47 protein-coding genes and 1 other RNA gene (1 of these 48 only partly in view) are annotated in these 57,671 nt (G+C 43.6%); 26 read left to right on the top strand and 22 right to left on the bottom strand.

Features of this window, described 5'->3' with window-relative positions; translation table 11 throughout:
• On the bottom strand, positions 1-703 hold the 5' portion of the coding sequence (locus tag AHMF7616_RS02750) for an ABC transporter ATP-binding protein (RefSeq protein WP_115375429.1). The gene continues 77 nt to the left of window position 1, outside the view; the window shows 703 of its 780 coding nt (coding positions 1-703); the start codon lies at positions 701-703; its stop codon lies beyond the left edge, outside the window.
• 153 nt (positions 704-856) lie between these two features.
• Positions 857-1,585, bottom strand: coding sequence for an MlaE family ABC transporter permease (locus AHMF7616_RS02755; RefSeq protein WP_115371492.1), 729 nt, complete (start codon positions 1,583-1,585; stop codon positions 857-859).
• Between the two features lie 94 nt (positions 1,586-1,679).
• Between AHMF7616_RS02755 and AHMF7616_RS02760 the strand changes: the two genes are divergently transcribed.
• The 6 genes from AHMF7616_RS02760 to gldC all read left to right on the top strand — a co-directional run bounded on the left by AHMF7616_RS02760 (position 1,680) and on the right by gldC (position 8,243).
• Positions 1,680-2,393: an SDR family oxidoreductase gene (locus AHMF7616_RS02760; RefSeq protein WP_115371493.1), complete on the top strand. Its 714-nt coding sequence runs from the start codon at positions 1,680-1,682 to the stop codon at positions 2,391-2,393.
• 312 nt (positions 2,394-2,705) lie between these two features.
• On the top strand, positions 2,706-3,617 hold the full coding sequence (gene gldA, locus AHMF7616_RS02765; protein WP_115371494.1) for a gliding motility-associated ABC transporter ATP-binding subunit GldA: 912 nt from the start codon (positions 2,706-2,708) through the stop codon (positions 3,615-3,617).
• Between the two features lie 196 nt (positions 3,618-3,813).
• Positions 3,814-4,542: a gliding motility-associated ABC transporter permease subunit GldF gene (gldF, locus tag AHMF7616_RS02770; RefSeq protein ID WP_115371495.1), complete on the top strand. Its 729-nt coding sequence runs from the start codon at positions 3,814-3,816 to the stop codon at positions 4,540-4,542.
• Positions 4,536-6,239 (top strand): gliding motility-associated ABC transporter substrate-binding protein GldG, encoded by a 1,704-nt coding sequence (gene gldG / locus AHMF7616_RS02775; protein ID WP_115371496.1) that lies wholly within the window; start codon positions 4,536-4,538, stop codon positions 6,237-6,239. The genes gldF and gldG overlap by 7 nt, the downstream gene beginning before the upstream one ends.
• A gap of 353 nt (positions 6,240-6,592) precedes the next feature.
• A complete protein-coding gene (dnaN, locus tag AHMF7616_RS02785; RefSeq protein WP_115371498.1) occupies positions 6,593-7,717 on the top strand; it encodes a DNA polymerase III subunit beta in 1,125 nt (374 codons plus the stop codon).
• 193 nt (positions 7,718-7,910) lie between these two features.
• Positions 7,911-8,243: a gliding motility protein GldC gene (gene gldC, locus AHMF7616_RS02790; protein ID WP_115375430.1), complete on the top strand. Its 333-nt coding sequence runs from the start codon at positions 7,911-7,913 to the stop codon at positions 8,241-8,243.
• Between the two features lie 54 nt (positions 8,244-8,297).
• On the opposite strand, the gene AHMF7616_RS02795 is transcribed toward gldC, so the two are convergent.
• From AHMF7616_RS02795 to AHMF7616_RS02825, 6 genes are all read right to left on the bottom strand, one after another.
• The gene (locus AHMF7616_RS02795; protein WP_147275595.1) at positions 8,298-8,753 is read right to left on the bottom strand and encodes a hypothetical protein; all 456 of its coding nucleotides are present in this window, start codon (positions 8,751-8,753) and stop codon (positions 8,298-8,300) included.
• A 596-nt stretch (positions 8,754-9,349) separates the two neighbouring features.
• Positions 9,350-9,886, bottom strand: coding sequence for a dCTP deaminase (gene dcd / locus AHMF7616_RS02805; protein WP_115371501.1), 537 nt, complete (start codon positions 9,884-9,886; stop codon positions 9,350-9,352).
• Between the two features lie 106 nt (positions 9,887-9,992).
• On the bottom strand, positions 9,993-11,288 hold the full coding sequence (hemL, locus tag AHMF7616_RS02810; RefSeq protein ID WP_115371502.1) for a glutamate-1-semialdehyde 2,1-aminomutase: 1,296 nt from the start codon (positions 11,286-11,288) through the stop codon (positions 9,993-9,995).
• Between the two features lie 27 nt (positions 11,289-11,315).
• Positions 11,316-13,001 carry an ABC transporter substrate-binding protein gene (locus tag AHMF7616_RS02815; protein WP_115371503.1) on the bottom strand — a complete coding sequence of 562 codons (1,686 nt, stop codon included), beginning with the start codon at positions 12,999-13,001 and terminating at the stop codon, positions 11,316-11,318.
• Positions 13,002-13,468: 467 nt separating this feature from the next.
• Entirely contained in the window at positions 13,469-14,998 is a 1,530-nt protein-coding gene (gene guaA / locus AHMF7616_RS02820) for a glutamine-hydrolyzing GMP synthase (protein WP_115371504.1), read from the bottom strand.
• A gap of 73 nt (positions 14,999-15,071) precedes the next feature.
• On the bottom strand, positions 15,072-16,586 hold the full coding sequence (locus AHMF7616_RS02825; RefSeq protein ID WP_115371505.1) for a sensor histidine kinase: 1,515 nt from the start codon (positions 16,584-16,586) through the stop codon (positions 15,072-15,074).
• A 178-nt stretch (positions 16,587-16,764) separates the two neighbouring features.
• Between AHMF7616_RS02825 and AHMF7616_RS02830 the strand changes: the two genes are divergently transcribed.
• The 6 genes from AHMF7616_RS02830 (at position 16,765) to AHMF7616_RS02855 (ending at position 20,909) form a co-directional block, all read left to right on the top strand.
• Complete coding sequence (locus AHMF7616_RS02830; protein WP_115371506.1) at positions 16,765-18,084, top strand: serine hydrolase domain-containing protein; 1,320 nt, start codon at positions 16,765-16,767, stop codon at positions 18,082-18,084.
• A gap of 44 nt (positions 18,085-18,128) precedes the next feature.
• Positions 18,129-18,228, top strand: an RNA gene (gene ffs, locus AHMF7616_RS02835) — signal recognition particle sRNA small type.
• Between the two features lie 100 nt (positions 18,229-18,328).
• Complete coding sequence (fsa, locus tag AHMF7616_RS02840; RefSeq protein WP_115371507.1) at positions 18,329-18,985, top strand: fructose-6-phosphate aldolase; 657 nt, start codon at positions 18,329-18,331, stop codon at positions 18,983-18,985.
• Positions 18,986-19,088: 103 nt separating this feature from the next.
• Positions 19,089-19,292: a fructose-6-phosphate aldolase gene (locus tag AHMF7616_RS02845; RefSeq protein ID WP_115371508.1), complete on the top strand. Its 204-nt coding sequence runs from the start codon at positions 19,089-19,091 to the stop codon at positions 19,290-19,292.
• Positions 19,293-19,294: 2 nt separating this feature from the next.
• Positions 19,295-20,011, top strand: a complete 717-nt coding sequence (locus AHMF7616_RS02850; RefSeq protein ID WP_115371509.1) for a cell division ATP-binding protein FtsE — start codon at positions 19,295-19,297, stop codon at positions 20,009-20,011.
• Positions 20,012-20,021: 10 nt separating this feature from the next.
• Entirely contained in the window at positions 20,022-20,909 is an 888-nt protein-coding gene (locus tag AHMF7616_RS02855) for a glycosyltransferase family 2 protein (protein ID WP_158546081.1), read from the top strand.
• Positions 20,910-21,023: 114 nt separating this feature from the next.
• Here the strand turns inward: AHMF7616_RS02855 and AHMF7616_RS02860 are convergent, their stop codons facing one another.
• The gene (locus AHMF7616_RS02860; RefSeq protein ID WP_147275596.1) at positions 21,024-21,878 is read right to left on the bottom strand and encodes a hypothetical protein; all 855 of its coding nucleotides are present in this window, start codon (positions 21,876-21,878) and stop codon (positions 21,024-21,026) included.
• Positions 21,879-22,083: 205 nt separating this feature from the next.
• Here AHMF7616_RS02860 and AHMF7616_RS02865 point away from each other — a divergent pair, with 205 nt between their 5' ends.
• Both AHMF7616_RS02865 and AHMF7616_RS02870 read left to right on the top strand, forming a co-directional pair.
• On the top strand, positions 22,084-23,220 hold the full coding sequence (locus AHMF7616_RS02865; RefSeq protein ID WP_115371512.1) for a DegT/DnrJ/EryC1/StrS family aminotransferase: 1,137 nt from the start codon (positions 22,084-22,086) through the stop codon (positions 23,218-23,220).
• 108 nt (positions 23,221-23,328) lie between these two features.
• Positions 23,329-24,321, top strand: coding sequence for a Gfo/Idh/MocA family protein (locus tag AHMF7616_RS02870; protein ID WP_115371513.1), 993 nt, complete (start codon positions 23,329-23,331; stop codon positions 24,319-24,321).
• A gap of 23 nt (positions 24,322-24,344) precedes the next feature.
• Here AHMF7616_RS02870 and AHMF7616_RS02875 read toward each other — a convergent pair whose 3' ends face one another.
• The 8 genes from AHMF7616_RS02875 to pseB form a co-directional block, all read right to left on the bottom strand.
• Positions 24,345-25,826, bottom strand: a complete 1,482-nt coding sequence (locus AHMF7616_RS02875) for a lipopolysaccharide biosynthesis protein (RefSeq protein ID WP_115371514.1) — start codon at positions 25,824-25,826, stop codon at positions 24,345-24,347.
• A gap of 44 nt (positions 25,827-25,870) precedes the next feature.
• Positions 25,871-27,205, bottom strand: coding sequence for a polysaccharide deacetylase family protein (locus AHMF7616_RS02880; protein ID WP_115371515.1), 1,335 nt, complete (start codon positions 27,203-27,205; stop codon positions 25,871-25,873).
• A 2-nt stretch (positions 27,206-27,207) separates the two neighbouring features.
• Positions 27,208-28,503: a hypothetical protein gene (locus tag AHMF7616_RS02885; RefSeq protein ID WP_115371516.1), complete on the bottom strand. Its 1,296-nt coding sequence runs from the start codon at positions 28,501-28,503 to the stop codon at positions 27,208-27,210.
• The gene (gene pseI / locus AHMF7616_RS02890) at positions 28,503-29,543 is read right to left on the bottom strand and encodes a pseudaminic acid synthase (RefSeq protein WP_115371517.1); all 1,041 of its coding nucleotides are present in this window, start codon (positions 29,541-29,543) and stop codon (positions 28,503-28,505) included. The genes AHMF7616_RS02885 and pseI overlap by 1 nt, the downstream gene beginning before the upstream one ends.
• A 25-nt stretch (positions 29,544-29,568) precedes the next feature.
• The gene (gene pseG, locus AHMF7616_RS02895; protein WP_115371518.1) at positions 29,569-31,029 is read right to left on the bottom strand and encodes a UDP-2,4-diacetamido-2,4,6-trideoxy-beta-L-altropyranose hydrolase; all 1,461 of its coding nucleotides are present in this window, start codon (positions 31,027-31,029) and stop codon (positions 29,569-29,571) included.
• A gap of 253 nt (positions 31,030-31,282) precedes the next feature.
• On the bottom strand, positions 31,283-31,996 hold the full coding sequence (locus AHMF7616_RS02900) for a cytidylyltransferase domain-containing protein (protein ID WP_233507294.1): 714 nt from the start codon (positions 31,994-31,996) through the stop codon (positions 31,283-31,285).
• Positions 31,997-32,013: 17 nt separating this feature from the next.
• The gene (pseC, locus tag AHMF7616_RS02905; RefSeq protein ID WP_115371519.1) at positions 32,014-33,189 is read right to left on the bottom strand and encodes a UDP-4-amino-4,6-dideoxy-N-acetyl-beta-L-altrosamine transaminase; all 1,176 of its coding nucleotides are present in this window, start codon (positions 33,187-33,189) and stop codon (positions 32,014-32,016) included.
• A 185-nt stretch (positions 33,190-33,374) separates the two neighbouring features.
• Complete coding sequence (gene pseB / locus AHMF7616_RS02910; protein WP_115371520.1) at positions 33,375-34,394, bottom strand: UDP-N-acetylglucosamine 4,6-dehydratase (inverting); 1,020 nt, start codon at positions 34,392-34,394, stop codon at positions 33,375-33,377.
• A gap of 170 nt (positions 34,395-34,564) precedes the next feature.
• Here pseB and AHMF7616_RS02915 point away from each other — a divergent pair, with 170 nt between their 5' ends.
• Positions 34,565-35,665 (top strand): glycosyltransferase family 61 protein, encoded by a 1,101-nt coding sequence (locus AHMF7616_RS02915; RefSeq protein WP_115371521.1) that lies wholly within the window; start codon positions 34,565-34,567, stop codon positions 35,663-35,665.
• A 155-nt stretch (positions 35,666-35,820) separates the two neighbouring features.
• On the opposite strand, the gene AHMF7616_RS02920 is transcribed toward AHMF7616_RS02915, so the two are convergent.
• On the bottom strand, positions 35,821-37,143 hold the full coding sequence (locus AHMF7616_RS02920; protein WP_233507297.1) for a glycosyltransferase family 4 protein: 1,323 nt from the start codon (positions 37,141-37,143) through the stop codon (positions 35,821-35,823).
• A gap of 153 nt (positions 37,144-37,296) precedes the next feature.
• On the opposite strand from AHMF7616_RS02920, the gene ffh reads away from it, so the two are divergent.
• Both ffh and AHMF7616_RS26290 read left to right on the top strand, forming a co-directional pair.
• The gene (gene ffh / locus AHMF7616_RS02925; protein WP_115371522.1) at positions 37,297-38,625 is read left to right on the top strand and encodes a signal recognition particle protein; all 1,329 of its coding nucleotides are present in this window, start codon (positions 37,297-37,299) and stop codon (positions 38,623-38,625) included.
• A 429-nt stretch (positions 38,626-39,054) separates the two neighbouring features.
• Positions 39,055-39,231, top strand: a complete 177-nt coding sequence (locus AHMF7616_RS26290) for a hypothetical protein (protein ID WP_158546082.1) — start codon at positions 39,055-39,057, stop codon at positions 39,229-39,231.
• Between the two features lie 173 nt (positions 39,232-39,404).
• Here AHMF7616_RS26290 and AHMF7616_RS02930 read toward each other — a convergent pair whose 3' ends face one another.
• Together AHMF7616_RS02930 and AHMF7616_RS02935 are read right to left on the bottom strand one after the other, a co-directional pair.
• Complete coding sequence (locus AHMF7616_RS02930; RefSeq protein WP_262511713.1) at positions 39,405-39,884, bottom strand: nucleoside deaminase; 480 nt, start codon at positions 39,882-39,884, stop codon at positions 39,405-39,407.
• A gap of 139 nt (positions 39,885-40,023) precedes the next feature.
• Positions 40,024-40,392 (bottom strand): Hpt domain-containing protein, encoded by a 369-nt coding sequence (locus tag AHMF7616_RS02935; protein WP_115371523.1) that lies wholly within the window; start codon positions 40,390-40,392, stop codon positions 40,024-40,026.
• A 378-nt stretch (positions 40,393-40,770) separates the two neighbouring features.
• Here AHMF7616_RS02935 and AHMF7616_RS02940 point away from each other — a divergent pair, with 378 nt between their 5' ends.
• From AHMF7616_RS02940 to AHMF7616_RS02960, 5 genes are all read left to right on the top strand, one after another.
• Complete coding sequence (locus tag AHMF7616_RS02940) at positions 40,771-41,205, top strand: GbsR/MarR family transcriptional regulator (RefSeq protein ID WP_233507299.1); 435 nt, start codon at positions 40,771-40,773, stop codon at positions 41,203-41,205.
• Positions 41,206-41,273: 68 nt separating this feature from the next.
• Positions 41,274-42,626 (top strand): TolC family protein, encoded by a 1,353-nt coding sequence (locus tag AHMF7616_RS02945; RefSeq protein ID WP_233507301.1) that lies wholly within the window; start codon positions 41,274-41,276, stop codon positions 42,624-42,626.
• A 15-nt stretch (positions 42,627-42,641) separates the two neighbouring features.
• Positions 42,642-43,694: an efflux RND transporter periplasmic adaptor subunit gene (locus AHMF7616_RS02950; RefSeq protein WP_115371525.1), complete on the top strand. Its 1,053-nt coding sequence runs from the start codon at positions 42,642-42,644 to the stop codon at positions 43,692-43,694.
• Between the two features lie 39 nt (positions 43,695-43,733).
• A complete protein-coding gene (locus tag AHMF7616_RS02955; RefSeq protein ID WP_115371526.1) occupies positions 43,734-46,907 on the top strand; it encodes an efflux RND transporter permease subunit in 3,174 nt (1,057 codons plus the stop codon).
• Positions 46,908-47,115: 208 nt separating this feature from the next.
• Positions 47,116-47,715: a TetR/AcrR family transcriptional regulator gene (locus AHMF7616_RS02960; RefSeq protein WP_115371527.1), complete on the top strand. Its 600-nt coding sequence runs from the start codon at positions 47,116-47,118 to the stop codon at positions 47,713-47,715.
• Positions 47,716-47,863: 148 nt separating this feature from the next.
• On the opposite strand, the gene AHMF7616_RS02965 is transcribed toward AHMF7616_RS02960, so the two are convergent.
• The gene (locus tag AHMF7616_RS02965; RefSeq protein WP_115371528.1) at positions 47,864-48,694 is read right to left on the bottom strand and encodes a DUF481 domain-containing protein; all 831 of its coding nucleotides are present in this window, start codon (positions 48,692-48,694) and stop codon (positions 47,864-47,866) included.
• A 645-nt stretch (positions 48,695-49,339) separates the two neighbouring features.
• Here AHMF7616_RS02965 and AHMF7616_RS02970 point away from each other — a divergent pair.
• Entirely contained in the window at positions 49,340-53,842 is a 4,503-nt protein-coding gene (locus AHMF7616_RS02970; RefSeq protein ID WP_115371529.1) for a PKD domain-containing protein, read from the top strand.
• Positions 53,843-54,307: 465 nt separating this feature from the next.
• Positions 54,308-55,888, top strand: coding sequence for a hypothetical protein (locus tag AHMF7616_RS02980; protein ID WP_115371531.1), 1,581 nt, complete (start codon positions 54,308-54,310; stop codon positions 55,886-55,888).
• Positions 55,889-56,308: 420 nt separating this feature from the next.
• Here the strand turns inward: AHMF7616_RS02980 and AHMF7616_RS26295 are convergent, their stop codons facing one another.
• Positions 56,309-56,473, bottom strand: a complete 165-nt coding sequence (locus AHMF7616_RS26295) for a hypothetical protein (RefSeq protein WP_158546083.1) — start codon at positions 56,471-56,473, stop codon at positions 56,309-56,311.
• A gap of 6 nt (positions 56,474-56,479) precedes the next feature.
• Here AHMF7616_RS26295 and AHMF7616_RS02985 point away from each other — a divergent pair, with 6 nt between their 5' ends.
• Together AHMF7616_RS02985 and AHMF7616_RS02990 are read left to right on the top strand one after the other, a co-directional pair.
• Positions 56,480-57,043, top strand: a complete 564-nt coding sequence (locus AHMF7616_RS02985) for a hypothetical protein (protein ID WP_115371532.1) — start codon at positions 56,480-56,482, stop codon at positions 57,041-57,043.
• A 272-nt stretch (positions 57,044-57,315) separates the two neighbouring features.
• Positions 57,316-57,669, top strand: a complete 354-nt coding sequence (locus tag AHMF7616_RS02990) for a winged helix-turn-helix domain-containing protein (protein ID WP_115371533.1) — start codon at positions 57,316-57,318, stop codon at positions 57,667-57,669.
• The last annotated feature ends 2 nt before the right edge of the window (positions 57,670-57,671 follow it).

Raw genomic sequence — 57,671 nt, forward strand, 5'->3', positions numbered from 1 at the left:
CGTTTAGCTCTTTAATTTTGGTATTCATGATGTCATCCTTGGTGCCTTCCCATACTTTATTGCCTTTGTACATGTAAATAATATGGTCGCCAATTTCCATCACCGAGTTCATGTCGTGGGTTACTACCACCGTGGTAATATCAAATTCCTTGGTAATTTCATAAATCAGCTCATCAATTTTAATAGACGTAAGCGGGTCCAGGCCGGAGTTAGGTTCGTCGCAGAAGAGGTATTTGGCATTGGGTGCAATGGCCCGGGCAATGCCCACCCTTTTTTTCATCCCGCCGCTTATTTCGGAAGGCATTTTTTTGCCGGCATTCTCCAGTCCTACGCGTTTTAAACAAAAATTAACGCGGTCGCGGCGTTCTTCGCGGGTCATAGAGCTTTGCATGCGCAGCGGAAATTCTACGTTTTCTTCTACGGTCATAGAATCGAACAAGGCCCCGCCCTGGAACAGCATGCCAATTTTACGGCGAATTTCCTGGCGCAAATCTAGTTTGTTGTTGGTAAATACTTTGCCGTCGTAGGTAATACTGCCAATATCGGGTTTAATTAAGCCCACAATACATTGCAGCAAAACGCTTTTACCGGTACCACTGGCGCCAAGTAATAAGCTGGTTTTACCCGATTCAAAAACGCCGTTAATGCCGTTTAGCACTTTTGCGCCGTTAAAAGATTTATGAATGTTATGTACTTCAATCATGTTTTTTAGTCCATAGTCTACGGTCCACAGACCATAGATTAATTTGTTAAATTGTTTAATATTTAAAAAAACGGATAGTCTACCATTATCAACCGGCAACTTTCCAACTTTTAAACTTTCTAACTTTTCAACTGGTAACCAGCCCCCTGCAACCTAAAGCAGCAGTTGAGCCAACACAAAATCGGCAATTAAAACGGCAATAATACTTTTGGTAACCGCATTGGTACTGGAAGCACCTACTTCTAAGGCACCACCCTTGGTAGAGAAACCTTCAAACGAAGAAATAGCCGCAATAAGAAAAGCAAATACCACCGATTTAATTAATGAAAATACAATGTTGTACGGTACAAACTCGTCCCGGATACCCTCGATGTATTCCTGGGCAGTTAAAGCACCCGCTAAAGTACCGGCAATGTAACCACCCCCAATAGATAAACTCATGGCCACAATTACCAGCATTGGAAACATAAAAAGAGAGGCAATAATTTTAGGTAAAACCAAATAAGAGGCCGAATTAATGCCCATTACTTCCAAAGCATCTACCTGGTCAGTAATTTTCATAGTTCCTAGTCCGCCGGCTATGTTAGACCCAACCTTACCCGCTAATACAATAGAGGTAATAGTGGGAGCCAGTTCCAGAATGGTCATTTCCCGTACCATAAAACCTATTGTAGAACGCGGAATTAACGCGTTAGTAAGATTATAGGCAATTTGCACGCAGGTTACGGCACCAATAAAAGTAGAAACAATCGCTACAATAAAAATGGAATTGATCCCGATCAGAATAGCTTCATCAATGGTGCGGTTAAACAAAATCCGAAAGGATTCGCCGCGGGAAAACAGACTTCCTATAAAAATTAAAAAGTTACCGAAGGTTCTCATATAAAGGTTTTAAGTACAAGCAGCGGGCTAAAACTGCCAAAGCAGATTACAATTGACTATATTACGAGGAAATTAATAAAACTATCGTAAACCTATGCAAAAATATATATTGGTTACGGGCGGCACGAAGGGTATTGGTCGGGCAATTATCGAACGGTTTGCCGTCGAAGGCTTTCATATCATCACTTGTTCGCGCCAGGAAGGTGAACTGCGCAAATTAAAACTGGATATCCAGCAAAAATATACATTCAGTAAAGTTTTTTACCGGGCTGCCGATCTGAGTGATTCTTTAGCTTTGCAAAGTTTTTTAGATTACGTACATTCTTTAAAAGTAAAGATTGATGTACTGGTCAATAACACCGGTATTTTTTTGCCCGGTAAAATTCACGAAGAGCCGGACACTGTTTTAAAGCACATGATAGAAACCAACCTGTACAGTGCCTATTTTGTTACTAAATCTTTCGTGGGCGATATGATTAAACGGCGCAGTGGGCATATTTTTAACATGTGTTCTACGGCCAGCATTACGCCGTATACTAACGGCGGCTCGTATTGTATTTCAAAATTTGCCTTGTACGGCATGACGAAAGTTTTACGCGAAGAACTCAAAGAACACAACGTTAAAGTAACGGCCGTTTTACCCGGCGCCACTTTAACGGCCAGTTGGGAAGGCGTAGATTTGCCCGCTTCCCGGTTTATTCGGGCCGATGATGTGGCTAATGCTATTTTTGCCACCTATCAATTATCAGATTCGGCGGTAGTAGAAGAACTGCTGATCCGCCCGCAGTTAGGAGATATTGAATCGTAACCAGTTAGCTTAGGTAAAATACTAGTGATAAGTTGTTGAACTAATTTAAAATGTTAAGTCTCTGGAGTTAATAATAGCGGGTTAATAAAGTTAAATCTAAGGTGCATAGCAATTTAAAAAATTTTAAAAATCGGTACATAGGCCTATCCGTAATTATATTTTTTAAAGGTTTTCATCGTTTACATACGGGTTAAATTATTTAAAAATCGCTTTAGATGTTATATAGAGCTGTTTTTAAATCTAGATAAGAAAGATCTTACTTAAAATTTTAAATAGATCATACATTTACAGGGCAAACCAGGAAAATAAGATATGTCGGTTGAGGTTAAAGGTTTAACAAAATTGTTTGGCATACAAAAGGCTGTGGATGATATTTCGTTTGCGGTGCAACCCGGCCAGGTGCTGGGCTTTTTAGGACCAAACGGCGCCGGCAAATCCACCACCATGAAAATTGCCACCTGCTACTTACCACCCAGTGCCGGTACCATTACTATAAACGGGTACGATGTGCAGGAAGCCCCAATCGAAGTGCGCCGCAATGTAGGCTATCTACCGGAACATAACCCCTTGTACCTGGACATGTACGTAACCGAGTATTTAACTTTTATCGGGCAACTGTACGGCCTTAAAAGTAAAAATTTAAAAAAACGGGTAGAAGAAATGGTCGCGCTGTGTGGATTAACCATCGAACGCCGGAAGAAAATCGGGTCATTATCGAAAGGTTACCGGCAACGGGTTGGGTTGGCGCAAGCATTAATTCACAACCCGCAAGTACTAATCCTGGATGAACCAACTACCGGCCTGGATCCGAATCAGTTAAGCGAGATCAGAAGATTGATTAAACAGATCGGACAGGAGAAAACCGTTTTATTTTCCACCCACATCATGCAGGAAGTTTCGGCCATTTGCGACCGGGTGGTTATTATCAACAAAGGTAAAATTGTAGCCGATAGCGATGTTGCATCTTTAAACACCTTAGGCCAGCAGGAAATCAGCACTTTAGTGGAATTTGAAAGCCCCATTGAGGAAAGTTTATTGCGGGGAATACCGGGGGTGCAAGCGATTCACCTGGTAAAAGCCTATACCTACCGTATTATTTCGCAAAAAAACTCTGACATCCGGTCGGCGGTTTTTAGTTTAGCGGCTACCCATCATTGGAGTTTAGTCGGTTTGCGCCAGGAAGAACATTCTCTGGAAAAAATATTTCAATCGTTAACTAAATAAATGATGAATTAAAAATTAAAAATGACGATGCGTAATTGGGTGCCCAAATTCAGCTATGATAAGATTTTTATAAAAAGATATCTGAAGCTGTTTGTGAAGACACAAACGTCGGCAATGCTCACTTTTGTGCAAATCCGGTAGGGTTTAAGGAATCATTTCTAATTTCTAATTCATAGTTTTTAATTAAAAAGAAAGCATGTTCGCCATTCTGCGGAAAGAAATAAATTCCTTTTTAAATTCCATGATCGCCTACATTGTTATCGGGGTTTTCCTGCTGACCACGGGCTTGTTTACCTGGGTATTTCCGGAGAGCAGTGTGCTGGATTACGGTTATGCCGATTTGCTGACGTTATTTAATATTGCCCCCTGGCTGTTTCTTTTTTTAATTCCGGCTATTACCATGCGTACCTTTGCCGAAGAAAAGAAATCCGGCACCATCGAGTTGCTGCTCACCAAACCTATCACGGACCTAGAGTTAATTACCGGTAAATTTTTAGCTTGTTTGAGTTTGGTCATCCTGGCTTTATTGCCTACGTTAATTTACTATTACTCGGTGTATACCCTGGGCAATCCGGTAGGTAATCTTGATTCGGCAGCAGTAGCAGGTTCGTATTTGGGCATGGTGTTTCTGGCTGGTATTTTTACCGCTATTGGTATTTTTGCCTCGGCCCTCACCGAAAATCAAATTGTGGCTTTTATCATTGCGGTGTTTTTCTGTTTCTTGTTGTACTCTGGTTTCGATTCGCTGGCCGCCATTGATGTGTGGGGAACGACCTCGTACCTGATCAGTCAGTTAGGCGTTTCTTTTCATTACAGTGCCCTGAGCAAAGGCTTAATTGATTCCCGGGATGTGTTGTATTTTGCGAGTGTAGCGGCTTTGTTTTTACTGGCTACCAAATTAGTGATGGAGAGCAGAAAATGGTAGACAACAATAAGGCTGCCGCTACTAGTAGCCGGAAGCAAAAAGATGTTACCCAGTTTTTAATTCTTATTGGCGCAGTAGTTTTACTAAACATTGTATCGGCTTTTTACTTTTTCCGGCTTGATTTAACCCAGGACAAGCGGTATACCATGGCCCCGGCCACCCGCCAGCTGCTGGAAGAATTGCCGCAGCCTGTACACGTAGATGTATACCTGGAAGGCGAGTTTCCGGCCGGATTTAAACGCTTACAAGGCGCTGTGCGCGAAACGCTGGAAGAGTTCCGGATTTATTCTTCTAATTTCTCTTATTCCTTTATCGATCCCAGCGCCGGTACCGATTTAAAAAAAAGAAATCAACTGTATACCAATCTGGCTTTAAAGGGCATTCAGCCTACCAATTTATTTGCCACCGAAGGCGATAAAAAAGTAGAGAAACTAATATTTCCGGGAGCTATTTTTTCGGCTAACGGCAAAGAAGAGCCGGTAATGTTGCTGAAAGGCAATCAGGCTGCTTCGCCCGACCAGCGTTTAAACCAGTCCATCGAAGGCTTGGAGTTTGAAATGGCTTCGGCCATACGCAAATTAGCCACCACCAACCGCAAGCGCATTGGCATCGTCGAAGGCCACGGCGAACTAAATAATCTGGAAGCGGCCGATTTTATAACATCTTTGCAAAAGTATTACGATGTGTACCGGGTTGATATCAATAAAGTGCCTAACCTGCAAAGTTTAAGTGCCTTGGTAATTGCCAAACCCACCCGGCCCTACAGCGAAATTGAAAAATTTAAAATTGACCAGTATTTGATGCAGGGCGGTAACGCGATCTTCTTTCTGGATGCGGTTAAAGCCGAGATGGATAGCATTCCGGCCCAGGGTTACCTTGCTTTCCCGTACAACTTAAACTTGGACGATATGCTTTTTAAGTACGGCGTACGGGTAAATGCCAACTTGGTGCAGGATATTAATTCCGGCCAAATACCCATTGTTACGGGTATGTTCGGTAATAAGCCGCAAACGCAGCTTCTGAACTGGCGGTATTTCCCGTTGATTAACACGTTTAGCCAACACCCAATTACCCGAAACCTGGATGCTGTGTACGGTAAATTTATGAGCACCCTGGATAGCGTGCGGGTTAAAGCCATCCGGAAAACGCCCTTAATGTATACTTCTCGTTACACCAAAATTCTGGCTCCCCCGGTTTCCATTAGTTTAAACGAAGCCCGGGTAAACATTAAGCCGAGTTTATACAACAAAGGTCCGCAAGCAGTGGGTTATTTACTCGAAGGTAATTTTACGTCTTTATATACCAATCGGCCTTTGCCTACTGGTTTACCGGCCAGTACGCCACGCGCAATAACTACGGGCAAACCAGCTAAAATTATTATTTTTTCGGATGGTGATATTATCCAAAACGAAGTAAACCGCAAAACCAGCCAGCCTTTTGAGTTAGGTTACGACCGGTTTATGCGCACGCGTTTTGCCAATAAAGATTTAGTGATGAACGCCATGGAATACCTGCTGGATAACAGTGGTTTGATTAACGTGCGGGCCAAGCAGATTACTTTGCGACCGCTGGATAAAATCCGGATAAAAGAGGAGCGTAGCCGCTGGCAAAGCATTAACCTGGCTGGTCCTTTGGTTTTATTAATTCTTTTTGGTTTAGGTAAGTATTACTTCCGCCAACGGAAATACGCTGCATAATCTGGTTGTACGCCTGGTAAGTCAATCAAAATTTAAAAAATTGGGCGATATTGACTAGCTAATTGACTAAAAGTTTTTCTGTTACGGCTGATCTTTGGAGCCAGGAACCGGCTCCAAAGATCAGCCGTAACGAAGGCTATTTCCTCTTGATGAAAGCCGCTATGTAAAACAGTACCCAGCCTACGCGACCTGAAAAAACTCCCAAGAACTACGCCCACTTTTAACCAACAAAGGTTATTTTTAAGCCTGAAAAACATATCCACACTTTGTAAAAGATTTCCACAATCCAGGTTTTGGGGTAGGAAAAACTCTAATTATTTCTAACTTTGTTACATCACATCAGACTAGAAGGAATGAAATTTATTGTATCGTCTTCCGCTTTATTAAAGCAACTGCAAAGCATTAACGGGGTAGTAGCCAACAACCCGGTAGTTCCTATTCTGGAAAATTTCTTGTTCGAAATTCACGACGGTACTTTAACGATTACCGCCTCTGATCTGGAAACCTCCATGATTACGGAGTTAACGGTAGAAGCCAAGGAGAACGGCCGGATTGCCGCACCCGCCCGCATTTTACTCGAGACCCTGAAGAATTTACCGGACCAGCCGGTTACCTTCACGCTCGACGAGGAGACTTACACCATTGAATTAAGCTCCGCGAATGGCCGCTATAAATTATCCGGCGAAAATGCCACTGATTTCCCGAAAGTGCCGGTAGTAAAAAGTCAGAACTCCATCGAAATTCCTTCAAATGTACTGGCCCGGGCCATTAACAAAACCATATTTGCGGTAAGCACCGACGAGCTTCGTCCGGCCATGACCGGTATTTTCGTGCAGCTTTCCGCCAGCAACATTACCTTTGTAGCCACCGATGGGCACCGGTTATTACGCTATCGCCGCAACGACGTAGCGCCTGGCGATACGGCCTCTATTATTATTCCGCGCAAAGCTTTTACTTTATTAAAATCTACTTTGCCCAGTGAACCTACTTCGGTGCGGGTAGAGTTTAACAATTCCAACGCCTTTTTTAGTTTTGAGAATATCCGGTTAGTGTGTCGCTTAATTGATGAGCGTTATCCGGATTACGAAAACGTTATTCCGGCTAAAAACCCGAACAAACTCAGCATTGATCGTTATGATTTACTCAGCTCGGTGCGCCGGATTTCTATTTACTCCAACAAAACGACGCACCAGGTACGCTTAAAACTAGCCGGCAGTGAATTGCAAATCTCCGCCGAAGATTTAGACTTCTCGAACGAAGCCAACGAGCGTTTAAGCTGCCAATACGAAGGCGAAGACATGGAAATTGGTTTTAACGCCAAATTTTTGTTAGAAATGTTGAATAACATTGATTCGGATGAAGTAAATCTAGAGCTTTCTACACCTAACCGGGCCGGTTTGTTAATGCCTACCAACAACGACGATAACGAAAATATTTTAATGCTGGTAATGCCGGTTATGTTAAATAATTATGTGTAGTAATAAGCTATCAATTACTTGGTAAAAATAAAAAATTTAAAAAAAACAAAAAAAGGAGGTTAATAGCCTCCTTTTTTGTTTCTAGACACCGTGCCCTTTAAAGCAATAATTTACTAATCCCGTTTCTATTCCGCCCTTGATACTGTACCTTTGCCGGAATATTTTAGTAAAAAGAGAATTAATAACGAAAAAAATGAAAAAATCAGAAATATATTTTAGCATTGCCCTGGATGACCAGCACGTTCCGGAAGCGATTTCGTGGCGCGCAACCGATGCTGGCGATACGATTCATTTTGCCAAAGCCATTAATATTGCCTTATGGGACCGCAACGAGGCCGGCACCATGAAGATTGATTTATGGACCAAAGATATGCCCGTAAACGAAATGAAATACTTTTGCATTGATACCATTGGTTCTATGGCTGAGAGTTTACACCGGGCTACCAACGATACCGTAATGGTGCAAAAAATGAAGCAACTCTGCGAAGAATTAATGAAACACGTAGAAGAAGAAGAGAAAAAATAAAACTAAAAAGGCCTTGCTCCTGCAAGGCCTTTTTAGTTTTTAGATAAAATATATTTACCGGTTAACGGTTGGTCTTAAAACCTGGCCGGCGTTAGCGCTCTTTTGCGAAGTACTTTTGGCATCCGTAGATTTTACCAAGCCAATGTTCTTCGCAAAATCTTTATCGTACTTATAAAATTCCGAACGATTGCCGTAATACTTGCTATATTGATCAACGCTTAAAAAACTTTCCAGTTCCTTATCTCGCTCCCGGCAAACACCTTGGCAATTTTTTTCTACTAAGTCCGGATTGTTGGCAAATTTTTGCTCAATCGCCATCATCTTACTTACTTTTTCCTGGTTTATTTCCCGCAGTCGTTTCGCCTGAAAATTATTCAATCGTAAATCCTGAATCATTTGGTTCGAAAGCCGATTGGCTCTTTGCTTTGCTAGTTCCGGTTTATCTTTGTTTTGAGCAAAACTCATGATAGAAAAACAGACCAAATAAGCTACTATTAATATCTTTTTCATAGCTGAAAATCTTAATCGTTACCAGATATCAATCAACAAACCTTTCTTGCCGAAAAGTTCTTCTTTCTTTGATAACGAAAAATTAAGCCGGATGTTGAATTAAGAATTAAAAGAACTTTACTTATGGCATAACTAAGTAAAGGGACAAATTAAAAGATACATTCCAATATTGAAAATACAAGGTTAAATAACTGATATTTAAATTATTACGTTTTATTTTGTCTTGATACTTGTGTCTTACTACTTGTGTCCATTTACTTAGTTTGGCTTATAGGTAAAAATTTAAAAAATATAAGCTTCGTTGTGCTTAGAGTTAGCGAAGTGCTCTAAGCACTTGTGGTGCGGCCAATCTCCGATTGGCGTTTACCAGAATACCTGCTTTCGCCAATAAGAGATGGGCTATCCGAAAATGAGAAGCGATCGCTAGCGCGAACGCTACCCATAGCCTCATTCTTTGGTAATTAATCGACAAAAAGGTAGTTATTACTGCTTGGTATAAAAATGCAAAAAGCTGGCACCTACGAAAAATGCCTCTTCGTCCGCTAGCAAGAAGAGGCATTCAGGCATTAAAAATTTTTAAAATTACCGGTTACAACCTAAAACTGATTCTTCCACATCATTGATTCTACCGGCAGCTCGGTGCGGGTATTATATTTAGCGTTTGATTTTTTATTATATAGATTTTCAATGTCGCCTTTTACTTCAAAATAAATTAACTGACCGATCGGCATGCCGGCGTACACCCGTACGGGTTGCGTAACAGATATTTCTAAAGTCCAGGTATTGCAGAAACCAACGTCGCCTTTACCGGCGGTAGCATGAATATCAATACCCAATCGGCCTACGCTGGATTTTCCTTCTAAAAACGGTACGTGCGCGTGCGACTCGGTATATTCATGGGTTACGCCTAAATACAAAGTAGCAGGTTGTAGCACAAAGCCGGTTTCGGGAATTTCAAAATGCAGGATTTCGTTGTGCTTGCGGGCATCAATAATAGCGTCTTTATAGGTGGCCAGGTGCTTGCCTAAATGAACATCGTAAGAGTTGGTACCGAGACAGCTACGATCGTATGGTTGAATTAAAATATTGCCTTTAACTATTTCGGCCAGAATTTCTTTATCGGTTAAGATCATGGTGCTTGCAATTCAAGCTTAAAAATAAGCATTATTTACCGAATAGCCCTTGGTAAATTTAGGAGGGCTGGGTTTTTACTCCAACGAGACAAGCCAGCCCTGCCTTTTAAGCTAGTTGATGAATTTCGTGCAAAGCAGCTAAGTTAGCCGCAATATATTGATCGGCCAGTTTATCGGTTAAAGCAATGGATACGAACAAAGTTTCGAATTGCGAAGGAGCTAGGTAAATGCCTTGGCGCAGCATGCTGTTAAAGTACTGCCCAAACAAAGCTAAATCCGATTGTTTCGCCGAATCAAAATCGGTAACGGGATCAGAAGTAAAGAAAATACTGAACATAGATCCTACCTGGTTAATGGTATAATCCAGGTTCAGCTGCGTTAAGTTTTCCCGCATGCCTTCTACCATTTTACTGGTTAAGTTATCCAGATAGGGGTAAACCTCCGGGTGTTCATTCAGGTAAGTGAGCATGGCGTAGCCAGCCGCCATGGCAATCGGATTGCCCGATAAAGTACCCGCCTGGTAAACAGGTCCGGCTGGGGCTACACAGTCCATAATTTCTTTACGGCCGCCGTAGGCACCAACTGGTAACCCTCCCCCGATTATTTTACCCAGCGTTGTTAAATCCGGCATTACGTTGTATAATTCCTGCGCGCCACCTTTCGCTAACCGGAACCCCGTCATTACTTCGTCAAAAATCAAAACAATACCCTCTTGGTCGCAGAGGTCGCGTAAACCGGGCAGGAAGCCACGTACCGGCGGTACCAAGCCCATATTGCCTACCACCGGTTCCAGAATAATAGCTGCCACCTGGCCCTTATTTGCCTCCAAAGCAATCTTTACTGCTTCCAGATTGTTGTAGGGCACCGTAATGGTATCCTGGGCCACGCCTTTGGTTACGCCCGGGCTATCCGGCACGCCTAAAGTAATGGCGCCGCTGCCCGCCGAAATTAAAAAAGAATCGCCGTGCCCGTGGTAGCACCCTTCGAACTTAATAATTTTATCTTTGCCGGTATAACCGCGGGCTACCCGCACCGCCGACATAGTAGCTTCGGTACCGGAATTTACCATGCGAACCTTCTCCACGGAAGGTACCATGCTGATTATCAACTCGGCCATTTCTACTTCGCGACGGGTAGGCGCTCCAAACGAAAAAGAATTGCCAAGAGCGTCTTGTACCGCTTTCTCTACGTTTTCGCAAGCGTGACCCAGAATCATGGGACCCCAGGAGTTAATAAAATCGAGATATTGATTGTTATCTTCGTCGTAGAGGTACGGTCCTTTGGCCGAAGCCATAAAAATGGGATTGCCGCCGACGGCCCGAAAAGCCCGAACCGGCGAATTAACACCTCCCGGAATAACCCGTTGGGCGCGTTTAAATAAATCCTGACTATTCTGAATCATGCGTAGTTGCTGTTGATTGATTTTGATTTAGCGGAAAATCGGATTAACCACGTTTAACTGAAGGTCTTGCATTTTTAGGAGCGGTACATATTGATTATCCTGTGCGCCGGCATAACCGATTCCCTGAAATATAACGCCGGAAACGGGTCCTTCGTTCTGTAAACTACCATTAAATCGGCTGCCGTATTTTTGCAAAACTTGCCCAAAGTAATACAACATCTCGAATCCGGAGTAAGCATATACGGTAGGCGGTACATGAAAACGCGTAGTGTATTTCCGCCGAAACTGCTGTGGGCCGGGTAAGGTATTATCAATGAATTTCGGGTAAATAAAGTAAATTTCCCGATTATTAAACTGGCTCAACGATATTTGATTCACGTTGAGCCAACTTGGGTAAGTAATTAAAGGCGTAGTGGCATCGGCTTGGGCCAGATTACTTAAAGTATATACCGCTACCGATGGGATGTTCGACAGCAGTAATACATGCCCCACGGTTTTTAAATCCATGTTGGCGAGTAAAGTAGCTCCCGAAGTAATTTTTGGGTTAAACTTTTTATACTGCGTTATTTTACCTCCTAAGCGCTCAAACTCCCGCTTATAAGCATTGGCAAAGGTGGTATCTTCATTATTGTTTTCGGCAATAATAAGAGCCGATTTTAAAGCGAAATTTTGATAAGCGTACGCCGCGCTTTGTTTGGCCCGGGTAGTAATGGACGACTCAAAAAGATACAGGTTCAGGTTATTCTTTACCAGGTACAAATCATCGGAGAGCGGGTTAATGCTGTTAATGGCATGTTGTTGGGTGAAGCGCGAAATAACTTTACTGGCCGATTTATAAACCGGACCTACAATTAAATCCATGCTGCTCATTTCGGGCAATTGCAGTACGGCTTTTATCTTATTGGTATCGGCGGGCGCGTCGTAAGTAAATAAATTAAGCTGTATTTGCTGTTTAGCTAGCGAGTCCTGGGCCAGGAGCATACCAGCGTATAAATCGGTTACAAACTGGTTGCGACGGGCTTTCACCTCGGCTTCGTTCTGCGGAAACGGCAGCAGCACGGCTACGTTAAAACTAGTTTTTTTTAAATTTTCCGGGTTCTCCGGAACGTATTTGTTTTTGTCTAGCTTAAATTTTTTAACTAACGATTCTAAGGTTTCTTTATCTGCTGCCGTGTACCAACCGGTTAATAATTTATTCGCGTACCATTGCCCCAACATTTTATCGTTGTTATGGCGGCTAACTAAATCCTGCCAAGTAGCTTTATCGGTCAGTTGGTTGAGGTAATGGTACTTCATGGCCGTTACTTCGTCCGCTAAATCTTTGTCCGATATAGATTCGGTTAACGTAAGCGCGCGGTCAAAGTCTTTTTGCGCAAAAGCAATCGTGGCTTCCAAAAACAAAGCATCGGCTTTATTGGCCCAATCAGGGTAAGCATTTTTAAGAGTAGTTAATTTTTGACTTGCCTCAGCGTACTTTTGGGATTGCACCGCCGCCACCGCAAAAAGATACATCGCACCCGGCGAATAAGCAGCTTGGTTTGCCGCAATAACCGGCTGTAGTTCCGCCATAGCCAGTTGATACTTTTTTGCGCTAATCAGTTGTTTCGCGTTTTCGTACTTAGTAGCCAACTCATTAGTGGTTTGTGCTTGCACCATGGGCGTAAACAGCAGCAACCAGGCAAAAACAAATAAGTACCGGAAAAATTTATACATGTAATAAATAAGGTAAGTAGTTGGTCGTTTTTAGTTGTTCGTTATTCGATCGTTATAACTTTAACTATCAATTGCTTAAACTCAGTTTTTTTAACTTAATTTTGTCTAAGTACTTAGTAAGTTTTAGGTGATAAGCAATAAGTATGTAATCTTTCGATTGTTAATTACTTATGTAGTTATAAAGCTTATTATATTTAGTTTGATATTAATCTGAAAGATGAAGGATTTAATAAAAGAATTACATCCCTATAAAATCAATTGCTCAAGACAATTAAAACGAGAAAAAGCTGACAACCTTTGCCAGTTACAAAGTGGCTATTGTTAATCAGACACCAGTTACGCTCCGCTAAACTGGCGCTAGGCAAAATGTCTTAAGTTAAAAATTAATCTTGTGCCCTTTAGTTTTACGACTTATAACCTTACAACTTTCCAACCTTTCAACTTTCTAACTTTTAAACCTACAACCTCTATTCCCACTCTATGGTAGCCGGTGGTTTTGAGCTGATATCGTACACGACCCGGTTTACGCCTTTTACTTTGTTGATAATTTCGTTCGATACGTTCGCTAAAAACTCATACGGTAAATGCGCCCAGTCGGCGGTCATGCCGTCTACGCTGGTTACGGCGCGTAAAGCTACCACGTTTTCGTAAGTGCGTTCGTCGCCCATTACGCCCACGCTTTGTACCGGCAGCAACATGGCGCCGGCTTGCCACACCTCGTTGTATAAGCCGGAGGTGCGCAAACCCGAAATAAAAATATGATCTACCTGTTGCAAGATCTGTACTTTTTGGGGGGTGATATCGCCAATAATCCGGATAGCTAACCCGGGGCCGGGGAAAGGATGGCGGCTTAAAATTAAATCATCAATATTTAACGTTTTACCTACCAGGCGTACTTCGTCTTTAAATAAAGCTTTGAGTGGTTCTACCACTTTCAGCTTCATGAAGTCGGGTAAGCCGCCTACGTTATGATGCGATTTAATGGTAACCGAAGGGCCTTTTACCGAAACAGATTCTATAACATCGGGGTAAATGGTACCTTGCGCTAGCCATTTTACATCTTCAATCTGGTGAGCTTCCTGGTCAAAAACTTCAATAAATACCCGGCCAATGGCTTTGCGTTTCAATTCGGGATCAGTAAGGCCGGCTAATGCGGTGTAAAAACTGGCTTTGGCATTTACGCCTTTTACATTTAAGCCCATATGTTGGTACGAGTCCAGCACGCTTTGAAATTCATCGTGGCGCAGCAAGCCGTTATCCACGAAAATACAATACAAGTTTTTCCCGATGGCCTGGTGGATGAGCATGGCGGCCACGGAAGAATCTACGCCGCCGGATAAGCCCAGTACTACTTTATCGTTGCCAATTAAATTCCGCAGATCCTCTACGGTAGTTTCAATAAACTGGTCGGGGGTCCAGTCTTGTTGGCAGCCGCAAATGTGCACCACAAAGTTGCGCAATACGGTTTTACCTTCGGTGGTATGCGTTACTTCCGGGTGAAATTGAATGCCGTACGTTTCCTGGCCGGCAACCTTGTAAGCGGCTACTGCTACGGTATCGGTAGAGGCAATAATTTCAAAATTTTCCGGAATATGCTTAATGGTATCGCCATGCGACATCCAGACCTGCGAGCCAATGGTTATTTCTTTTAACAAACGATTAGTAGCGTGCACCTCGCTAAGCCGCGCCCGGCCGTACTCGCGAATAGTGGAAGCAATTACATCGCCCCCGTTCTCAAAGGCCAAGAGCTGAGCACCGTAGCAAACGCCCAACACCGGAATAGCGCCTAAATATTCGTTTAAATCCGGATTCGGGTAGTCTTGGTCGCGCACGGAGCAAGGGCTGCCCGATAAGATAACGCCTTTAATATCCGGAGTAATGAGTGGTACTTTATTAAAAGGATGAATTTCGCAGTAAACATTAAGTTCGCGAACCCGGCGGGCAATTAATTGGGTGTATTGCGAACCAAAATCGAGAATGAGAATTTTTTCTGGCATGCGCAAAGGTAAGGAAAAATGTTTTAATCCAGATTGGGAAACTTTGCCCGAAAATTTAGGAAAATGAAAGCACTCAGACCGGAAAATACAACCGGAAAGTGGTGCCGGCATTTACCTCGCTCTCTACTTCTACTCTACCACCCGCGTTATCCATCATTCTTTTTACGATAAACAAACCTACCCCGGAGCCTTCTACGTGGTTATGCAGCCGTTTGAATAAAGTAAATATATTGTCTTTTTTAGTGGGATTAAACCCTAAACCATTGTCTTTTACCGAAAGTACGGTGTAACCTGGTATTTTTTCGGTAACAATTAAAATTTTTGGCAGTCTTTCGTAAGCGCGGTATTCAATGGCATTATGAATCAGATTGTACAGGATACTTCTAAAGTTTTTTTTGGAAAAATAAATAGCTGCGTCCGGATCGGTTTGCAGATTGATCTGCACCTGCGAAGCCTGCAGCAAATCGGCAATAGAAATGCAGATGTCTTCTAAAATCTCGGCTACCGGTATTTGTTCCGCTACGAGTTCTACCTGGTTCTGGACCCGGATAACTACCGATAAATCCTCGATGGCATTTCGCAATTTAGTGCCGGAAATACTAATCCGGTCGATCAGTTCTCGGGCTTCTACGTCCTGGTAACATTCACTTTCCTTAATCAGGTTTACCAAGCCTTCAATGTTGGTGATGGGCGCTTTTAAATCGTGCGAGGCGGCATAAACAAAATTATCCAGATCGGTATTAACCCGGTTCAGTTTTTCGTTTTGCCGGAAAAGCTCCTGGTTTAAGGTATTTAATTCGTCTTTGGCCTGACTTAAATAAGCCGTTCTTTCTGCTACTTTTACTTCTAAAGTAGCATTTAACAGTTTCAGGTTGGTTTCGGCGCGCCTTAACTCCAGATTGGTTTGCTGAATTTCCTGATTCGATTGGGCTAATTGCTGGTGTAAGCTTAAGGTTTTAATAATTTCTTTTTTAGTGATGCGGTAAGCAACAATGCAAATGAGTATAGCCAGAAAGGAAGCAAACAAAATAAAAATCGGGGTGGCCACCGAAGAGGTTTTTACCTGATCGTAGCGGATTTCTTTTAGCCGGAGTTCTTCGGTTTCCATGCGGTTTACCAAAGCCCGGATGCTATCCATGAGATATTTACCTCGCTGGGTTATTACAATTGCTTTCGCCGAATCGGGTTCTCCTTTTTTTTCTAAAGCTATGGTTTGTTTCAGGATAGCAAACCGCTTAATTATTAATTGCCGTAAGGTATCCAGCCTTTTTTGCTGACTAAGATTATCGCGGGTTAAAGTGCGGGTTTGCTGGTAACTTTGCAGTACTTGTTGGTATGAACCGTTGTAAGGATTTAAAAATTCAGGATTGTTGGTGAGCAGGTAACCGCGCTGGCCCACTTCCGCATCTTTTAAAATCGACAAGATATTTTCTAAGCGCAACAAAACCTGGTTGGTATGTTCTACCCAGTTGGCTTTCGAAACTAGGCGGTTTAAACTGTATAATTCCAAGCCAAATGTAAGCAGTAATAAACTTAGCGATACAAGAAAGGTGGTAAAAATCGCCTTGGGTACGTGTACGTTTACCATTAAGTATTTATAGGTTATTTAATCAGATCGGGGTTGCTATATAGTTGTAAACAGATAAAACTTAAAGCGGTTTAAATCTGCATTAAATTTTTAAAAAAATAGGCATATTTCCACTGATTTTATCTTAGCTTGTTGTAATTAGCATTTACTTGAACTGTTTTTAACCTTCCCCAATTCCATGAGAAAGTTTTTACTAAGTCTGCTGCTAACGGGCAGTGTATTTTTTACCTATGCGCAAAAGCCGGCGCTTAGCCAGAAACAAGGCAATATTTTTAAAAATGCCAGTGCCGAAAGTGTTGGTATGAGCAGCGAACGGCTGCAACGCCTTGATAAACTCCTGCAGGAATACACCAGTAAAAATCTGGTACCCGGGGCTATTGCTTTGATTATGCGCGATGGTAAAGTGGTGTACCAGAAAGCAGTGGGGGTAAACGACCTGGATACGAAAGCACCCTTGGCTCCGGATGCCATTATGCGCATTGCTTCCCAAACCAAAGCCCTGACTAGTTTAGGGGTGATGCTATTATTTGAAGAAGGTAAGTTTTTACTGGACGAACCGGTTTCTAAGTATATTCCTGCTTTCAAAAATCAGAAGGTATTGGAAACTTTTAACGATAAAGACTCCAGTTATACCACCGTACCGGCTAAGCGCGAAGTTACCATCCGGCATTTGCTTACGCATACGTCGGGTATTGGGTATGCGGGCATTGGCAGCAAAGAAGCTACGGCTATTTACGCCAAAGCTAAAGTTACCAGCGGCATCGGGACGCCGCATGGGAAAATTGGCGATGCCATGAACCGCCTCGGCAGCTTACCCTTAATGCACCAACCCGGCGAAAAATTTACGTATAGTTTAAGTACCGATGTGCTCGGCTATTTTATTGAAGTAATTTCGGGTATGCCGCTCGATAAGTTTATGCGGTCGCGCATTTTTGAACCGCTGGATATGACCGACACGTATTTTTACCTGCCGGCCAACAAGCAAAACCGCTTAGCCAATTTATTTACCGAAGATGCCCAGAAAAATACGGTTAAAGCAGTAGCGCGCAACGGGCAATCGCCGGATTATCCCAAAGTACAGGATGGTACGTATTTTTCCGGGGGCGCGGGTTTGTCGTCCACCATTGGCGATTATGCAAAATTTCTGCAAATGATGCTGAACCATGGTTCGTATAACGGTAAACAAATTATCAGCCCAGCCACGGTACGCCTAATGACCACTAACCAGATTGGCGAAGTAAATCAGGGGGATAACAAATTTGGTTTAGGGTTCGGAATTATTACGGCTAAAGGAGCGGCTAAACTGGGTGTGAGCGAAGGTTCTTACGAGTGGGGTGGGTATTTTGGCACCACTTATTGGGTAGACCCTAAAGAAGGCATTGTGGCTTTAATTTACACCCAAAAAGCGCCCAACAGCACTGGCGGTTCTTTAAGCGATAAATTTAAAGCCATGGTGTATCAATCTATTACCAGCTCCAGGGGCAAAGAACTGGATTAATTTAAAATTAACATTGTGGGTTAAAAATCATTTTCTATCTTTGCAGTGGCAAATCGGCACGACCAGCTCCTGCTGAACTCCCCCAGGTTCGGAAGGAAGCAAGGGTAGGTGGTTGAGCGGTGCGATGTTCGGTTTGCCACTTTTTTTATTCCTTCCTCTCTTCTTTCCTTTAATTTCTTTCGTTTCTGCCGCTGGTTTCCGTTTAAATTCACGTAGCTTTGCTCCGGAAATTTAATTTTTTGCTATGAAATTCTTTATCGACACCGCTAATCTTAATGAGATTCGGGAAGCTTATGATTTAGGCGTACTGGATGGCGTTACTACCAATCCATCGTTAATGGCCAAAGAAGGCATTAAAGGCCACGATAATGTAATGGCACATTATAAAGCCATTTGCGACATTGTGGACGGAGATATTAGCGCTGAAGTAATTGCGGTAGATTACGAAGGTATCATCCGGGAAGGCGAAATATTGGCCGAACTGCACCCCAACATTGTGGTAAAAGTACCGATGATCCGGGAAGGGGTAAAAGCGATTAAATATTTCTCCGATAAAGGCATTAAAACCAACTGTACATTAATTTTCAACGCGGGTCAGGCTTTGTTGGCTGCCAAAGCTGGGGCAACGTATGTTTCGCCGTTTATTGGCCGTTTAGACGATATTGGCCAGGATGGCATGCAGTTAATCGAACAAATAGTGCAAATTTTCAGCAACTACGGTTATCCCACCGAAGTACTGGCGGCTTCCGTACGTCATACCATGCATTTGCTGCAATGCGCCGAAATCGGAGCTGATGTGGTAACCTGCCCGTTAAACGTTATTACTTCTTTACTTAACCATCCGCTTACCGAGAGTGGTCTGGCCAAATTCCTCGCCGATCATAAAAAAGTAAATGCTTAATTTTTAATTGTTTGTTGCTAGTTGTTCGTTGTTAGGAAATAGTTTATTTCAATATTTGAACACGAATAACGAACAACGAACAACTAATAACTAAAACCCTAACGTGTACATTATTAAAGTAAAAGGCAAGGCCAAGATTCCGGATTACATTCAGTTACGCGACGAAAACTTTGTGCTGATTGCCTACTTCCGGGCGGATCGTCCGTTAAAAAACATGGAGCGTTATGGGTTGGCCCATAAAGAAGCGGCTTTGGCGGCTGTAATACAAGAACTGGAATTTGGGAAGCTCCAGAAACTGGAAATTTGAATATGCGTGATTTTTCTTCTTCGGTTCCGGTAGTATCGTTAAAAGATGTATCTATTCACCAGAATGTGCAAACGGTATTACAAAGCGTTAGCTTTGATATTGATAAAGGCGAATTTGTGTACCTGGTGGGCCGCACCGGCAGTGGGAAATCTTCTTTACTCAAAACCTTGTACGCCGATTTACCGCTTCGGAGTGGCATGGCCAGCGTAGCCGGCTTTCCTATTTTTAAATTATCCCGCACCCAGGTGCCTTTTTTGCGCCGCAAAATCGGGATTGTTTTTCAGGATTTTCAATTACTCTTCGACCGGACCGTAGCCGAAAATTTACGGTTTGTTTTAAAAGCAACTAACTGGAAAGATTCTTCGAAAATAAAGCAACGCATTTCGGAAGTGCTCATGCAGGTGGGTCTGGATGCGGCTTCTAACAAAATGCCCCATCAGCTATCGGGTGGCGAACAGCAACGCGTGGTTATTGCCCGGGCCTTACTCAACGATCCGGTTATTTTATTTGCCGACGAACCCACCGGTAACCTCGATCCCGAAGTAGCGGACGGCATTATGCAGTTGTTTAACCAAATTAATAACCGGGGTACGGCGGTACTCATGGCTACGCACAACCACCAGATTATTAATGCTTATCCGCACCGCATCTTAAAATGCGATCAAGGCAAAATTTTGGATTCGGCCAAGCAAAGTTTCTCTTTAAAGGATGGTGTCTGAGGTATCAATCTTGATTCCCATATTCAATTTTGATGTTACGGCCTTAGTACAAAAGCTACTGGATCAATGCCAGCAAGCCGCTATTTCCTTCGAAATAATTTGCCTGGATGATGCATCAAACGATTTTTTTAAAAAATCGAACCGGAAATTAAAATTTTTAAAAAATATAATTTACGAAGAACTGCCCACCAATATTAGCCGCGCGGCTATCCGGAATAAACTGGCTATGCGGGCTAAATATTCTTACCTGCTTTTTCTGGATAACGACTCCTGCTTAGTGACGGAGCAGTTTATTATAAATTACTTACAAGCCGCAGATCTTTTTTCTGTTTTTATCGGTGGTACCGAGTACCCGTCCTGGGCGCCCGAAACAACGTACCGTTTGCATTGGCACTACGGCCGGCATCGGGAACAACGGCCAGCCGCGATCCGGCAACAGCAGCCTTATAAAAAATTACAAGTAAATAATCTCTTTGTCAGCCGAACTTTGTACCTGGCCAACCCGCTGCCCGAAGTTGTGCAAACCTACGGGCACGAAGATACCCTGTGGGGTTTATACCTCGAAAAAGCCAACATACCGGTGCAGCACCTAAATAATCCGGTACTGCACGTTGGCCTGGAACCCGTAACTTCCTTTTTAGTTAAAACCGAACAAGCCATTGTTAATATGGTGGATCTTCAAAATACGAACAACAGCAGCTTCTCTTCTTCGCTGTATTGGGTTTATAAAATTTTAAAAAAATGCCGTTTACTGGGGGCGTTTACCTGGTTTTTTAAAAAAATCAAACCTTTCCTACTGATTCAATTACAAAGTGGTCGTCCCCATTTATTTCTATTCGACGTTTACAAATTAGGATTGTTGGCGCATGTTATTCAAAAAAAGAATAAGAGTTTTTAAATTTTAATCAAGGATTAGAAAATACTGGAAGCAGGTTACTTTAAAACAGCAGAAGCCTGGCAACTGGCCGGGCTTCTGCTGTTTTCATAGTTTTAGGTGGAGGCTAGGTTGGATTTACTCGTTTTCTTTTTTGCCGTCGAAAGCATCTTTTACTTTTGCACCGGCTTTATCGGCTGTTTTTCCTACGGCTTTGGCTCCTTTTACAACGCCTTCTTTTACGTCTTTACCGGTTTCTTTAGCGGCATGACCTACTTTTTCGCCAGCGTGAGCCACATCCTGAGCGGTATTTTTGGCCGCGTTACCTACCTTACTGCCTACTTTCTCCCCAGTTTGCGCTACATCTTGCGCGGTGTTTTTAGCAGCCGTTCCTACTTTGCTGCCCACTTTATTGCCGGTTTCTTTGGCGTCTTCGGCGGTGTTTTTAGCAGCGGTACCCACACGACTAGCTACATTGTCTGCGGTTTCTTTCGCATCTTTGCCCGTTTCTTTCACTGCTTGACCTGCGTTTTCAGCGCCTTGTTCTACTTTATCGCCTACCTTGGCACCCGCCCGTTGTACATCGGCGGTAGTATTGTTTATCTTTTCGGCTACTTTGCCACCACTCAGGTTAGTACCCCAGTACGAATCGTATCTGTTCTTTAACTGATCAATTTCTTGTTGCCGGGTAGCATCGTAATCGTTGCGGTATTGATCCAATCGCGCTGTTTTTTCCTGATAAATAGTCCGTTGGTCGTGCCAACCAGTACTGGCGGTATCCATGGTAGCAATGGTGCTGGAGTCCAGGGTACTTACGTAGTTTTTGTAGTCCATGTAAGCCGTTTCTCCATCATTGGCAGCACTAGTTACCGTTTCAGAAGTAGTGGTTTCGGGGGCTGTATTTTTAGAATCCGATGAACAGCTTAGCTGGGTAGCAGCCAAACCAAAGGCTATTGCATAACCGATAACCGGCGTTTTTATTAAATTTTTCATAGTTTTGTTTTCTGATTTTTTCTGGAGTTTAAATTTATATTCCAGAAAATGTACAACTACTAAAACGTATTTAATACCAGATTGTTTCAGTTTCAGCATTTCAAGAGAGATTCAGGAATTAAGCGGGCTAGGAAAAATTATTATTTATAACTCGCTGAACAGGAATTTACTTATTTAAGAATAATAGCTGTTGTGCCTATTGTATATGGATCCCATTGGATTATCTGATACCGCAGAAAGTAGTAAACTCATGCAGCCAGCATTGGCAAAAGCCTTTAACCAGGTGCTTACCCAAGGTGATTTTATTAACGGGGCGGCTGTGTCTACTTTTGCCCAAGCCTTAGGTAAATACCTGCGGGTAGCGTCAGTAATTCCCTGCGGTAATGGGACGGATGCTTTGCAAATTGCTTTAATGGCTTTGAACCTGCCCTTTGGGAGTGAAGTGATTGTGCCGGCGTTTAATTACGTGGCAGCAATGGAGGCGGTAGCTTTGCTGGGCTTAGTTCCGGTGCTGGCCGATGTACTCCCGGATACTTTTAACCTGGATCCCACTTCGGTAATTGCTAAAATATCTGCTAAAACTCGCGCTATTATTGTTGTGCATTTATTTGGCCAATGCGCCGACCTTGCAGCTCTCTTGCAAATAAGCCGTTTGCATCAGTTATACTTAATAGAAGATAATGCCCAAAGTTTAGGAGCGCAATACAAGAGCCAAAATGGCTCTACTTTTTATGCAGGCACCGTGGGACATATCGGGACAACTTCGTTTTTTCCTACTAAAATGTTGGGAGCTTTAGGCGACGGTGGTGCCATTTTTACGAACGATTTAAAGATGGCTACTAGCATGCAACAAATTGCCCGGCACGGCCAACAGCAGAAATACCAGTATGAACAAATTGGTGTAAATTCTCGCTTAGATACTTTACAGGCTGCTTTTCTTTCGGTAAAATTAAAATTTTTAAATAATAACATTGCTCAGCGACAGTTACGAGCCCAGGAATACGGTAATTTGCTGCACAGATTGCCTTTAGTGAAGATTCCCGGAAGAGCTGATTACAGTACGCACGTTTTTAACCAGTATGTGGTGCAGGTACCGGAGGTGCATCGCGATAAGCTGCGCCAATATTTACAACAGCACCAAATACCTACGGCGGTATATTACCCAACACCTTTGCATGTGCAACCCGCTTACCGGTATTTAAATTATCATTCCGGTAATTTCCCGGTGGCCGAAACAGTTTGCCAAAAAGTAGTGGCTTTGCCCATGCATACCGCTCTTACTTTGGACCAGGTGCAGTACATTGCCCAGCATATTATTACATATTTTGAAACTCACTCGTAGTTAAGCGTGCACAACCAACATGCAAGAGATTAGGATTGATCGGGATATTAGAAGAGGAGGGAAACTCAGCCCGCGGCTTGCCCTAAATTTAAAAATTTATAGCAAACCATGCGTTTAGCCAGTATTTCATTTGCTGTTTTAGGATATGGGCACATTGGGAAACAACATGTTGCCTGGATTCAGCAACACCCGGCAGCTACCTTAACCGCTATGGTGGAACCCGACACGCGGTTAGCAGCCGAAATAAAAAATCACCTGAAAGTGCCTTGTTTTAATAGTCAGGAGGAACTGTTGGCAACCGGGCTTTCGGTGGAGGTGGTTTGCGTGTGTGCGCCTAATTATTTGCACGCGCCCTTAACCATACTTGCTTTGCAAAATAATTGCCACGTACTATGCGAAAAGCCTTTGGCGCTTACCACGCAGCAAGCTGAAGCTATGCAAAGAACGGCAGCGAAAATGGGTAAGTTTATTTTCTGCGTGGTGCAAAACCGGTATAGCCGACCGGCTCGTTGGATAAAAGATTTAGTCGATCAAAACTTGCTGGGGCAAATGTATAAGGTGCAGGTTACCGGTTACTGGAACCGCGATGCACGGTATTACCAGGGTAGTTCCTGGCGGGGTAAAATAGCGACCGATGGCGGGCCGTTGTTCACGCAGTTTAGTCATTTTGTGGATACTTTGTACTGGTGGTTGGGCGAGATGGAGCCAGTGCAAGCGCAATTTTTTAATTTTAATCACACCTACACTACCGAATTTGAAGATACCGGGGAGGTTTGGCTGAAATCCACAAACGGGGTACGATGCAGTCTGCATTACTCCACCGCCGCCTACGGGCAAAACCTGGATAGTTCGATCATCATCCTGGCCGAAAAAGGAAGCATTAAAATGAGTGGTCAGTACCTGGAGCAAGTAACAGCCTGCAATCCGATAAACTTGCAATTATTTCTCCCGAAACCAGCGGAATGTGATTCTTCCAACAACCACCAACTGGTACTGGAGAATGTTATTCAAACCTTGCGCGGAAATTCCGAACCCACTGCCACCGCTGAAGATGGTTTAGCGGTCGTTAAAATTATTGAAAACATCTATAAGCTGCGGTAAATACCAATAAACCTGCTTGTATTTTAAAAATTTAGACGTTTTCGGATTTGGGTTACTACTTTATCGGTCATTTCGGGCGCCAGGTTCAAATTTAATACGCCTACGCCATAAATTACGGTAATTAAAACCGAACGAATGGCAATATCCACCAACGTGTGGTACATAAACGGTAGTTGCCAGCCCACCACGTAAGCCAGTAATGCCAGCATAATAATTTGCAAGGAAGTTTTATCAAAAGGCTGCATTTTATAAAAATAATACACACAAGCCAACCGCATGGTATTAATTACCCCGTATACCACAAAGAAGACAAATCCAGCTCCATTAATGCCGTAGTTTTTAATAAAGTATGGATTGGCAATCACGGTTAAGGAAGCTAATAAAATATTAAAAATTAAATCGTACCGGTAACGCGGCGAGGTTAACAAAATGTAGCCGTTAATGCCCGAGGCTAAATCAAAAAGCCGGGCGGCGCACACAAAAAAGATAACGTATTTACCGGAGCTATAGGCTTTTGGCAAAAGCGCTAATAAGTTATGCACGTTGGCCCAAATGCCGATAAAAAGCAAACAACCCACTACCAGGTTAATTCGGGTAACCTGTTGGTAAAGTACTTGCATGGTTTTTAAATCATTGTTCTTCCAGTAATCGGCAATTTTAGGCGAGGCGATTTTGTAGATAGAACTGCCGGCAATTAAAATAATGCTGGCTACATACGTAGCGGTGGTGTAAATACCCGCGTCGCCAAGCCCATTATAATGCGTGATCATAATTGAATCTATGACGGTGATGATCGTACTCGAAATATTACCTAAAAAAGCGTATAAGCCATACTGAAACATGGGTCGGATCGGCTGTTTGCTTAAGGCGGATAATTTAGGCGAAAGGTGAAACTGCTTTAACCAGATAATGTAAACCAACAATACCAGGGTAATGCCGGCGTTTACCCCGATAAATAAAAGCAAAAAGACTTCGAAGTTTATAAAATCGTAAGCATAAAGCAGTACGCACAAACTTACGCCTACGCGCAGCAAAAAATCCTTGGTTAAAGAAGGAATAACGGTTTTGTAAAGCGAGGTTAAGTAGCTGTTGAATAAAGTAAAAAATAAGGTAAAAAAACTGAGCGGACCAATGTAATAAGAATACTGCCGTAACAGGGGAGCTTCTTTAGCGTAGTAACCTATTATTTGCGGCTGAAAGAGGTAATATAATCCAATTACAATACTAAAACCCAGTAAGGGTACGCCCAGCAAAAAAGCGAGAAAGTTGTGGTGCCGCCGAACTTTATCCCGGAAAAAAGGAAAGAATTTAATGCCCGCACTTCCAAAACCTAAAGCCGAGAGCTGGGCCAACACAATAGCTATTGCTGGTAAAACCCGGGTTAAACCTACTTGCTCCACACTTAAAAAGCGCGGAAAAAGCACCATTAAGTTTACATAGCCAATGAACACGCCGGCATAAGAAATAATGCTATTCTGAATACCTTGCCGTTTAATAATGCCCATGCGGTGTAATTTTTAAAAAGTGTGCCAATAACGGAAATTAATTTTTATTCCGGATAATGCTGCTGGAGCAAATCAAACACCTGCCCGGCGGTTTTAAAGCTGGTATTGCGGTTTACCAGGTATTGCATGATCTGGTGAAAAGCAGCCGGGCCATTATGAACATTGTTTTTTGAAAAATTTTCGTTGTGCCACAGCCAGGTAAAGCAACCGCCAAACTTTTCTATTTCGGTGAGCATCGGCGTAATTGCCGGTAAGATTTCCTCGGCGGTAAGTTGCAAATAACGCGGGTGATGCAAGGTGGCATCCATTACTTGCAACGGAATTTCTAAAAATGGATGTGCCCGGCTTGTTTCAAAATTAAATAAATAGAACGGAAAGCAAGTGCCGTGGCGAAAACCAAAATGCTCGGAAAAACCCAACGTGCTGTCATACGCAATACCGGCTTGCTTCAATAAAGCCGGGGTTTGTTGCGGCTCAAAACGTAAATAATGAAAGCGGTTGCCGCGTACCGGAGCTTTTATTTTTTGTTTTTCTTCCGTGAGCTTATTGGGTTCTAGCGCCGTTACATGACTTCCGTGTACGCCAATTTCAAAGTTGTTTTGCTGCAACAAAGTAAGCCAACTTTGGTAAAAGGGTTGCGTGATAGCGTAATCGGCGTTGGCGATGCCCTGGTATTTATGAGCGTTCGGTAAAAAGAAAAAAGTAGATTTCGCCCCGTAATGCTGCACGGTTCGCATTACTGCGGGTACGTTAAACCAATTGTCTTGGTCAGTGATTTTCTGCCATCCTAATTTTAAAAAATTTAAAAATTTACCCTGTTTTAAAGCTTGCCAACCTTCTACGCGCCAGGCCGTTTGGCAATTGTCCACGTCGTGGGTGAGGCAGGTGGTAAAGGGCGCACTTCCGGCCAATGACGATTGCAAGGTAACTCCGTATACTTGCTCAATAGCGGTTTTTAAAATGTCGAAGTAATAGTTTACGACTGGTAAAGTAATAAACCCGTACTTTTTTTGCAGGCTTTCCGGGTACGGAAACCGGCCGTATTGGTCCCGAACCGGCGAGTAATATTCCTGCCAGCCACTTAAAAAGTAAAAAGCATTCGCGATAATATCCACTTGAATCAGGGCTTTTCCGTCCGCGAAGGTAATTAATTCATCTACTTGTTTTTCTTCAAACCAAAACGGTATTAGCTGGTTTTGCCAGGTATAATAAACCGGTGGTTTAGGAGGCAAGGCACCTGTTTTTTTAAAAAAAGTAATGTCGCCAGGCTTAATCTGAATACGACTAAAATTATTTATTCCATAACTAATAGCAAAAACCTGTTGGGGTTGATATATCAAATTAAACTGATCGAGTACGTACCGGAATATTGCTTCCATCCTTATTTGGGGGAAGTTTTATGCAAGAATGATCGGATGCTCCGGAGGGCTAGCTCATGGCTGCGGCCTTCGTATTCGGTACCCATTACGGCGTTGTAATAACGCGCCCGTTCCGAAACGTTTGGCTTTTGTTGTTCATGCTTCTTCAAAATAGAAATGAGTTGGTCTAAGTCCGCGGCTTTTTCTACCAAACCGTGTTGCACGTAACCGTAGTAGTCCGAAATAAAATGGCTTTTTTCCAGGCGAAAGTAAATACTGAAAACATTCAGCATTACGGCTTCCAGGTGAATCGATGAATCTGCCGCGATGAGCGCATCTTGCTTAATTAAAAACGCAAAAGCCGGTTCACGCCGAGCGTCCGAAAAGATAATAGCGGCATTTATTTTAAAAATAAATTTAAAATCACGGGTATCGCCGGGGTGGGGGCGGAAGGAAATAACCTTGCCGGGGAATTCCTGCGTTAAGCAAGTTAATAATTGTGCAATAGCGTCTAGTTCATCTATAATGTTGGCACAAACGCCGATGTTGTTTATTACGGTCTGTTGATTCTTCTTTTTTAAAAAAAGATCGGCCTTGGGCATGCCGATTAATTGGACTTCGCCGGTAATCGGTCCGCAGGCGCGGTATTTATCTAAACTATCCTGGCCTTCGAGTAAACTCAAATCAAAAGTTAGCGGCGGAAAACTGGTGCTTACGCTGGCGTGTTGAATGTAAATGGTGGGTATACCAGCAACCTTGGCCGCGAGTAACAAAGCCCGCGCATCAGTATTATGATCGTTGGCAAAAATAATGGCCTGGGGGCGGTACTTCTTCAGGTAGCGCACCGATAACTCGTAATAACCGGTAGCCACGAAGATTAAATCGAAAAAACGAAGAGCCCGCTTGCCTTTTAACTGGTATAATCCCCGGAGCAATGGCCAAAATTTAAAATAATATAAGATTTTCCGACGCGTTGATAAACGGTTTACTTGGGTATTATACATGCCGATTTCCTTGTTCTGGCCCGCGACAAATACCGCTTCCGGCAAATAGCTTTGTACGAATTGCAGCGACTCGTAGTTGTTTTTACTAACCACGTACAACCAGATTTTACCCGTAATATTTTCTTTGTTTTTTACAGGTAAAAACAAAGGTAAAACTAAACGCCCGGCGGTATAGCCCATTACCCGAAACAAGCGGGCAAAGACGTTAACCGGACTAATGGCATTAATCGCGTGCGCGGGTAACAAAGCAAAAGTATCGGTAAACCGTAAATGTAAAATATCGGCATAAACCGAAATTAACTTGTTGTAACGCATCAAAGCAATTCCCAGGTTAAGGGCGTGCCCGCTTTGATGGCGGTTTTAACGGTTTTTCCGATAACCTGATCCAGGTACTTCGGTTCCAGGCCATTGTTCGGACGGATAACCCGGAGATTTTGTTTGGTGAAAGTATCGCCGGCTTGCAGGTCTTGCGCTACGTAAATAGAACGTTTAAACAAACGGCTTTTATTTTCGGCTTTTTGCACCCCGTACTGGATATTGCCCAAAGCTAAAAAGGCCCGTTCCGATTCTTCTACCAATAATTTTAATTCCTGGGGTTCCAACGAAAACGCGGAATCTACGCCGCCATCGGCCCGGCGCAAAGTAAAGTGTTTTTCGATAACGCTGGCGCCTAAAGCCACGGCCGCCACCGAAGCGCCTACGCCCATGGTATGATCTGATAAACCTACGGGCACATCAAATAACTGGGCTAAATGCGGAATGGTGCGTAAATTGGTATTTTCGGGAGTAGCCGGGTAGGTGCTGGTGCATTTCAGTAAAATAATATCCTGGCAGCCGTGCGTTCGCAGCGTTCTAACGGCTTCATCTACTTCGGCCACGGTAGCCACGCCCGTGGATACAATAACCGGTTTGCCGGTAGCGGCTACTTTTTTCAGCAAGGGCAAATCGGTGTTTTCAAAAGAAGCTATTTTATAAGCGGGTACGTGTAATTTTTCCAGAAAGTCAACGGCCGTTTCGTCGAAGGGCGAGCTAAAAGCCAACAGGCCTTTTTCGCGGGCCCGGTCGAATATAGCCGGGTGCCATTCCCAGGGCGTATAGGCCTCTTGATATAAATCATATAGTTCCCGGTTTTTCCAGAGCGAATCTGGGTCCTGGATAGTAAGCGCGCCCACCATGGTCATGGTATCGGGCGTGTAGGTTTGCAGTTTAATGGCGTGCGCCCCGGCTTCCGCAGCGGCGTCCACAATCGCTAAAGCCCGCTCCAGCGACTGGTTGTGGTTCCCCGACATTTCGGCAATGATAAAAGGTTTATGCCCGGGACCCACCGGAATAGCGCCTATGTGTATGGTTTTCATGTAATCTTTTTAAAATCGCTAAAGATTAGTTTAGCAAAGTAAATTTTAAAACATTCGGGTAATCTTTGTCTCCTTCCGGATTGATCGTAAAGCCGGCTTTGGTAAAAGCTTTAATAGAGGCAATGTTTTCTTTTTGCACTAACCCGCTAATGCTGGATACTTGATGCGCTTCTATTTTAAATTTTAAAATTCCTTCCTGCAACAACAACGTGCCCAATCCTTTTCCGCGGTAATTTTCGTCTACCAGGTAACTAATAATGGTTTCGCGTTGGTGTATATCAAACCGGATCATGCCCACGGGTACTTGGCGGATTTCGGCAATAAAGATAAAACAATTTTTATCGGTAAGCTTGTATCGAAACCAGGTGGTGTGGGTAGTTAAAGGCACAGTTTCCGGGTTTAACGAGAACCGCCGTACCACGGGGTCGTTTATCCAGTGAAATAAAAGCTGCAAATCGCCGGAATTGGTGCGCCGTAAATGTAAGAGATCCCGGTAAAATAACTGGTCCACTACCTGGCAGAGCCGGGCCGGACTTTGCCCATCAAAAAACTGCCGCTGTTTATGTAGTTGCTCGGCAAAGTAAGTAGCGCTTAATCTTGTTTCGGGTAAGAGATTATTTAGCTCATCGAACGGAAGGGCCAACTGTTCTTGCAAAAGGAAATTTTTTAAATTTTCCTGATTTTCGGCCGTTTGAATGAAGTATAAAGGGCCACCTACACTGCACCACTCATAAGCCACCGTACTGGGCGGCAAGATAGCCAGGGAGCAAGCTTGCATGAGCTGGCACATTTGCGCGGCGCTTAGCTGTTGGTGAATGGTTACATTCGTATTGCGGTCCGCCCATTTTGCTAAACTACTCCGGTGGCGGTATGCGCTGCCCACTACTACTTCTATTTTAATTTCTCCGGGGAGTTGCGCGAGATTTTCCAATACCTGAGCGGTAAAATTTTCCGGATCGGCTCCGCCCATGTTCATAAAAACGCGGGAAATTGCGGGTAAAGTTCGAATAGCGGTGGCGGCTTCTAAAAACGGTGGCCGAAGCAGTGCGTACTCCGGGCCAGCGTAAATTTTAGTGTAAGCTTCTTTTGAATAATTATCAGGAGAAATGCCACCGGCCGGATTAATAACGGTATTTGCCACAAAATGCCCGGTATGTAGGTCGTCGATGCAAATAATTTTAAAAAAAGGCCGCAGTATTTGCTGGTAGTCAGTGGTAAACAGATAACCATCCAGGATTACGGCCGAAAACTGGTGGGCATACGTTTCGGTGAGGTATTTTGCTTCCGCTACGTAATCGGTGGTGGCGGGCAATTTAATTAGGGTGCACCCACTTTGTTTAATTTGCTGACTAATGGCTTCGGATGGTTCTTGAATAGCCCAGGAGCACGTGTAAAAAGGGTGCAGCATTTCGGCTAATGCCAAGGTGCGCACCAGGTGCCCTAAACCTATTGTACTGTTGCCATCGGCCCGGAAGAGTATTTGCATCTTAATAATTGAGGATTGGCGGTGCCGGCAAAAATGCGGCAGGCGGCAAAATGTTTTTTGTAAAAGAACGATAGCTTCCGGAATTTCTGCCGTTAAAGGGTAAAAAACTTTTGTCCTGTTTTTATTATTTATTTTTACCCGGGTAGGTTCTTAAGTAGTTGGTCGTTATTAGTTGTTCGTTGTTCGATTATTAGTATCTTAAAAATCAACTACTTAGTCGAACCTGTCCATTTATTTAATTTTGCCCTGTTACTTAAATCTTTTTTTGTTCGATATGCGCGTTTATTTGCGTGAGTTCCGGATGATTTCGCAAAAGGCGGATAAGGTCTTTACTTCCCAGTTGGTCTGCCGCAAAGTTTTCGATTAAAATTTGGATTAATTCAAAATCTTCCGGCGTATCCACGGTTATCCGGAAATTACTGGCATCTTCCGGATACACGATATGTTCCAACGTAGCCTGTTCTTTAATGTAAGGAGTTACGTGTTCTTGTTGAAAACTACCCTGCGCTTTTTTGGCGGCTTCTGCTAATAAACGGAAAGAGAAAATCTCAAAATCCAAACCGCGGGGGTAAGATCGGATCACGGTATTCGATAAATAAACACTTTCACTGTTTATTTTTAAATATTCTTCCACGCCTTGTTTGATTAACTCGCCATCCACCAAGGGGCAATCCGAAGTTACCCGTACAATTACTTCTAAACCGTGGTTTTTGGCTGTTTCGTAAAAGCGCGATAAAACATGGTTTTCATCACCGCGGTACCAACCCAGATTTTCAGTAATGGCAAATTCGGCAATTACGTCATCGGTGGGGTTTACGGTGGTGGCCAAAAAAACCGGGTAACCACTTTGGCGCAGCCGGTCGGTGTGGTATTTTAATAAGGATACATTTTTAACCAGTAACAAAACTTTGCCCGGCAGGCGCGTACTCGTCATGCGGGCTTGCGAAATAATGCCAACTTTTTTCAAGGTACCTACGAAGAATTTTAAAAATTTACAAATTCCAGAACTTTATCAATCACGTACTGCTGCTCCTGGTTGGTTAAGGTAGGAAACATGGGTAAGCTTAAACAATGTTCGTAAAACTTTTCGGCCCGGGGGAAGTCCCCGTATTTCCAGCCCAGTTGCTGATAATAGGGCATGGTGTGCACCGGAATGTAGTGTACCTGCGCGAATATTTGGTGTTGCCGGAGGTAATCGTATAATCCTTTGCGGTCCGGCACCTGAATAATGTACAGGTGGTACGCGTGCCCGCTTTCCTTTAACTCTGGATAATAAGCGGTTGGGTTTAAGATGGAAATGCTCTTTACCGACTGGAAAGCTTCGTTGTAACGGGCGGCTATTTGGCGGCGTATTTTTAAATTGGCGTCGGCCCGGTTTAGTTGCGAAATTCCCAAAGCCGTTAAAATATCCGGAATGCGGTAGTTGTAACCTAAATCCTGCATTTCGTAATACCAACCACCCGGATTGTGTTGCAGCAACTCAGGGTTTTTAGTAATGCCGTGGGTGCGCAACCGCAAAAGTTTTTCGTAGAAATCCCGGTTATTAGTAGTAATCATACCGCCCTCGCCGGTAGCAATGTGCTTTACCGGGTGAAACGAAAATATGGCTAAATCCGCAAACTGGCTGTTTCCGCAATTTTGCTGGGTGCCGCTGCTATCTGTAAAAGAACCGCCCGGCGCGTGGCAGGCATCTTCCAATAACCATAAATTGTATTCATCGGCTAATTGCCGGAATGCTTCCAAGTTAACGGCCAATCCGGCAAAATCAACCGGTATAATGCCAGTAAAAAAATCTTTGGGTTTACTTTCCAGTAAGATTCGAACATGGGCAATGTCCAGTAAACCAGTAGTAGGGTCAATGTCGGCGAACCAAACCGTACCGCCACAGTAACGCAAACAGTTAGCCGAGGCCGCAAACGTAATGGGCGATGTGATAACGTTGCTTTGTTCGTTAACACCCAAAACCATGGCGCATAAGTGCAAGGCGGCCGTTCCGTTGGTTACTGCCAGCGCATAATCACACCCAATGTATTGCGCAAACTTGGTCTCAAATTCTTCAACCTTGGGTCCTTGCGTTAAAAAATCAGATTGTAAGGTTTCGACAACTGCCTGGATATCTTCTGCTGTGATGTTTTGTTTTCCGTAAGGAATAGGCCCCATAGGTTTGGTTGATTAGTTAAAATTTAAAAAAACTAGTGCCGGATCGGTATCTCACCCCGAAATACCAGGTTGCTCCCTAAATACAGGTTAAACACGCAGTCAGGAAGATGTTGGTAGTAAACTGAAAGACGAACCGAATGTTGGCGGCATCTATCAATTTTTAAAAAAACAGCCCCGACCGATTATTAAACCGCAAACGCAGGATCTACGTGTTGCTTTATTTGTTCCCGGATTTGCTCCGGCGTTAACCATTCGGTGTTGGATTCGGAATTGTAACGAAACCCGGGTTCTACTAATTTGCCTTTAAACTTGTCCATAAATTGCTCTAACGACCAGGTAGGCGTGGAGGGCAAAATAACGTAATACTTATCTAGTTCCACGGTATTATAGGAGTCCGATTCGGTAATCATTTCTTCGTGCAGCTTTTCGCCGGGCCGGATACCCACAATATGTTGCGCCGCCGCCGGGGCAATGGCGGTAGCTACATCGGTAATTTTATACGAAGGTATTTTGGGAACAAATATTTCGCCGCCCCAGGCATGTTCCATGGCGTGCAGCACCATCTCTACGCCATCTTCCAACGAAATATTGAAACGGGTCATGTGCGGATGCGTAATGGGCAATACGCCTTCGCGGCGTTTGTCCAGGAAAAAAGGTACCACCGAACCCCGCGAACCAATGACGTTGCCGTAGCGCACCACCGAAAAAACCAGGTTGCGGGAGCCTTTCATGTTATTAGCCGCCACAAACAATTTGTCGGAGCAAAGCTTGGTAGCGCCGTATAAATTAATGGGGGCAGCGGCTTTATCGGTGCTTAAAGCCACTACTTTCTGCACCCCACAATCCAGGGCCGCATTAATTACGTTTTCGGCCCCGAAGATATTGGTTTTAATGCATTCCATCGGGTTATACTCGGCAGCCGGTACTTGTTTTAAAGCGGCAGCGTGCACAATAATGTCAATTCCTTCGCAAGCGCGTTTTAACCGTTCGCCATCCCGGATATCGCCGATAAAGTAACGCATGGCTTTATACTTTTCCGGCGCGAAAATCTGGCTCATTTCAAACTGTTTTAGCTCATCGCGCGAATAAACAACCAGGCGTTTTACCTGGGGCCATTTTTTTAATACCGTTTCCACAAATTTTTTCCCAAAAGAACCCGTGGCGCCAGTTACCAGAATAGCTTTATTATTTAAATCTAATGCCATTTAAAAAATTATTATACTTCTAAAAATTTCTTTTTTCCGGATTATGCAACCCTGAAAAGAAACGTAAAGATACGCGCTTTCTATGAGTTGTTTCGGGAAAAGTGTTTTGTAATAAGTTTCAGGCTTAATTTGTAGTTCAGATCGCAGCTATTCTGTTTTAATTTTCAGGTATGAGTTTCAAAACAATTATTTATAAATTATTCTCATGCATAAACTATTACTATTATCCCACTACTTTAACCCGGGAGACTAAAACAGTTTTGCAGGACAGGTACCGGGTAAGCTTTACCCCAGAAGAGATTGATTTTTTAAAAAAAAGTGCCGCTACCTTTGATTACCATACGGATTATACCGATGGGTACTGGCAAAAGGCGTTATATACTGTGCGTTTAGCTAAGGTTACGTTGCTCGGCAATTCGGGCGCTTTGGTAAAACAAAATAAAGTTATCGCGGAGTCAACCTTTGACGCCGGGCGGCTAGGGATTTCACCGGCTTACCGGAGCCCAGCGGTAATGTGGAACCGCCATAAACCCGGCTTGTACACGTCTGTTTTTCATTTGCCCTGGGCCGAAACCAGTAATTTTCATTGGTTTTACGATTGCTTGCCCCGGGTATATATTTTATTGCAACAGGTAAAAGAACCAGTCAAGCTGATCGTTAACCAAAATTTACCTGCCTTTCAATTAGAAACGCTCCAGTTTGTTATTACAGATTACCCGCATATTACCGTGGTTTACCAACCAAAAACGGCGAAATGGGAAATAGAACATTTTATCTTTCCGGGGTTTGTTACCAATCATAGCAGCGGATTTTTGCCGGCCAGAATAGCTCATTTTCTGCGCGAGAAAATCTGGCAAGGTTACCAAGTGCAACCGCAAAATGCCAAAACCCGGCTTTACATTAGCCGGAGTAAGGCCCGGAAACGAAGAATCTTAAATGAAAATATGTTAACCGAAGAATTAGTTAAACTGGGCTTTATAATCGTACACGCCGAAGACTTGACTTACGCCCAGCAGGTGCAGCTATTTTATAATGCCGCAATAATCGTGGCACCGCATGGGGCTGGCCTAACGAATATTTTGTTCAGTAAACACTGCCGGGTTCTGGAACTACACCCCGCCGATATCATGAAACCGCATTATTTTTTAGCCGCTAAAGCTTTATCTTTTGACTATTTTTATGAAATGGGCAGTAAGGCAGATGCGAACCTGGATTTTACCGTAAATGTTGAGGAAATTTTAAAAAAATACAAGATGCTATTATCTACTTAAAAGTTACCGGCAAGTATTTGTATTTAAAAGTAAATACCCGCCCTTATTGCTCTAGAGAGCCGAAAATCTAAAATTTAAGTTCAGAAGGGAATTTCGACCTTCTTGTTCAGCATTAAATTTTTAATGTGATATCCTGCTTTTGAAAAAATTTAAAATTAACCCGTAATTATCTCGGCCAGCTTGCCCGTTAAAGCCCGGCGGGAATAGCGATGGTAATCCACGATAGGTAAATCCAGGTTTGGGTTTATTTTCCAGTTGTGGGCCATTTGATCCAGATAATCAACCATTTGGGCGTAAGCGGCATAATGAAAAACCCGGCCCGCGCCGCATTCGTCAATAATCCGGTCGGCGTCGCTGTGCAGCGGGCCAATGCATATTATGGGTTTATTAGAAGCCAGGTATTCAAAGAGTTTTCCGGGTAAAATGCAGAAGTTGTTAATAACATCCGGAATCCCCATTAACAAGACCGTGGTGGACATCAGGTACTTGATCGATTCGTGATGCGGCACAAACGCTACCAGTTCGGTAATCGACGCAATGCCGGCGTTGTCTACCTGCTGTCGGACCGTTTCCGAAATTTTGCCCACAAACCGCAGCCGGAACGGGATTTCGGGGTAGCGCGCCACCACTTCGGCCAGCGCTTTTAAAAATAGCTCAATGTTGTAAGTTTCCGAAATAGTACCGGTGTAGGTAATGCAAAAAGTATCTTTCGGTGGATCGGAGAGATAGGTAAAATCTTCTTCGTCGAAGCCATTCGGTAAAACGTGAATCTTGGTCGAATCAATGCGAGCCGATTTAGCTACTAAAAGACGTTTGGTGTCGGCGCTGGTTACCAAAATCGCATCGGCACCTTCAACAACGGCTTTTTCGTAGCGGGCATCAATTTGCTTGGCTAGAGCCGTGTGGTTTAATTCTTTGTAGTAATAAATATCCGTCCAGGGATCGCGTAAATCGGCAATCCACTTTACCTCCGGAAACTGTTTTTTTAAATGTAAGCCAATAAGCTGGGTAGAATGGGGCGGGCTGGTAGTAACAATCGCGGAAAATAACTCCTTTTGCAGTAATTCTTTGGCCGCCTGTACCGCGTATTTGTTCCAACCCACGCGGGCATCCGGAATAAATAAGTTGCCCCGGATAAAATTAAACGCTTTTTGCACCAGGCTTTGGTTATTCTGATTGGCAAAACCGCCGTACGGAATTTCCTTTTTGCCGGTCAGTTTTTTATAAAACTCAAATGGCTCGCTGGTGTTGGTGCGGATGACCCGCACCGAAGCCGGAATATCGGCCGCCAGGGAATGATCCAGCACCGGGTAAGCGCCTTTTTTCTCATCTACGGTAATAACCGTGGGGTTAACCTGAAATTCCGGTAAATGCTTTACAAATTTTAAACAACGCTGCACCCCGGCTCCGCCCGAAGGAGGCCAATAATAAGAAAAAAATAAAACATTGCCCGTGCGGGAAGCTTTTTGGTTTGCCAAGGATCGTTACATCTGAAAGTTAAGCCTAACCGACCTAGTTTGATTATAACTAAAAACCAGGAAATTTAGTAGATCGAATATACGCTGCGCGCGTAAAAATATCAGGTATTTTTGATTTTTCTGCGTATTTTTGTTTACTAAAGGAGATATAACATGTTTGATAATTTAAGTACCAAGTTAGACCGGGCTTTTAAAACGCTGAAAGGCCAGGGCAGTATCACCGAAATTAACGTAGCGCAAACGATTAAAGAAGTCCGGCGGGCTTTGGTGGATGCCGACGTAAATTATAAAGTTGCGAAAACGGTAACCGACAAGATTAAGGATGAAGCCATGGGCCGCGACGTGCTGATTGCCGTTTCGCCGGGCCAGTTAATGGTAAAGATCGTGCACGAAGAGCTTACCGAATTAATGGGCGGCGAAAAGCAGGATATTCAGATTAAAGGCGACCCGGCCATTATCTTAATTGCGGGTTTACAGGGTTCCGGTAAAACCACTTTTACAGGTAAACTGGCCAATTATTTAAAAAAGCAAAACCGCAACGTACTGGTAGCTGCCTGCGACGTGTACCGCCCCGCGGCAGTAGATCAGTTAAAGGTTTTGGCCGGCCAGGTAGGCGTAGAAGCTTATACCGAACCCGATAATAAAAGCCCCTTGCAAATTGCCCAAAACGCCATTGCTTACGCTAAAGCCAATAACAAAAAAGTAGTAATTGTGGATACGGCTGGTCGTTTGGCCGTGGATGAAGCCATGATGCGCGAAATCGCCCAACTGAAAGAAGTGCTGAAGCCCACCGAAACCTTGTTCGTGGTAGACTCCATGACGGGTCAGGACGCGGTAAATACGGCTAAAACGTTTAACGACCGCATTAATTTCGATGGGGTAGTTTTAACCAAGCTCGACGGCGACAGCCGCGGGGGCGCGGCCTTATCCATCCGGGCGGTAGTGGAAAAACCCATTAAGTTTATCAGTACCGGCGAAAAAATGGAAGCCCTGGACTTGTTCTACCCGGACCGGATGGCGCAGCGAATTTTAGGGATGGGCGACGTAATATCCTTGGTAGAGCGGGCGCAGCAAACCTTCGACGAAGATGAAGCGCGTCGCATTAACCAAAAAATCCGGAAAAACCAGTTTAACTTCGACGACTTCTTATCGCAACTGGAACAAATTAAAAAAATGGGCGATATCAAAGACTTGGTGAGCATGATTCCGGGAGTGGGTAAGGCCATGAAAGACGTGGAAATTGATGAAAACGCTTTTAAACCCATCGAAGCCATTATTAAATCCATGACCAAAGAAGAACGGGCCAACCCCGATATGATCAGCGGCAGCCGGCGCAACCGCATTGCCAAAGGCAGCGGCACGAACATTCAGCAGGTAAATAATTTGATGAAGCAGTTCAACGACATGCGCAAAATGATGAAGAACATGAATAAGATGACCGGTAAAGGCGGTGCTTTATCGAAAATGAAAATGTTTAAATAAATGAATTTAAGGTCTGGATTTTAGATATTATTTTAAAAATTTAGCTAAAAAAAAGAGGGCTTCCATTCACGGAAGCCCTCTTTTTTTGTTTCATCTTGCATGAACTAGACACTATAACCTTGTTGAGAGGAATGGTGAAGCACTGCCACCGTAGATGTTTGGAGCCTTTTCAAGCCTCCATTCACGGGTGCTATCGAGCTGGCTAGCTGCAAGTTTTGCCTCGTGGCCGGCAGGCCCCGTTTGACTCTTCCGCACTCGCTAGTCTTCCTTTCCTCGCTCCGCTACGGAATACCGCTATGCGGTACCGGAACCCTAGCAGGTGCTCCACAGCCAAACTGATGTCGTTTACACTTAGCTACCGGTATTACCCTTTTTAGTGTAATAATTAATATTGAATTGATTAAGGTATTTTGTTGATTCTTGTAATTAATGGCAACTAATAAATACGAATTTTCTACTTTGTATTTTATGCTGAGTGCGCCCGAAAAGCCGAAGCTAAGCGCAACTGACATCAGTTTGGCTCAGGAGGGCCTTCTGGGTTCTGCGAACCTTTGGTTGTGGTGCCGAGGCACGAGGCATCTCGACGAAGGAGAGAAACAAGCTTAGACCAGCCCGGAAGAGCCAAACGGGCCCCGCCGGCCACGAGGCAAGCTGGCTACTTCTCACACTAGGTAGCATCAATACATGGAGACTTGAAAAGGCTCCAAACATCTACGCTAGTAGTGCATCACCATTCCTTTTAGTAAGATTATGATAACTAGTCGAACAACTAACAAATACTAGTACACTAACTTATTCGGATTTTTGCCCCATTCCTGAAAAGCTACGTTTGCTTCTTCGGGCAGCAATTGTTCAGTAGGAATTTGCCGATCGGTTTGCGGTTTTTCTAGCTCCTGGTAAATAAAATGATCGTCAAAGCCAATGGCCGCGGCATCCTGTTTCGAATTGCCGTAATAAACCTTCCGGAAACGAGTCCAATAAATGGCGCCCAAACACATGGGGCAGGGTTCGCAGCTGGTGTACAAATCGCAATCCGTTAGCTGAAAGGTTTGTAAAGTAGCGCAAGCTTTTCGGATAGCGTCTACTTCGGCGTGGGCCGTAGGGTCGTTAGACGCTAATACGTTGTTAAAACCGCGAGCAATAATTTTGTTGTTTCGCACGACTACCGCCCCAAAAGGACCACCGTAGCCCGCCTGCATTTTTTCAAGGGAAAGCCGGATAGCTTCCCGCATAAATTCTTGTTTTTTATCTTCTTCCACGGACTATATTGGAGCAGTTTACGACTTTATAACTGGATAATTAATGGTTAAAAATCAAAGAACAACCACCAGATAAAATAAATTAAGAATATGAAAGTAAAAGCGGTAAAAGCACCTACCCGGGCCGAATTCGTCTTTTTTAAGATAACCCCTTATGTGTTAATCCGAAAAGCTCTTTTTCTAACTCTTCGGTGGCTTTATGGTAAATGTCTTTCAACTCTGTTACCTTTTGCGCAAGCAAGTCTGGTTGTATGGGTTTCCTGGGATAGGTTTGCAGTTCTGCTAAAAAAATCTGCAAATCGTTTATACCCATTAGGGCCACACCAGAAGTCATTTTGTGGGTTAATTTTTTTAAATTTTCCCAATCCTGCTTTTGTAAATATAAGATCAGGCTGCTCAAATTAGCGGGAGCTTGCTTTAAAAATAACGAAATCATTTCGGCCATAAACTGGTGATCTCCCCCCGCTAATTCCCGCAAATAATTCAGATTTACCGTTATTTCTTTCATTCGGTTTTATGTAGATGCCGGGTAAGCCGACCTTAATAAAACGATTTTACGCATTTTCTGGATTTTGCCTTTAATTCTTTTTTACCTTAAATAGCCCCGAAGGTTATCCGAAATTTAAAAAATTGATCTTTTAAGCTGATTCTTTAACCAGTTAGCTGATTTTTTGGTTTACGGGTAAACAGCAGTTTAAAAGATATTGTAACTTTTCCATAAATCAAGCTTTATAAAATTTATAAAAAGAGGCACGTATTTGGAATAAAATATATGATTTTTTTAGTTCATAAATTTTTGAACTAACTGAACTTAATAGTACTTTTGCATCGTTAAGTAGATAGATTTAACAGTATAAGAATGGTATTAAGTGAAAAACAGAAGGTGATGGTAGAAAGGGTTGGCATTTCGCACGAGAAAGCCGGCATGCAACCAACGTCTGCCCGCATTATGGGTTTGCTGTACGTAGCTGATAAGCCGGAACTTACATTCGATGAAATTACCGAATGTCTGCAGATTGCTAAAAGTGCTACGAGTAACGCTTTAAACTTGCTTTTGCAAGGAGATCATATTGAATACATAACGTATTTGGGCGATCGGAAACGTTACTTTCGTTTAAAAGTTTCTAACTGGCGCGGGAGTTTTGCCAAGCGAATCGAATCGATGACAAACTTTAATCAAATTTTACGGCAGGTACTAGAGGTGCGTACCCCGCAAACACCAGAATTTAATAGCAATTTAGAAGAGCTAATTGATTTTCTGGATTATGTAAATCAGGAATTGCCCGGATTGTTGCAAAAATGGGAGAGTAAGAAAAAGTGAAAATTTTTTGTACAAAAAGTTCTTTTTTTTCAGAACTAACTAATAATTAAATAACTAAGTAGATTAACGTGAAAAAATTCATTTACCTGGCCGGTTTGTTTTTAATGGTTTTACCACCGGTAATGGCGCAAAATCAAATCAAGGCTAACCAACTTTCCTTGACGGATGCTTTAAAATACGCCTTAGCCAACAACGAAACCATTAAAATTGCGCTTTTGGATGAAAAAAGTGCAGAATACAAAATTAAAGAAACCATTGGCTCCGGCTTACCTCAAATTAGCGGAACCGGAACAGTAACTACTTATCCGGCTTTGGCTACCCAATTATTACCCGGCGAATTGGCCGGTCAGCCGGGTACCTTAATTCCCGTGCAGTTTGGTACCAAGTATAATACGAGTGGTGGCTTGCAGTTACAGCAGCTATTGTTTCGCAAATCGTTTTTTGTAGGCCTGGAAGCGGCGCAAACAACTAAGGATTTATACGCTTTGCGTACGCAAATGAGCGAAGAGGAGGTGATCTACAACGTGAGTTCGGCTTATTTGCAGTTACTGCAAACCAAAGAACAGTTTAGTACGATTGATGCCAATACCAAACGCCTGGCGCAACTGGAGAAAATCTTAAAACTCCAGTACCAAAACGATGTGGCAACCAAAGTGCAGCTAAACCGGGTTACCGTGAGTAAAACCAATCTGGAGAATAGCCGGCAAACTTTAACCGCTGCTTATGATCAGCAAAAAAACGCCTTAAAATTTTTTATGGGTATGCCCATGGATCAGGATTTAGAAATAGCCGAATCTGTGCCGGCACTAGAAGCATCTGTGGCCGTTAATGCCGATCCAAAAACCATTTTATCTGAAAAGATCGATTTTAAATTGCTGAACACCCAAAAATCGCTTTACAAGTTAAACGTGAAGAATATCAATTCAGGCTATGCACCTTCCTTATCGGCCATTGCCAATTATAGCTACAATGCGCAGCGCAACGAGTTTAACTTTTTCGATAGCAATCAACCATGGTTTAAAGCCGTTTCCATTGGGGTGCAGTTAAACGTGCCGATTTTCGACGGCTTCCAGCGGAAAAATCAAATTCGCCAGGCCCAGATAGAAGTAGATAAAGTAGACCAGGACATCAACCAGTTAACCCGGAATACCGAGATGAGTTTGTTAAATGCCCAAACCCAAATGGAAACCAGCTTGTCGTCTATTCAGGCCCAGGAGCGCAACGTAAACCTGGCGCAGGAAGTGTACCGCAATACCAACGAATTATACAAAGAAGGTTTAGCACCGCTCACCGAAGTACTGGATACCGAGTTAAGCTTACGCGAAGCGCAGACCAACTTAAACAACGAACGATTAAAGTACCAACTGGCTCAGTTAACTTATTTACAAGCTAAAGGCGAATTAAAAACATTAATAAAATAGAACTTAAAATTTAAAATGAAAAAGCTGATTTATATCGTAGTGGCGCTGGTACTTATTGGTGCCGTGGCGTTTAAGTTAATTCAAAATAAAAAAGAAATGGCTACGGAGGCCGCGGTAGCCGAAATTAAAAGCGAGGCTATTTCGGTGCAGGTAGCTGAGCCCAAAGTTGGTAAGATTGATAAATCGTTTACGGCCCAAGGTAATTTTCAGCCGGTGCAAACGCTGAGCCTTTTATCGGAAACTACCGGCCAGGTGCAGCGCATCTTAAAACGCAAAGGCGACCGGGTTCGCCGGGGCGAGTTGTTAATTCAGGTAGAAGCCAATACCGCCAACGCTGATTTAGCTACTATTCAGGCGAATTACGAAAAAGCCAAAGCCGATTTAGGTCGTTACGAAAACCTGGCTGCCGGCGAAGCCATTACCAAACGGCAGTTAGAAGATGCCCGGATAGCGGTAACCCAATTTCAGGCACAATTAGTAAATGCCCGGCAACGCGTAAGCAAAACCCGTATTACCGCCCCGATTGATGGTGAAATTAACGAAATGTACGTGGAAGTAGGTTCTTATTTAGGAATGGCTACTAAACTGTACGACATCGTAAACGTGGATCGTTTAAAATTAAACGTGAAAGTAGACGAAGCCCAGGTTTTACTGCTGCGTAAAGGCGATAAAGTGCAGGTGCGGGCCGATGTAAACGCCAACGATACCTTTCCGGGTACCGTTACCGCCATTGCGGCGCAAGCCGATGCTTCTTTAAAATACGACGTGGAAATTGAAGTGAAAAATCAATCACAGAATCTTTTAAGGGCGGGCATGTACGGTACCGCTGCTTTCGCGATTGCCGATACCCGGGACGCGCTATTGATTCCGCGGGAGGCCATTGTGGGTAGCATTCAGGACCCATCGGTGTATGTGGTCGAAAATAATGTGGCGCATTTACGAAAAGTAAAAACCGGCACCATTACCCAAGACCAGGTAGAAATTGCTAACGGCTTAAAAACCGGGGAGAAAGTTGTGCAAAGCGGGCAGATCAACTTGCGCGATGGTTTAAAGGTGAGTATTCTGTAAAACGGGCAACGATCCCAAAGAAACAAGAAATAAAACAAGATGAATATTACGAAATTATCCATACAACGGTCTACTATTGTGGTAGTAGTGTTTACCGTTCTCACCTTACTGGGGGTGGGGGCTTACAAATCGTTGAACTACGAGTTGTTGCCGAAGTTCAGCCCGCCGGTGCTTACCATTACCACCTTGTATCCGGGTGCTTCGCCTTCGGAAGTAGAAAACTCGGTAACCAAGGAAATTGAAGATGCGATTTCTTCGCTGGAGAACGTAGACAATATTAAAAGTACGTCGCAGGAAAGCTTTTCGATTATAGTGGTTAATTTAAAGCAAGGCACCAACGTAGACTTAAGTTTGCAGGACGCCCAGCGGAAAGTAAACGCTATTCTGGGCCGTTTACCCGAAGATGCGGACGCTCCCGCGCTAGGAAAATTCGACTTTGATGACTTACCCATTATTAAAATGGGAGCCACGGCCAATATGCCCGCTACCGAGTTTTTCGATTTAATTGATAATCAAATTAAGCCGCAGTTATCGCGGGCCCAGGGAGTAGCCCAGATTAAAGTATTAGGTGGTCAGGAACGTGAGATTAAGATTAACATGGATGCCAACAAGCTGGAGGCTTACGGTATTTCCACGCTGCAAGTGATGCAAACCATCCGGAATTCTAATTTAGACTTCCCGACGGGTGAAATAAAAGACGCCAATGGCCAGACCCAGATTCGTCTGGCGGGTAAGTTTTCGTCTTTAAACCAACTGCAAAACTTAGTGGTGCGGCAAGATAACCGCGGCATTGTGCGCTTAAGCGATTTAGCCGAAGTACAAGACTCGCAGAAAGATGTGGACGTACTCAACCGTATTAATTCAAAACCTTCGGTGGGTATTACGATCCAGAAGCAATCCGATGCGAACGCGGTAGAAGTAAGTGAGCAAACCCGCGCTACCTTGGCGCAACTCGAAAAAACCTACGCCAACGTAGGCCTGAAATTTAATATTGCTAACGATAGCTCCTTGTTTACCCTGGAAGCGGCTGATTCTGTTATGCACGACTTATTTTTGGCGGTTATTCTGGTGGCGGCTGTCATGTTGTTGTTCTTACATTCTTTGCGCAACGCCATTATTGTAATGGTTTCCATACCGGCATCTTTAGTGGCTACTTTTATCGCGATATACTTGTTTGGTTTCTCGCTCAACCTGATGTCGTTAATGGCGATTTCGTTGGTAGTGGGGATTCTGGTGGATGATGCGATTGTGGTCATTGAAAACATTTACCGCCACATGGAAATGGGTAAAAAGCCCGCCCAGGCGGCTTACGATGGTATCCGCGAGATCAGCGCGACGGTAACTTCTATTACGCTGGTTATTGTGGTGGTGTTTGTGCCGCTGGCGCTTTCTTCTGGGCTGGTATCGGATATCTTGCGGCAGTTTGCCGTGGTAGTGGCGGTAGCAACCATGATCAGTTTGTTTGTGGCTTTTACCTTGATTCCGCTGCTGGCCAGCCGTTTTTCAAAATTAGAGCACGTTTCGAATAAAAACTTGTTCGGCCGGTTTATTCTGGCGTTTGAGCGTTTGCTCGATAATATTATCGACGGCTTTACGGGGGCTTTAAAATGGGCTTTTAACCATAAAATAATTGTGCTGCTTTTAACCGTCGGCGCTTTTATCGGTTCGGTAATGCTGATTCCGGGTGGTTTTATCGGTAGCGAGTTTATCGGGGCCGGGGATCGGGGCGAAGTTAACTTCCAACTGGAATTACCCAAGAACGCCACTGTCGAACAAACGAACCAGGCCACGGCCCAGGTGGAGAAATACCTGCAGAAGTATCCCGAAATTACCCGGGTATTTACGACGGTAGGGGCTACGTCTTCGTCGCAGCAAGGGCAGAGTTCGCCTTATGAATCCGAAGTGTTCGTGGCTTTGGTGCCGGTAGAAAAACGGGATTACAGCACCGAGAAGTTTAGCCGCATCGTGAAAGCCGATATTGAAAGCCAGATTCCGGGGGTGAAAGTTACGCCGGTACCGGTGGGCTTAGTGGGTAGCTCGCAAGCGCCGATTCAGATTGTGTTGTCGGGTCCGAACCTGGATACTTTACTTGCTTTCTCGCAGCGTGTCATGAATCAGGTGGTGCAGGTGCCCGGCACTTCGGATGTGGAAACTTCCGTAGAAGGCGGTAACCCCGAAATTGAGGTAGTGGTGGACCGGGATAAAATGGCTAGTCTGGGCTTAACCCTGGAAAGCGTGGGGGCCGGTATGCAGGTGGCCTTTAGTGGCAATACCGATGCCGAATACCGCGAAGGAACCAACAACTACGACATTAACATCCGGTTAGATGAGTTTGACCGCCGCAACGTAACCGATATTGCCAATTTAGCCTTCGTGAATAATACCGGGCAAACCATTCGTTTAGGACAATTTGCGAATATTAAGCAATCTTCCGGTCCGTCTAAACTGGAGCGCACCGACCGGGTAACTTCGGTTAACGTGAACTCGCAGGTAGTAGGCCGGCCTTCCGGTTCGGTTGGTGCGGAAATTCAGCAACGGCTCGGTGCCATTAAAATGCCGCAGGGCGTGAGCATTGCCTACGAGGGTAACTTAAAAAATCAATCCGAAGGTTTTGGTACCTTAGGAGTAGCTTTACTGGCCTCCATTATCTTTATGTACCTGATTATGGTGGGCTTATACGATAGCTACGTGTATCCGTTTGTGGTATTGTTCTCGATTCCGCTGGCGATTATCGGCGCCTTGTTAGCCTTGGCTTTATCCTCCGAAACCTTGAGTATTTTCTCGATTTTGGGTATTATAATGATGATTGGTCTGGTAGCGAAGAACGCGATTATGGTGGTGGACTTTACGAACAAGCTGAAATCGGAAGGAGTAGCCGTGAAGGAAGCCTTGTTAGAAGCTGTTCGTATTCGTTTCCGGCCGATTTTAATGACTACCCTGGCGATGGTAATTGGTATGTTGCCGATTGCGTTAGCCGGTGGTGCCGTAGCGGCTTCTAAAAACGGTTTAGCCTGGGCTTTGATCGGGGGTTTAAGTAGTTCCATGTTCTTAACCTTAATTGTGGTGCCGATCATTTACTACATCTTCGACCGTATTCTGGCGAAGTTTGGATTAGATAAGACTACCCAAATTGAACTGGAAGAGAAAACTACCGAAGAACTGGAGCAGGAAACCGCTCTGATGGAAGAAAAAAGATTAAGCCACGCTTATTAAAATTTAAAAAATAAATGCGCCTACCCGTTAAGCTTATTGTAAGTGTAGCAGGTAGGCGCAATTTTTAAGTAATTAAAAGTAAGTAACAAGGTAAAATTAATTTAGACTATAGTTTATAGCAAAGCGTTGTAAAGCAGATGATTTATAAATCGAACAACGAACAACAGATAACTACCTACTAACTACGAGTTAAGAAAAGGGAAGAAAATTGAAAGAAAGAATATTAACACGGGCCTTGGAGCTATTTATAAAACAAGGAATTAAAAGCACCTCCATGGACGATATTGCCCAGGATTTAGGAATATCCAAGAAAACCATTTACCGCTGGTTCGAAAATAAAGATCAGCTGGTGCAGGAATTATTGGAATTTTCACTGTGCGCCCCTTGCGAAGTTAATACCCGAAGCGAGGAAAATGCCGTCGAGGAATTTTGTGTTACGTTTAATCACCAAATCCAGAATCTCATTAAATTTCATTCGTCGTTCTTTAACGATTTAAAAAAGTATCATCCTTCGGCGCACCAAATCTGGGCTGGTTTTAAGGAAAACAACATTATTCAACAGTTTAGGGCCAACCTTCAAAAGGGTATTCAAGCCGGACTTTACCAGCAAGATTTAGATCCGGATATTCTGGCCCGGCTGTACATTGGCCAGTTAGAAACTATTTATACTTCCGACTTATTTCCGCCGGAGCAATTTAACCGGTTGCAGGTTTATAAATTTAACCTCCGGCATTTTATTCAAAGTATTGTAACGCCGGCTGGCCAAAAATACCTCCACGAAATTTTGGCGCGCACCTGTTGCGTGTAACAATCTGTAAATTTAATTTAATAGTAGTTACCTTCCGGGGAGAGTAAATCCATTTCAGAAAGGGTTTACTCTTTTTTTGATTAGTAGCGACAGAAAATTTAAAATTTTTAAATTTTGGTGTCCGCGTTAATTTAAAAGAAACCTAGCATTACGGTTTATTCCCGATGGCAATCCCAAACGTAATCCGGGAGTCGTTATTTTTCCGGGTAGCCTCCACCACGCTTTCGTAAGAATTCTCAAAACTGCCTCGCATACTAATCCAGCGGTTAAGCGGTATTTCCAGGGATATAAGCGTGTTCCAGCGCAGGTTCGAAAAATTGTTCAAAGCGGGTTGTACAAAAGTAATGTGCGTAAGGCGCATTCTATCATCTAAAAAAGAATGGCGGCCTTTTAAACGGGTGGAGTTCCGGACGGTGGTTAGCGTAGGCCGTTCTTGAAAATCCGTTGATTCGTAAATAACGGCGTTGGTTAAACTCACATTATGTCGTTCTTTTTGCACCAACCGGAATCCAACTCCGGCCCCCGCTAAGCGGCGCCAATTTATCCGGCGCAAATTGCTGCGTTCAATGGTGCCCAAACCAAATACATACACTTTCTTTTTTTTAAATACATCCACAATTAAATCCACGTAAGTGTCGCGTTCGGCCAAAAGGCGGTTTTGTTTGCCGTAGGTAAAGCGGGGGTTAGTAGAAATGTTAACCGCGGGACCTTGCAAAGTGATTTCGGCTCGTAGAACCAATAAACTACGGTTCACGTTGCCGCGGGTAAAATTGCCATCGCCGATAAACCGGTAACTCAAGCTATCTACTAGGGCAGCCTTGGCGGTAGGTAAGTGGTTAGCAGCAGTACCTAAAAGCGTATCGGGTTGTACCGGAATAACCGGCGAAACAATAGGCTGCTGCGCGTATAATGGCCCGGTAAGCCACATGAAAAGAAAAGCCAGTAGTTGGCAATTAAAGCGAGTAGCAGTAGTAATCATGCGCCAAATTTAAAGTAAAAGCTTGGTTTTGTCTAAATCAATTATAAACTACCAGGAGTAGTAATTCATAATTGTAGTTATTATGTTAAATAAACCTTGTAATACGCCTCGATAGCCAAAATGCACCATTCCAGTAAATGGTAAAAAAGTAACTTGTTGTATTTTTAAATTTACATGAATTTGTAAACCTATTCAGGGAAGGGATTAAAGAGCGTTTTTAAGTTTAGCCCGAAGTTGTTTTTGATCAGGAGTTTAGCTTTGAAACAATATCTTTGTTCAGGTAAATAAAGAGCAGGAAGCAAAAAATTAAGATTTAGAGTGAATTCTTTTTAATCATACGTGTTACTAGCTTTGTTTGCTCATGGTTAAAAGTTAAAGTATGCTGCTTTTATCTAAATACGAGGAAGTTGTTTTTCTATGCTGATTATCCCTGTCATTATTTAGAATCATAATCATTCTTATTTCAAATAGAATCGATTAATAAATAGTTTTGCATAATTTTTGTTATAAATAATATGCATTTTGTTATATATTTAAATAGAAAGTTCCTCTTACCCCAAAATCTCTAATTGGGCCTGCGGCTTAATGCCCGATAGTAATTTTTTAAATTTTTGCTTTTCTACAAACTAACTTAACCAATTTATTATGGAGAAAAAGTTTATCCCAGTATATCCATCTTTTGGGTTTTTATCTAGCAAGTGGTATTTCCTCTTTATTCTTAGTTTTATTCTCAGCCGGCAAACCTTGGCTGCTGATTATAGGGGAGCAACTACAAAAGCAACTTTTGCCGGCGAACAAGTAATTGGTTTTACTTTAATTAATGCCACTACAAAAGCTACTATCCGCACGATTGAGAATGGCAGTACCCTTAACCTGGCCACTTTGCCTACTCAAAACGTTAATATCCGGGCCAATACCAGTCCTTCGTTGGTGGGTAGTGTGGTTTTTGCTTTATCCGGAACGCAAAGCCGGAATCAAACGGAAACGAAAGCGCCTTACGATTTATTCGGCGATAATATAAACTGGACCCCAGCCGTCGGCAGCTATTCCTTGGTGGCCACTCCTTATTCAGCCGCTGCCGGGGGAGGTACCGCCGGAACGGCCTTAACCGTTAGTTTCAATGTAGTTAACAATCCGAATGCCGTAGACCAGGTAGCCAGCTTTACTTTAATTAATTCCGCTACAAAAGCTACCATTCAGGATATTTCGAATAACAGTACAATTAATCTGGCTAGCTTACCTACTAAAAACATTAACATCCGGGCCAATACCAGTCCTTCGTTGGTGGGCAGTGTGGTTTTTGCCTTAACCGGAACCCAGAGTCGTAATCAGACCGAGACCAGCGCGCCTTATGACTTATTCGGGGATAATTTAAACTGGACGCCTGCCGTAGGGGATTATACTTTAAAAGCTACTCCTTTTTCGGCTGCGAGCGGTGGCGGCACCGCCGGCAGTACTTTAACCATTAATTTTAAAGTGGTTAATAACGTAAATACGAATAATGCCGCGCCCGTAGCGAGTGCCGGCCCTGACAAACAAATTAATCTGCCGGTAAACGAAGTAACTTTAGATGGCTCGGCTACGGATGCCGACGGCACCATAACCAGTTATGCCTGGAAACAGGTAAGTGGGCCCAGTACAGCAACTTTTAATAGCGCTACCATTGCTTCTCCTACGGTAAGTAACTTGTATGCGGGTAAATATCTTTTTTACCTGGTAGTTAAAGATAATAATTACACCGCCAGCAAAACCGATTATGTAGCGGTAATTGTAAATCCGCAAGCAGTAGTACAGGTTAACTTTCAGGATCCCAGCACTGTGCCACCCAGTGGTTGGATCGCCGACTTTGGTCAGCCCTTTGGTCTTAAAACCGGTACTAATCAAGGTACCGGATTAAGTTATGGCTGGAGAAAAAGAGGCGACAACAGTTTATTAGACTTATCCAGTGGCGGTACCGCTGGGAATGGCCGCAACCGCGGCGTACCTTCGGATGTATTGCTGGCTACTTTGATGCACATGCAGGCCGATGATGTTACCGGAACTTTTAACGGCACCAAAACCGAAGGATACTGGGAGTTAGAGGTAGCTAAGGGTATTTACGAAGTTACCGTTTCGGCGGGCGATGCCGGTGTTTATGCTTTTCCGGAGAGCCACAGCTTAAACGTGGAAGGTTTAGAGGCTATTAATCATTTTGTGCCAACGGGTGCCGCTGGTGCCAATACCCGTTTTAAATCGGCTACCGTTAAAGTTACCGTTACCGATGGTTTCTTAACGATTGATGCCGATGGGGGCGTGAATACCAAAATTAATTCGGTAAAGATCGTACCGGTTACCAATGGTCCTTTTGTCTTTTGGTCGGCTAATGAGCAGGAAATAACCATTCAGAAAGGCAATACCGGTTCGAAATCGTTTTCGCTGGAACTCAGCAATTCCAACGAAACCGCTAATGTGCAATACACCCTTTCGGCAACTTACGGGCCGGGCGTTAATTCTTGGTTAACCTTTACGCCAACGCATGCAGGCACGGAACCCAATGTAACTTTTAATTATAGCGCTGCCGAGGACTTGCCAGTTGGTACTTATAATGCAGTTATTCAGGCAGCGGCCAACGGCTTTACTACCGGCAATGTTACGGTGCGGGTAGTGGTAGCAGCTCCCCGGCCGCACGTAATTTCTTCTACGCCGGCCGATAGTGCGGTAAATGTAAGCGTGAACACCTCCAGTATTGCCGCCAATAATTTATTTGTTCCCGAAGTAGAAGGGTATAAAGGCGGGGTAGATAATAGTACCATAACCAGCAATACCGTAAAACTTTTAAAAACCGTGAGCGGGGTTACTACCCAAATACAAGGAGTAGTACAAGGCACCGGTGGCGGCGATGCCATTAGTTTTTCGCCTACCTTTGCGCTGGAACCCAATACAACTTACCAGTTTCAGGTAACCGATGGAGTAAAATCTTTTAGTGGCGCTTCTTTTGTTCCGTACACGGCTACGTTTACCACCGGCGACGCCATTGAACCTGCGGAGCCAATCCGGGTACAATTTGCGCCCACTCCCATACCGGGTACTCAAAACAAAAAATATTCTACTTTAACCATTGGTCCGGACGATAGATTATATGCCTTAAGGTTAGACGGAACCATTGAACGGTTTACCATTAATCACAACGATGGCAGCTTAACGCTGCAATCCACTATTTTTACCTTAACCCAGGCCTATGGTAACCGTTCGGCAATTGGATTAGTATTTGATCCGGCTTCCACGGCCGCTAATTTAATGGCTTATGTTTCTCATTGCTCATCGGGCTTATCGGGGGCCCCCGAGTTTGATGGTAAAATTTCAAAATTAACGGGCGCCAACCTGGGCACCGAACAATTAATAGTAAAAAATTTACCCCGGTCGGCCAAAGATCATTTGGTAAACAGCCTGGTATTCGGCCCGGATGGGGCTTTGTACGTTTCGCAGGGCAGCAATAGTTCCATGGGTTCTTACGATGGCTCCTGGCAGCGCACCGAAAGCTTATTGTCCGGAGCGGTGTTGCGCCTCGATTTAGTTAAGCTTGGCAGTGCTATTCCCCTGGATGCCCGCACTACTGCCGACTTGAGTATAATTAATACGGCACCGGCTAATGATCCGAAAATGTCGGATGGTACATATAATCCTTATTCTAGCGCATCACCGCTTACCATTTATGCTTCGGGCGTACGCAATGCCTATGATTTAGTATGGCACAGCAACGGGCAATTATACGCGCCGGCAAATGGTTCGGCCGCCGGGGGTAATACCCCGGCTTCCATAGCGGGTACTCGCCGGCCCGATGGTAGCTTTTACAACGGACCCGCCGTGGCTGCAACCTCCGGCGTACAAGTGCAGAACGATTGGCTGTTCCGGATAAATCCGGCTTTGCCCGTAGGTTATTACGGTCATCCCAATCCGTTGCGGGGAGAGTACGTAGCTAACCGGGGTTATGCCGATAATGCCAAATATCCCACCGATATTGCCATGGATCCCAACTACCGGGGAGCGGCTTATAACTTTGAATTAAACCGGTCCCCTAATGGGGTTATTGAGTACAAGAGTAATGCGTTTAACGGCGCTTTAAAAGGTAAAATACTCGTGTGCCGGTTTAGTGGGGGTGGTGATATTGTTGTTCTACAACCTGGCTCCGTAGTAAAAGGTAGTGCCGATAGCGAGTATAATATTAAAAATGCCTATACCGGGGCCGGTACTACGGGTTTAATAGGTATGTCCGGATTTATAAATCCCTTGGATCTGGTGGAAGACACGCAGACCGGTAACCTGTACGTAATTGAATTTAATTGGAATAACAACCCCGACAGAACTTCTCAGATTACCTTGTTGAAAGTTAGCAGCATGGCCGAAGAAGAAGGTTTTGCTACCGCTTTCCCGGAAAAAATATCGGCCGTAGAAGTAGTGGGAGTTAAAAAAACGGCGGCGCTACGTACCGCCATTACCTCCAAGAGAGACAAGCCCGAAGTGCCTGATTTATCCCAGGTTACTGCCCACGCGGTAACTATTTCGAATACCGGCCGCGGCAATTTACGGATTAAAAGCTTAACTATTTCGGGCGAGAATGCCGGTGAGTTCCAGATGCTGGGGCAGCCAAATGCCAAACCGAATAAACCTATCCGGATTCGTAAAAATAGTTCGGTAACGTTTAACGTAGCTTTTTATCCCAGAACAAAAGGGGAAAAAAGAGCCATGCTAGAAGCCATTAGTACCAAAAGAAAACAAGGGCAAGTGGCAGAAGTAGAATTAAATGGACTTGGCATTGTTTACGAAGGCATTGATACTACCACTTCAACTGGAGATACCTTAAAGACGGCTGCCACTAAGGTGATCAGCAAGGCTAAGGATAAAGAACCCGGAATGAAAGTGTATCCGAATCCGAGTCCGGTAGGATCAAAAATTTATATTAATTTAACCGGCTACGCTAAAAAAGAATCGGTAACCTTGAGTTTGTACGACACTTTTGGGCAATTATACCAGGCCAAAACGGTAAATACCGATGCTCAAGGAAATACCATTGTGGAACTACCGGTTACAAAAGTTATGAAACCTGGTATCTACATCATGAAGGCCCATGCCGGCTCCGGGCAAAAAGAAACAAAGATTATCCTGGAGTAGGTTAGAAAATGATGTTAAAAGAGGCCCCATTTAGCGGGCCTCTTTTTTTTGTGGTGTCGGCTACTGATTTTTTTAAATTTTAGATGCGTTTACAAGAGGTAAAATTTTAAAAAAACGATAAGCTGCCATTTATCTGGGTAGGCCCGATAACCTGGATAGGTAATTCTGGTAAGTAACGCGCCGGAGCGAAGAACCCAAATTAGTTTAACTCCTAAAAGAACAAGCAAGTACTGTTTCGGGGTACTTGGCCCATAATATTTTAAAAAATTGGTTAGCTTGCTGCTTGAAGGTGGGAGTAGGGGTAAACCGTTCGGGGCAATAAAGCTGGTTATAGGCACAATTAGAGAATACGGTCCTTGTATTATAAACTTAAAGCATAGCAAAGCTAAAGTCTTCCACGCTTTTTGCTTTTGTTCCCTTTAAAGTGTTTGTTACCTTTAGCGTTGTTAAAGCATTTATTTTTTCATGAGAAAAAGTGTTCTTCTTTTTATTGCGGTTTTCTTTTGCCTGATGTACGCCCGGGCTCAGCAAGTAACCGCTCCGGCAACTGCTAATAAGCCGGACAATCTCCAACTTACATTCCCGAGTCAGCCAGGATGGAATCTGGTAAAAGAAGGCCAAACGCTACAATTTGATGTAAAGGCATTGGGCGGAACGGGTACGCGGGTTGTTTATGCGCTAACCCAGGGTAAGATTGAAGAAATGTCTTTTGACACGCTCGGCCATTTTGCCTGGACCCCTAGTTACGATTTTGTGGATCGTTTGGCTAAAGACAAAACCGTACAGTTGCTTTTTGAAGCGCGTAACGAAAAAGAGGAACGGGTAAAACAAGTAATAGACCTGAAAGTAGAACACGTAAACCGGCCGCCCGGCATTGGCGAGTTAAAGCCTTTTTACGTGCAGTACGACGTAAATAATACCTATACCATCGAATCATCGGCCATTAAAGATCCGGATAACGATCCGGTAATATTTGTACCCATCAGCAATAATATGCCGGAAGGAGCCAAATTATCAGAACAAGGCGAGTTTACCTGGAAACCGTCGAATACCCAATTTAACCGGTTGCGCACGAATCCCATTACCCTGGAGTTTTACGTAGAAGATCAACCCTCTAAGGCGCGGACCAAAGGCCAGTTCCGGATGGAAGTTACCCAGCAGGATTTACCGCCCAGTATTTTGGTAATTCCTTCGCAAAAAAGATTTCGGTTTAAAGAAGATGCGACCCTTAATGTAAAACTGCAACTAAACGACCCCAACGGAGAAGCCGATATTGCTACCTTTAGTTTTCGTTCGGAAAGCCCACTGGTACCCGCCAGTGCTTTAGTAAAAAACTCGCCTTCGCAATATGAGTTTATCTGGCGGCCCGGTTACGATTTTGTAAAAGATCCGCTCGATTCTATTTCGTTTAGCCTTACATTTTTTGCCATTGATAAATCGAATAAGCAACAGGAACGCACCATTACTTTTTCCATTTTAAACGCGGTAAACGAAGCCGAAAGCGATATGAAGCTCTATCAGGAATACCGTTCGTCGCTGGTAAGAACCTGGGATTTAATAGAACAACTTAAGGTGGCCGAGAATGATTTAAAACGCAAGTACAACAAAGCCCGGAAAGGAAAAAAAGCCCGCTCGCTCACCAGTGCTACCTTAGGCGCGGGTACCGGTATTTCGCCGTTAGTCATTGAAGTGCCCAATACCACCGAGAAAATTACTACCATTGGCGGTACTTTGGTAATGACTATTGGTACCCTGGAAGCCACCGAAGTAATTGGGCGCTCCACCAAAGACTTGGTAGAACGGCTCAACTACATCATGGAAAAACGCAACGAACTGCAAACCAAAGGCGATATTTTTGCCCGGAAATACGGCCTGCGATCGTCGCGGCGCCGGCCGGAGTTTATTAATGACCGGGACGAATTGGTAGCTTTATTGAGTCTGCGCGGGTTAGTAGCTTTAGAACTGGATTCGAGCTGGCAGAATAAAAACAAGCCCACCAACGATAACCTGGCCCGCACCTTTAAAGATTTTAACCCCGAAAATTAGATATTACGCTGTACAAAGCTTAACTACGCTTTATATTATTGGAAAGACTAATTTTTTAAATTTTAATGTACTCCTTAGTAAAAATTTAAAAAATTCAACCTTAATTGCTTTCACGCACGTATAGGCATCATTATGAAACTATTACGCACATTCTATATCCTCTTTACAGCGAAATAATGCCTCTCTTTCACCGGAAAGACGGAGGGTTATCCTTATTTGCCTTTATTCTCTTTCTGGGTATTCTCTTTTTTAAGGGTGGTCTGTTTATTTTTATTTTTTTCCGGAGATTGAAAGCGTGAGGCAGTGAACTAGTTTTATGGCTTGCCCGGTTTAATATTCTCCAGCAGCGTAAAAATTTAAAAATTCGCGGTTACCACCATCCTGTAAATGGAGCTTCTTGGCTCTGATTAAAATATTCTTTTATAACTGATTAACAACAAAATAGCGCTGTTTTTGGCCGGGTTTATTGTGTCCGAAGTTGCCGCGAGTTAAGGCGCTGACTACTCCATTTTTGGAAAAATGCGCCCACGCCAACCGCTTTAAGGGCTTTTTCGGACAATCCGCCGAAAAGTGTTGATGCTTCATCTTAATATGGAAAAGATAAAGAAATACTATGCCTGCTGGTTCCGGCTGAATCAAGCAGATAAATATCTTATTTGGATTGATAAAGAAAATCCGGAAATAGACGAACCAGAAGAGGTATTCGTAAATGAACAAGGCCGTATCCCGGTTTTTACTTCCGAAACAGAATTAGCCCGATACGCGGAACTAATAGGGGTAGAGATAGAAAATCAAGAGCCTGGTTTAATCAACTTTGATGCGGTAGAAGAATGGTTGCAAGAACCCAATAGCTACATCGACTGTCCTGAATGTTTGAATGCCTGGAATTTATTTATTGATGTAGCTTATCCCTTGAAGTTAACTTTTAATGGCGACAAACTTAACCGCTTGCGCAACCGCATTTATGACAAACTGTTCTGGGGAAATAATGATTTTGTGGGATGCCCTAATCTGGGACACCCGAGCGGTGATTATTATTTTCCGGAATGGAGCCCCGCGGAAGTAAGAAAATTAGTTAAAATATTAAAACAAGGTCTCAAGCTGTTCCGGAGATACACCGTGGAAGTGCAAGTTTCCGCCATTTTTACGGATTAATAAGCCGGCTTGGTAAATGGAAAAGTAAGCTGAATGATAAGTTAAACTAAGAAATAAAATTTTAAATTTTAAGTAAGATAAAACTTCTTTTATAGCTTTTAGTCTTTTTATTTCACGAACTACTAAAGGAAAGGTAAGTCTGGTTTGTTTTCAGGCTTGCCTTTTTTATTTTAACCAGCCCAAGAAGTTTAATATTATTATTTGCGTAAACTGTTCTTATTTTAACCACCGTATTGGCTTACTTGCGTTTGTTTTCACTTTTATTTGTCCCTATGAAAGAGTTATTTGCCCCGGAGCTTACCTTTAGAGTGAGTGGCCGATTGTGGATTGAGAGTGATCAGGATCGTTTTCTGGGGCCGGGCCGGATGGAGTTACTCGAAAAAATTCAGGAGTTTGGTTCTATTTCTAAAGCGGCGGCAGCTATGGGAATGTCGTACAAAAAAGCCTGGGATTTAGTAGCATCCATGAACCAACAAGCCCACTCGCCGATGGTAATTGCGCAAACCGGAGGTAAAAAAGGAGGCGGCGCCAGTGTAACCGAAATGGGCGAGCAAGCCATTACCCGATACAAAGCCTTACAAACCCGCTTTCGCGCCTTTCTGGACCAGGAAACGCAGGCACTTTAAAA

Origin of the sequence: Adhaeribacter pallidiroseus, assembly GCF_003340495.1 — a bacterium.
In the GTDB taxonomy this organism is placed as follows: domain Bacteria; phylum Bacteroidota; class Bacteroidia; order Cytophagales; family Hymenobacteraceae; genus Adhaeribacter; species Adhaeribacter pallidiroseus.

Coding starts and splice junctions, on each gene's coding strand:
- AHMF7616_RS02940 (WP_233507299.1), top strand. CDS start 40,771: ATGGTAGAAAGGGTTGGCATTTCGCACGAGAAAGCCGGCATGCAACCA.
- gldG (WP_115371496.1), top strand. CDS start 4,536: ATGGTAGACAACAATAAGGCTGCCGCTACTAGTAGCCGGAAGCAAAAA.
- fsa (WP_115371507.1), top strand. CDS start 18,329: ATGAAATTCTTTATCGACACCGCTAATCTTAATGAGATTCGGGAAGCT.
- AHMF7616_RS02870 (WP_115371513.1), top strand. CDS start 23,329: ATGCGTTTAGCCAGTATTTCATTTGCTGTTTTAGGATATGGGCACATT.
- AHMF7616_RS26290 (WP_158546082.1), top strand. CDS start 39,055: ATGGCAACTAATAAATACGAATTTTCTACTTTGTATTTTATGCTGAGT.
- pseG (WP_115371518.1), bottom strand. CDS start 31,029: ATGCAAATACTCTTCCGGGCCGATGGCAACAGTACAATAGGTTTAGGG.
- AHMF7616_RS02985 (WP_115371532.1), top strand. CDS start 56,480: ATGGAAAAGATAAAGAAATACTATGCCTGCTGGTTCCGGCTGAATCAA.
- AHMF7616_RS02860 (WP_147275596.1), bottom strand. CDS start 21,878: ATGAAAAATTTAATAAAAACGCCGGTTATCGGTTATGCAATAGCCTTT.
- AHMF7616_RS02965 (WP_115371528.1), bottom strand. CDS start 48,694: ATGATTACTACTGCTACTCGCTTTAATTGCCAACTACTGGCTTTTCTT.
- AHMF7616_RS02875 (WP_115371514.1), bottom strand. CDS start 25,826: ATGGGCATTATTAAACGGCAAGGTATTCAGAATAGCATTATTTCTTAT.
- AHMF7616_RS02950 (WP_115371525.1), top strand. CDS start 42,642: ATGAAAAAGCTGATTTATATCGTAGTGGCGCTGGTACTTATTGGTGCC.
- hemL (WP_115371502.1), bottom strand. CDS start 11,288: ATGATTCAGAATAGTCAGGATTTATTTAAACGCGCCCAACGGGTTATT.
- AHMF7616_RS02955 (WP_115371526.1), top strand. CDS start 43,734: ATGAATATTACGAAATTATCCATACAACGGTCTACTATTGTGGTAGTA.
- pseC (WP_115371519.1), bottom strand. CDS start 33,189: ATGGGGCCTATTCCTTACGGAAAACAAAACATCACAGCAGAAGATATC.
- AHMF7616_RS02980 (WP_115371531.1), top strand. CDS start 54,308: ATGAGAAAAAGTGTTCTTCTTTTTATTGCGGTTTTCTTTTGCCTGATG.
- AHMF7616_RS02885 (WP_115371516.1), bottom strand. CDS start 28,503: ATGCGTTACAACAAGTTAATTTCGGTTTATGCCGATATTTTACATTTA.
- AHMF7616_RS02850 (WP_115371509.1), top strand. CDS start 19,295: ATGCGTGATTTTTCTTCTTCGGTTCCGGTAGTATCGTTAAAAGATGTA.
- AHMF7616_RS02795 (WP_147275595.1), bottom strand. CDS start 8,753: ATGAAAAAGATATTAATAGTAGCTTATTTGGTCTGTTTTTCTATCATG.
- AHMF7616_RS02760 (WP_115371493.1), top strand. CDS start 1,680: ATGCAAAAATATATATTGGTTACGGGCGGCACGAAGGGTATTGGTCGG.
- AHMF7616_RS02880 (WP_115371515.1), bottom strand. CDS start 27,205: ATGGAAGCAATATTCCGGTACGTACTCGATCAGTTTAATTTGATATAT.
- AHMF7616_RS02990 (WP_115371533.1), top strand. CDS start 57,316: ATGAAAGAGTTATTTGCCCCGGAGCTTACCTTTAGAGTGAGTGGCCGA.
- AHMF7616_RS02915 (WP_115371521.1), top strand. CDS start 34,565: ATGAGTTTCAAAACAATTATTTATAAATTATTCTCATGCATAAACTAT.
- AHMF7616_RS02815 (WP_115371503.1), bottom strand. CDS start 13,001: ATGTATAAATTTTTCCGGTACTTATTTGTTTTTGCCTGGTTGCTGCTG.
- gldC (WP_115375430.1), top strand. CDS start 7,911: ATGAAAAAATCAGAAATATATTTTAGCATTGCCCTGGATGACCAGCAC.
- dnaN (WP_115371498.1), top strand. CDS start 6,593: ATGAAATTTATTGTATCGTCTTCCGCTTTATTAAAGCAACTGCAAAGC.
- pseI (WP_115371517.1), bottom strand. CDS start 29,543: ATGAAAACCATACACATAGGCGCTATTCCGGTGGGTCCCGGGCATAAA.
- AHMF7616_RS02825 (WP_115371505.1), bottom strand. CDS start 16,586: ATGGTAAACGTACACGTACCCAAGGCGATTTTTACCACCTTTCTTGTA.
- AHMF7616_RS02935 (WP_115371523.1), bottom strand. CDS start 40,392: ATGAAAGAAATAACGGTAAATCTGAATTATTTGCGGGAATTAGCGGGG.
- gldF (WP_115371495.1), top strand. CDS start 3,814: ATGTTCGCCATTCTGCGGAAAGAAATAAATTCCTTTTTAAATTCCATG.
- AHMF7616_RS02755 (WP_115371492.1), bottom strand. CDS start 1,585: ATGAGAACCTTCGGTAACTTTTTAATTTTTATAGGAAGTCTGTTTTCC.
- gldA (WP_115371494.1), top strand. CDS start 2,706: ATGTCGGTTGAGGTTAAAGGTTTAACAAAATTGTTTGGCATACAAAAG.
- AHMF7616_RS02970 (WP_115371529.1), top strand. CDS start 49,340: ATGGAGAAAAAGTTTATCCCAGTATATCCATCTTTTGGGTTTTTATCT.
- guaA (WP_115371504.1), bottom strand. CDS start 14,998: ATGCCAGAAAAAATTCTCATTCTCGATTTTGGTTCGCAATACACCCAA.
- AHMF7616_RS26295 (WP_158546083.1), bottom strand. CDS start 56,473: ATGAAGCATCAACACTTTTCGGCGGATTGTCCGAAAAAGCCCTTAAAG.
- ffh (WP_115371522.1), top strand. CDS start 37,297: ATGTTTGATAATTTAAGTACCAAGTTAGACCGGGCTTTTAAAACGCTG.
- dcd (WP_115371501.1), bottom strand. CDS start 9,886: ATGATCTTAACCGATAAAGAAATTCTGGCCGAAATAGTTAAAGGCAAT.
- pseB (WP_115371520.1), bottom strand. CDS start 34,394: ATGGCATTAGATTTAAATAATAAAGCTATTCTGGTAACTGGCGCCACG.
- AHMF7616_RS02830 (WP_115371506.1), top strand. CDS start 16,765: ATGAGAAAGTTTTTACTAAGTCTGCTGCTAACGGGCAGTGTATTTTTT.
- AHMF7616_RS02865 (WP_115371512.1), top strand. CDS start 22,084: ATGGATCCCATTGGATTATCTGATACCGCAGAAAGTAGTAAACTCATG.